Origin of the sequence: Vibrio intestinalis, from assembly GCF_025195085.2 — a bacterium.
GTDB classification, from domain to species: Bacteria; Pseudomonadota; Gammaproteobacteria; order Enterobacterales; family Vibrionaceae; genus Vibrio; species Vibrio intestinalis.
This window is the reverse complement of the sequence record NZ_JANAVY020000011.1, coordinates 1-57,671: the sequence shown is the minus strand read 5'-3', so window position 1 is coordinate 57,671 and position 57,671 is coordinate 1. Positions and strand designations below refer to the sequence as shown.

General features: G+C 44.9%; 55 protein-coding genes and 1 pseudogene (1 of these 56 running past the window's edge). 12 read left to right on the top strand and 44 right to left on the bottom strand.

The features are described 5' to 3' along the window. Positions 1 to 6,895: the 5' portion of a retention module-containing protein gene (locus tag MU515_RS14180; RefSeq protein ID WP_260261072.1), read on the bottom strand. The gene continues 6,770 nt to the left of window position 1, outside the view; only the first 6,895 of its 13,665 coding nucleotides appear in the window; the start codon lies at positions 6,893 to 6,895; its stop codon lies beyond the left edge, outside the window. A 406-nt stretch (positions 6,896 to 7,301) separates the two neighbouring features. On the opposite strand from MU515_RS14180, the gene MU515_RS14175 reads away from it, so the two are divergent. After that, a complete protein-coding gene (locus tag MU515_RS14175) occupies positions 7,302 to 8,843 on the top strand; it encodes an EAL domain-containing protein (RefSeq protein WP_260261071.1) in 1,542 nt (513 codons plus the stop codon). 66 nt (positions 8,844 to 8,909) lie between these two features. Here the strand turns inward: MU515_RS14175 and MU515_RS14170 are convergent, their stop codons facing one another. The 7 genes from MU515_RS14170 to MU515_RS14140 all read right to left on the bottom strand — a co-directional run bounded on the left by MU515_RS14170 (position 8,910) and on the right by MU515_RS14140 (position 15,508). Then, positions 8,910 to 9,818, bottom strand: a complete 909-nt coding sequence (locus MU515_RS14170; protein WP_260261070.1) for an aldo/keto reductase — start codon at positions 9,816 to 9,818, stop codon at positions 8,910 to 8,912. Between the two features lie 422 nt (positions 9,819 to 10,240). Next, complete coding sequence (aroG, locus tag MU515_RS14165; protein ID WP_260261069.1) at positions 10,241 to 11,293, bottom strand: 3-deoxy-7-phosphoheptulonate synthase AroG; 1,053 nt, start codon at positions 11,291 to 11,293, stop codon at positions 10,241 to 10,243. A gap of 433 nt (positions 11,294 to 11,726) precedes the next feature. After that, complete coding sequence (locus MU515_RS14160; protein ID WP_490723102.1) at positions 11,727 to 12,128, bottom strand: VanZ family protein; 402 nt, start codon at positions 12,126 to 12,128, stop codon at positions 11,727 to 11,729. Positions 12,129 to 12,264: 136 nt separating this feature from the next. Further along, entirely contained in the window at positions 12,265 to 13,164 is a 900-nt protein-coding gene (gene cyoE, locus MU515_RS14155; RefSeq protein WP_260261067.1) for a heme o synthase, read from the bottom strand. Beyond that, complete coding sequence (locus MU515_RS14150) at positions 13,157 to 14,188, bottom strand: COX15/CtaA family protein (RefSeq protein ID WP_260261066.1); 1,032 nt, start codon at positions 14,186 to 14,188, stop codon at positions 13,157 to 13,159. The genes cyoE and MU515_RS14150 overlap by 8 nt, the downstream gene beginning before the upstream one ends. 8 nt (positions 14,189 to 14,196) lie before the next feature. Continuing rightward, the gene (locus tag MU515_RS14145; protein WP_260261065.1) at positions 14,197 to 14,739 is read right to left on the bottom strand and encodes a redox-active disulfide-containing membrane protein; all 543 of its coding nucleotides are present in this window, start codon (positions 14,737 to 14,739) and stop codon (positions 14,197 to 14,199) included. A 22-nt stretch (positions 14,740 to 14,761) separates the two neighbouring features. After that, the gene (locus tag MU515_RS14140) at positions 14,762 to 15,508 is read right to left on the bottom strand and encodes an SURF1 family protein (protein WP_349775466.1); all 747 of its coding nucleotides are present in this window, start codon (positions 15,506 to 15,508) and stop codon (positions 14,762 to 14,764) included. On the opposite strand from MU515_RS14140, the gene MU515_RS14135 reads away from it, so the two are divergent. Beyond that, positions 15,507 to 15,740, top strand: coding sequence for a DUF2909 domain-containing protein (locus MU515_RS14135; protein WP_260261063.1), 234 nt, complete (start codon positions 15,507 to 15,509; stop codon positions 15,738 to 15,740). The two genes, MU515_RS14140 and MU515_RS14135, sit on opposite strands and share 2 nt — an antisense overlap. A gap of 2 nt (positions 15,741 to 15,742) precedes the next feature. On the opposite strand, the gene MU515_RS14130 is transcribed toward MU515_RS14135, so the two are convergent. From MU515_RS14130 to coxB, 4 genes are read right to left on the bottom strand one after another with little or no spacing between them, the layout of a single operon-like run. Next, a complete protein-coding gene (locus MU515_RS14130; RefSeq protein ID WP_260261062.1) occupies positions 15,743 to 16,627 on the bottom strand; it encodes a cytochrome c oxidase subunit 3 in 885 nt (294 codons plus the stop codon). Then, positions 16,624 to 17,232 carry a cytochrome c oxidase assembly protein gene (locus MU515_RS14125; RefSeq protein ID WP_260261061.1) on the bottom strand — a complete coding sequence of 203 codons (609 nt, stop codon included), beginning with the start codon at positions 17,230 to 17,232 and terminating at the stop codon, positions 16,624 to 16,626. Before MU515_RS14125 ends, MU515_RS14130 begins: the two co-directional genes overlap by 4 nt. A 12-nt stretch (positions 17,233 to 17,244) precedes the next feature. Beyond that, positions 17,245 to 18,888, bottom strand: coding sequence for a cytochrome c oxidase subunit I (gene ctaD, locus MU515_RS14120; protein ID WP_260261060.1), 1,644 nt, complete (start codon positions 18,886 to 18,888; stop codon positions 17,245 to 17,247). Positions 18,889 to 18,902: 14 nt separating this feature from the next. Then, entirely contained in the window at positions 18,903 to 20,030 is a 1,128-nt protein-coding gene (gene coxB / locus MU515_RS14115; RefSeq protein WP_432816152.1) for a cytochrome c oxidase subunit II, read from the bottom strand. A gap of 394 nt (positions 20,031 to 20,424) precedes the next feature. Between coxB and MU515_RS14110 the strand changes: the two genes are divergently transcribed. Then, entirely contained in the window at positions 20,425 to 22,128 is a 1,704-nt protein-coding gene (locus MU515_RS14110) for a phospho-sugar mutase (RefSeq protein ID WP_260261059.1), read from the top strand. A gap of 55 nt (positions 22,129 to 22,183) precedes the next feature. Here the strand turns inward: MU515_RS14110 and MU515_RS14105 are convergent, their stop codons facing one another. Both MU515_RS14105 and MU515_RS14100 read right to left on the bottom strand, forming a co-directional pair. Beyond that, the gene (locus tag MU515_RS14105; RefSeq protein ID WP_260261058.1) at positions 22,184 to 22,600 is read right to left on the bottom strand and encodes a GNAT family N-acetyltransferase; all 417 of its coding nucleotides are present in this window, start codon (positions 22,598 to 22,600) and stop codon (positions 22,184 to 22,186) included. A gap of 61 nt (positions 22,601 to 22,661) precedes the next feature. After that, positions 22,662 to 23,294 (bottom strand): LysE family translocator, encoded by a 633-nt coding sequence (locus MU515_RS14100; RefSeq protein ID WP_260261057.1) that lies wholly within the window; start codon positions 23,292 to 23,294, stop codon positions 22,662 to 22,664. Between the two features lie 237 nt (positions 23,295 to 23,531). On the opposite strand from MU515_RS14100, the gene MU515_RS14095 reads away from it, so the two are divergent. The 3 genes from MU515_RS14095 (at position 23,532) to MU515_RS14085 (ending at position 25,462) form a co-directional block, all read left to right on the top strand. Further along, positions 23,532 to 24,350, top strand: a complete 819-nt coding sequence (locus MU515_RS14095; RefSeq protein ID WP_260261056.1) for an AraC family transcriptional regulator — start codon at positions 23,532 to 23,534, stop codon at positions 24,348 to 24,350. 111 nt (positions 24,351 to 24,461) lie between these two features. Continuing rightward, the gene (locus tag MU515_RS14090) at positions 24,462 to 25,151 is read left to right on the top strand and encodes an AzlC family ABC transporter permease (protein WP_260261115.1); all 690 of its coding nucleotides are present in this window, start codon (positions 24,462 to 24,464) and stop codon (positions 25,149 to 25,151) included. Then, positions 25,148 to 25,462 (top strand): AzlD domain-containing protein, encoded by a 315-nt coding sequence (locus MU515_RS14085; RefSeq protein WP_260261055.1) that lies wholly within the window; start codon positions 25,148 to 25,150, stop codon positions 25,460 to 25,462. The genes MU515_RS14090 and MU515_RS14085 overlap by 4 nt, the downstream gene beginning before the upstream one ends. 68 nt (positions 25,463 to 25,530) lie before the next feature. On the opposite strand, the gene MU515_RS14080 is transcribed toward MU515_RS14085, so the two are convergent. From MU515_RS14080 to MU515_RS14055, 6 genes and pseudogenes are all read right to left on the bottom strand, one after another. Continuing rightward, positions 25,531 to 26,145: a fumarylacetoacetate hydrolase family protein gene (locus tag MU515_RS14080; protein ID WP_260261054.1), complete on the bottom strand. Its 615-nt coding sequence runs from the start codon at positions 26,143 to 26,145 to the stop codon at positions 25,531 to 25,533. A gap of 145 nt (positions 26,146 to 26,290) precedes the next feature. Further along, positions 26,291 to 27,349, bottom strand: coding sequence for a porin (locus MU515_RS14075; protein WP_260261053.1), 1,059 nt, complete (start codon positions 27,347 to 27,349; stop codon positions 26,291 to 26,293). A gap of 291 nt (positions 27,350 to 27,640) precedes the next feature. Continuing rightward, on the bottom strand, positions 27,641 to 27,859 hold the full coding sequence (locus MU515_RS14070) for a DUF6500 family protein (RefSeq protein ID WP_260261052.1): 219 nt from the start codon (positions 27,857 to 27,859) through the stop codon (positions 27,641 to 27,643). Positions 27,860 to 27,908: 49 nt separating this feature from the next. Next, the gene (locus tag MU515_RS14065) at positions 27,909 to 28,325 is read right to left on the bottom strand and encodes a GNAT family N-acetyltransferase (RefSeq protein ID WP_260261114.1); all 417 of its coding nucleotides are present in this window, start codon (positions 28,323 to 28,325) and stop codon (positions 27,909 to 27,911) included. A gap of 135 nt (positions 28,326 to 28,460) precedes the next feature. Further along, a pseudogene (locus MU515_RS14060) lies at positions 28,461 to 28,997 on the bottom strand (HAD family hydrolase); the annotation flags it as partial. Positions 28,998 to 29,206: 209 nt separating this feature from the next. Next, complete coding sequence (locus tag MU515_RS14055; protein ID WP_260261051.1) at positions 29,207 to 29,611, bottom strand: NAD(P)H-dependent oxidoreductase; 405 nt, start codon at positions 29,609 to 29,611, stop codon at positions 29,207 to 29,209. Between the two features lie 124 nt (positions 29,612 to 29,735). Between MU515_RS14055 and MU515_RS14050 the strand changes: the two genes are divergently transcribed. The 3 genes from MU515_RS14050 (at position 29,736) to MU515_RS14040 (ending at position 32,259) form a co-directional block, all read left to right on the top strand. Further along, a complete protein-coding gene (locus MU515_RS14050; protein ID WP_260261050.1) occupies positions 29,736 to 29,927 on the top strand; it encodes a hypothetical protein in 192 nt (63 codons plus the stop codon). 4 nt (positions 29,928 to 29,931) lie between these two features. Then, complete coding sequence (locus MU515_RS14045) at positions 29,932 to 30,465, top strand: dihydrofolate reductase family protein (RefSeq protein WP_260261049.1); 534 nt, start codon at positions 29,932 to 29,934, stop codon at positions 30,463 to 30,465. A 120-nt stretch (positions 30,466 to 30,585) separates the two neighbouring features. Continuing rightward, on the top strand, positions 30,586 to 32,259 hold the full coding sequence (locus MU515_RS14040; RefSeq protein ID WP_260261048.1) for an amidohydrolase: 1,674 nt from the start codon (positions 30,586 to 30,588) through the stop codon (positions 32,257 to 32,259). Positions 32,260 to 32,300: 41 nt separating this feature from the next. Here the strand turns inward: MU515_RS14040 and MU515_RS14035 are convergent, their stop codons facing one another. The 17 genes from MU515_RS14035 to MU515_RS13955 all read right to left on the bottom strand — a co-directional run bounded on the left by MU515_RS14035 (position 32,301) and on the right by MU515_RS13955 (position 49,451). Then, positions 32,301 to 32,570, bottom strand: coding sequence for a Txe/YoeB family addiction module toxin (locus tag MU515_RS14035; RefSeq protein ID WP_260261047.1), 270 nt, complete (start codon positions 32,568 to 32,570; stop codon positions 32,301 to 32,303). Further along, positions 32,563 to 32,817 (bottom strand): type II toxin-antitoxin system Phd/YefM family antitoxin, encoded by a 255-nt coding sequence (locus tag MU515_RS14030; RefSeq protein ID WP_252036457.1) that lies wholly within the window; start codon positions 32,815 to 32,817, stop codon positions 32,563 to 32,565. The genes MU515_RS14035 and MU515_RS14030 overlap by 8 nt, the downstream gene beginning before the upstream one ends. Positions 32,818 to 32,926: 109 nt before the next feature. Beyond that, positions 32,927 to 33,541, bottom strand: coding sequence for a DsbA family protein (locus tag MU515_RS14025; protein WP_260261046.1), 615 nt, complete (start codon positions 33,539 to 33,541; stop codon positions 32,927 to 32,929). Positions 33,542 to 33,628: 87 nt separating this feature from the next. Then, positions 33,629 to 34,498, bottom strand: a complete 870-nt coding sequence (locus tag MU515_RS14020; protein ID WP_260261045.1) for a patatin-like phospholipase family protein — start codon at positions 34,496 to 34,498, stop codon at positions 33,629 to 33,631. A gap of 289 nt (positions 34,499 to 34,787) precedes the next feature. Beyond that, positions 34,788 to 36,050, bottom strand: coding sequence for a RidA family protein (locus MU515_RS14015; protein ID WP_260261044.1), 1,263 nt, complete (start codon positions 36,048 to 36,050; stop codon positions 34,788 to 34,790). 426 nt (positions 36,051 to 36,476) lie between these two features. After that, positions 36,477 to 37,046: a hypothetical protein gene (locus tag MU515_RS14010; RefSeq protein ID WP_260261043.1), complete on the bottom strand. Its 570-nt coding sequence runs from the start codon at positions 37,044 to 37,046 to the stop codon at positions 36,477 to 36,479. 193 nt (positions 37,047 to 37,239) lie between these two features. Beyond that, positions 37,240 to 37,878, bottom strand: coding sequence for a CatB-related O-acetyltransferase (locus tag MU515_RS14005; RefSeq protein ID WP_260261042.1), 639 nt, complete (start codon positions 37,876 to 37,878; stop codon positions 37,240 to 37,242). A gap of 375 nt (positions 37,879 to 38,253) precedes the next feature. Next, positions 38,254 to 38,427, bottom strand: coding sequence for a hypothetical protein (locus tag MU515_RS14000; protein WP_260261041.1), 174 nt, complete (start codon positions 38,425 to 38,427; stop codon positions 38,254 to 38,256). Between the two features lie 11 nt (positions 38,428 to 38,438). Continuing rightward, complete coding sequence (locus MU515_RS13995) at positions 38,439 to 39,215, bottom strand: M48 family metallopeptidase (RefSeq protein WP_140150390.1); 777 nt, start codon at positions 39,213 to 39,215, stop codon at positions 38,439 to 38,441. After that, positions 39,215 to 42,493, bottom strand: coding sequence for a type I restriction endonuclease subunit R (locus tag MU515_RS13990; RefSeq protein WP_260261040.1), 3,279 nt, complete (start codon positions 42,491 to 42,493; stop codon positions 39,215 to 39,217). The genes MU515_RS13995 and MU515_RS13990 overlap by 1 nt, the downstream gene beginning before the upstream one ends. Positions 42,494 to 42,543: 50 nt before the next feature. Beyond that, positions 42,544 to 43,401 carry a DUF6933 domain-containing protein gene (locus MU515_RS13985; RefSeq protein WP_260261039.1) on the bottom strand — a complete coding sequence of 286 codons (858 nt, stop codon included), beginning with the start codon at positions 43,399 to 43,401 and terminating at the stop codon, positions 42,544 to 42,546. Positions 43,402 to 43,479: 78 nt separating this feature from the next. Then, positions 43,480 to 44,661 carry a restriction endonuclease subunit S gene (locus MU515_RS13980; protein WP_260261038.1) on the bottom strand — a complete coding sequence of 394 codons (1,182 nt, stop codon included), beginning with the start codon at positions 44,659 to 44,661 and terminating at the stop codon, positions 43,480 to 43,482. After that, entirely contained in the window at positions 44,651 to 46,183 is a 1,533-nt protein-coding gene (locus tag MU515_RS13975; RefSeq protein ID WP_260261037.1) for a type I restriction-modification system subunit M, read from the bottom strand. The genes MU515_RS13980 and MU515_RS13975 overlap by 11 nt, the downstream gene beginning before the upstream one ends. Before the next feature lie 20 nt (positions 46,184 to 46,203). Continuing rightward, positions 46,204 to 47,157, bottom strand: a complete 954-nt coding sequence (locus MU515_RS13970; protein WP_102424391.1) for a nucleotidyl transferase AbiEii/AbiGii toxin family protein — start codon at positions 47,155 to 47,157, stop codon at positions 46,204 to 46,206. Between the two features lies 1 nt (position 47,158). Further along, positions 47,159 to 47,563, bottom strand: a complete 405-nt coding sequence (locus MU515_RS13965) for a DUF6088 family protein (RefSeq protein ID WP_005391098.1) — start codon at positions 47,561 to 47,563, stop codon at positions 47,159 to 47,161. 188 nt (positions 47,564 to 47,751) lie between these two features. Beyond that, entirely contained in the window at positions 47,752 to 48,345 is a 594-nt protein-coding gene (locus MU515_RS13960; protein ID WP_005391099.1) for a tyrosine-type recombinase/integrase, read from the bottom strand. A gap of 215 nt (positions 48,346 to 48,560) precedes the next feature. Then, positions 48,561 to 49,451 (bottom strand): LysR family transcriptional regulator, encoded by an 891-nt coding sequence (locus MU515_RS13955; RefSeq protein WP_260261036.1) that lies wholly within the window; start codon positions 49,449 to 49,451, stop codon positions 48,561 to 48,563. 97 nt (positions 49,452 to 49,548) lie between these two features. On the opposite strand from MU515_RS13955, the gene MU515_RS13950 reads away from it, so the two are divergent. Then, complete coding sequence (locus MU515_RS13950; protein WP_260261035.1) at positions 49,549 to 50,415, top strand: MBL fold metallo-hydrolase; 867 nt, start codon at positions 49,549 to 49,551, stop codon at positions 50,413 to 50,415. A gap of 36 nt (positions 50,416 to 50,451) precedes the next feature. Next, positions 50,452 to 51,117: a glutaredoxin 2 gene (gene grxB, locus MU515_RS13945; RefSeq protein WP_260261034.1), complete on the top strand. Its 666-nt coding sequence runs from the start codon at positions 50,452 to 50,454 to the stop codon at positions 51,115 to 51,117. Between the two features lie 97 nt (positions 51,118 to 51,214). Here the strand turns inward: grxB and MU515_RS13940 are convergent, their stop codons facing one another. Both MU515_RS13940 and MU515_RS13935 read right to left on the bottom strand, forming a co-directional pair. Next, positions 51,215 to 52,783, bottom strand: a complete 1,569-nt coding sequence (locus tag MU515_RS13940) for an ATP-binding cassette domain-containing protein (RefSeq protein ID WP_260261033.1) — start codon at positions 52,781 to 52,783, stop codon at positions 51,215 to 51,217. A gap of 502 nt (positions 52,784 to 53,285) precedes the next feature. After that, the gene (locus MU515_RS13935) at positions 53,286 to 53,858 is read right to left on the bottom strand and encodes a DJ-1/PfpI family protein (protein WP_260261032.1); all 573 of its coding nucleotides are present in this window, start codon (positions 53,856 to 53,858) and stop codon (positions 53,286 to 53,288) included. 229 nt (positions 53,859 to 54,087) lie between these two features. On the opposite strand from MU515_RS13935, the gene MU515_RS13930 reads away from it, so the two are divergent. Continuing rightward, positions 54,088 to 54,396: a hypothetical protein gene (locus MU515_RS13930; RefSeq protein WP_260261031.1), complete on the top strand. Its 309-nt coding sequence runs from the start codon at positions 54,088 to 54,090 to the stop codon at positions 54,394 to 54,396. Positions 54,397 to 54,489: 93 nt separating this feature from the next. Here the strand turns inward: MU515_RS13930 and MU515_RS13925 are convergent, their stop codons facing one another. The 5 genes from MU515_RS13925 to MU515_RS13905 form a co-directional block, all read right to left on the bottom strand. Further along, positions 54,490 to 54,732, bottom strand: coding sequence for a hypothetical protein (locus MU515_RS13925; protein ID WP_260261030.1), 243 nt, complete (start codon positions 54,730 to 54,732; stop codon positions 54,490 to 54,492). A 41-nt stretch (positions 54,733 to 54,773) separates the two neighbouring features. Further along, positions 54,774 to 54,989, bottom strand: coding sequence for a DUF3820 family protein (locus tag MU515_RS13920; protein WP_260261029.1), 216 nt, complete (start codon positions 54,987 to 54,989; stop codon positions 54,774 to 54,776). Between the two features lie 9 nt (positions 54,990 to 54,998). Further along, entirely contained in the window at positions 54,999 to 55,673 is a 675-nt protein-coding gene (locus MU515_RS13915) for a DUF3313 domain-containing protein (protein WP_260261028.1), read from the bottom strand. Between the two features lie 139 nt (positions 55,674 to 55,812). After that, positions 55,813 to 56,163 carry a helix-turn-helix domain-containing protein gene (locus tag MU515_RS13910; protein ID WP_260261027.1) on the bottom strand — a complete coding sequence of 117 codons (351 nt, stop codon included), beginning with the start codon at positions 56,161 to 56,163 and terminating at the stop codon, positions 55,813 to 55,815. A 197-nt stretch (positions 56,164 to 56,360) separates the two neighbouring features. Further along, the gene (locus tag MU515_RS13905; RefSeq protein ID WP_260261026.1) at positions 56,361 to 57,527 is read right to left on the bottom strand and encodes a D-alanyl-D-alanine carboxypeptidase family protein; all 1,167 of its coding nucleotides are present in this window, start codon (positions 57,525 to 57,527) and stop codon (positions 56,361 to 56,363) included. Positions 57,528 to 57,671: the final 144 nt, after the last annotated feature.

The window sequence follows — 57,671 nt, the reverse complement described above, 5'->3', positions numbered from 1 at the left end:
TTTCCGCTTCTCTATCGTCAATATTGATCGTAACGGTGCGATTACGAACATCATAATCGCCATCTGTCACTCTCACTGCTAGTTGGAAGGTAAAACGATCGCCATCTTGACTTAGATTATCGACAGGCTCAAAGATAAATCGGCCTCGATCCCCTGCTTGCGGTCGAACTTGCAAAGTGCCAAGTTCTATATTTGAAATAGGATTGCCCGCACTGTCGTAAATAGTCTCTAGCACTTTGACAGAAATCTGATCACCACCCGTAAACGGCTGTGTTGGGTCATCAACAAAGTTCAAGCTATCCACAATATCGCCAGCAGAACCATTTAGGCCATCACTCAACAACTCAAAACGAATAGAGCCATTGGTGGTATCGGTCCCTTCAACGAGTGTCACTTCCGCGCCATCTGCACCTGGGCGAACCAGCACGTTTCTTCCTGCAGCATCATCCCCTTCAGTAAAGGTTAAAGTGCGATTTCGAGTAACAGGAATATCATCAACCACTTGAATTGAAAGCGGAATCGGCGCGGTTTCATCTTTATCAAAATCAACCGCTTTTATCTGGAAATCAATCGCTTGGCGATTCTGATTTTGTCCATCAACATGATCAAACGGTTGGAGCAAGGTAAACGCATAAGTGTTGTTTACACTATCGAACACCATGGTGAACACAGGATCACCATCCGTTTCGGTTACAGCGGTATGAGTGACCAGTGCGCCATTGGTTACTACAGTATCCCAACGTAAGTCTTGGTCATCCGACTGCAAGCCATTAAGCACAGTATCTAAGTTGGCTATCTGATATTCATCAATACCATCTGCGCCATCCGTAACCACAAAAGTACCGTCAGCGGTTGTGCTCTCTTTACGACGGTCAGAACCACTTGCGAGATCGTCCTCATCAACGACAGTATCGCCATTGAAGCCAGTCAAAGCAGGTAAGTCATCACGAATATCCACAGATAGCGACGTGCCACTGGTATCGCCATCGACGTCAGTCGCAATCACATCAAACGTCAATGTCGTTAGGTCTGAATTAAGTTGATGGTCTATTGGTGCAAGCAACTCAAAAGTATACGTGCCATCCGCTTTGAATATCAGCTCGAAGACAGGAACTGCGCCAGCTTTAGCTACATAAGTATGTTGATTAGTCGCGCTATCGATAATAACTGGATCAAATACCACATCGACACCAGCAGATTTCAATCCAGTCAAAGGTGAACTGTTTGGATCTAAAGCATACTTAGCGATGGAGTCCGCACCTTCTACTCGGGTGAAAGTGCCTTGGTCAACCAAAGCGGTTGGGTTAGGACTAGAACCAGTTGCAAGATCGTCTTCCATCACACCCAATCGCTCAGCACTGATTAGCTGAGGAATGTCATCAACAATCGTGATTGGCAGCGGAATCGCATTACTTTCATCGTTATCAAAGTCAATCACTGAGATTTGGAAGTTGATTGGTAACGTGTTCTCGAGCTGTCCTTCTGGATGGTCTAACGCTTTAATCAAAGTAAAGTCGTAACGCTCAGTGTTAGTATTAAACACCATGGTAAACACTGGCTCTTTACCAGTTTCTGTTCGAGCGGTATAAGTGATCACATCACCCACAGTTGTGGTCGTTGCCCACTCTAACGCTTCATTGCCTGATTTAAGGCCATTCAGCACCGAGGCTTCATTGGCAATAGAAATTGCCTTCAAACCATCGGCACCGGCATCAATATCAAACGTACCACCAATAGTCGTCAGTTCTTTATCCGGGTCAGAACCAACGATAGCAATATCGTCTTCATCAACAATTTGATCACCATTAAAGCTATTTAATACTGGGGCGTCATCCGTCAGCGTCACCAGCAGATCTTTACTGCCGGTATCACCATCAAAATCTTCTGCTAGCACCTTAAACGTAAGATCTTTGCTGTCTTCACCTGTGGCATGGTCAATCGGTGCTTTAAGCTCAAAGCGGTAGCTGCCATCGGCGTTTAGCGTCAGTACGAACACTTCCACACTGCCGGCTTTGGCAATATAAGTGTGGTTGTTGTCGACGATACTTGGCGCTTCAAGGCTGATATCGACCCCTTGTGATTTAAGACCTGCGACTGGATTGGTCATTGGGTCTATCTTGTACAGCACCACTTGGTCAGCGCCTTCGGTGGTACCAAAGCTGCCCGTATCAAACAGTGGGTCACCACCTTGGTTGGTGCCACCGACTAAATCGTCTTCATCCACCGCCAGTGCTTCAACGGTGTCAATCACTGGCACGTCATCAATCACATTGATGGTTAAGGTTTTCGATTCGGTAGTGTCGTTGTCAAAATCGGTCGCGCTGATGTCAAAACTCAGCGGCTGAATGTTCTCGCCTTGTACCTTGTCATGGTCAAGAGGCTTAACCAGATTGAATTGGTAGCTGTTGTCAGCGGTGTTAAATACCAAAGTAAACACCGTGCCTTTGCTGGTTTCAGTCGTGTAGGTATAGGTGCTACCTGCAGCGGTCGTCACAACCGTTGGGTTGCCACTGTTGCCCCACACTACTGCTTCGCCTTCTGACTCAATACCAGACAGTGCTGCTGGGCCATTGGTTAGTTGATAGCTCTTAATGCCATCGGCCCCTTCAGCAATATCAAAGTTGCCTGAGATTGGGTTATCACCACCAACCGATGAGCCAAGGCCAACAATGTCATCTTCATCAACGCTGGTTTGTCCGGTGAAACCAGAAAGTACGGGCGCGTCATCCGTCAGTGTAACGAGCAGATCTTTACTGCCAGTATCACCATCAAAATCTTCTGCTAGCACCTTAAACGTAAGATCTTTGCTGTCTTCACCTGTGGCATGGTCAATCGGGGCTTTAAGGTCAAAGCGGTAGCTGCCATCCGCGTTTAGCGTCAGTACGAACACTTCCACACTGCCTGCTTTGGCAACATAAGTATGGTTGTTGTCGCTATCGATGCTTGGCGCTTCAAGGCTGATATCAACCCCTTGTGATTTAAGACCGGCAACTGGATTGGTCATTGGGTCTATCTTGTACAGCACCACTTGGTCAGCGCCTTCGGTGGTACCAAAGCTGCCCGTATCAAACAGTGGGTCACCACCTTGGTTGGTGCCACCGACTAAATCGTCTTCATCCACCGCCATAGCTTCAACTGTGTCAATCACTGGCACGTCATCAATCACATTGATGGTTAAGGTTTTCGATTCGGTAGTGTCGTTGTCAAAATCGGTCGCGCTGATATCGAAGCTCAGCGGCTGAATGTTCTCGCCTTGTACCTTGTCGTGGTCGAGAGGCTTAACCAGATTGAATTGGTAGCTGTTGTCAGCGGTGTTGAACACCAAAGTAAACACCGTGCCTTTGCTGGTTTCAGCCGTGTAGGTATAGGTGCTACCTGCGGCGGTCGTCACAACCGTTGGGTTGCCACTGTTGCCCCACACTACTGCTTCGCCTTCTGACTCAATACCAGACAGTGCTGCTGGGCCATTGGTTAGTTGATAGCTCTTAATGCCATCGGCCCCTTCAGCAATATCAAAGTTGCCTGAGATTGGGTTATCACCACCAACCGATGAGCCAAGGCCAACAATGTCATCTTCATCAACGCTGGTTTGTCCGGTGAAACCAGAAAGTACGGGCGCGTCATCCGTCAGTGTAACGAGCAGATCTTTACTGCCAGTATCACCATCAAAATCTTCTGCTAGCACCTTAAACGTAAGATCTTTGCTGTCTTCACCTGTGGCATGGTCAATCGGGGCTTTAAGGTCAAAGCGGTAGCTGCCATCCGCGTTTAGCGTCAGTACGAACACTTCCACACTGCCGGCTTTGGCAATATAAGTGTGGTTGTTGTCGCTATCGATGCTTGGCGCTTCAAGGCTGATATCAACCCCTTGTGATTTAAGACCGACAACTGGATTGGTCATTGGGTCTATCTTGTACAGCACCACTTGGTCTGCGCCTTCGGTTGTACCAAAGCTGCCCGTATCAAACAGTGGATCGCCACCTTGGTTGGTGCCACCGACTAAATCATCTTCATCCACCGCCAGTGCTTCTACTGTGTCAATCACTGGCACGTCATCAATCACATTGATGGTTAAGGTTTTCGATTCGGTAGTGTCGTTGTCAAAATCGGTCGCGCTGATATTGAAGCTCAGCGGCTGAATGTTCTCGCCTTGTACCTTGTCGTGGTCAAGAGGCTTAACCAGATTGAATTGGTAGCTGTTGTCAGCGGTGTTAAATACCAAAGTAAACACCGTGCCTTTGCTGGTTTCAGCCGTGTAGGTATAGGTGCTACCCGCGGCGGTCGTCACAACCGTTGGGTTGCCACTGTTGGCCCACACTACTGCTTCGCCTTCTGACTCGATACCAGACAGTGCTGTGGGGCCATTGGTTAGTTGATAGCTCTTAATGCCATCGGCCCCTTCCGCAATATCAAAGTTGCCTGAGATTGGGTTATCACCACCAACCGATGAGCCAAGGCCAACAATGTCATCTTCATCGATGCTGGTTTGTCCGGTGAAACCAGAAAGCACGGGCGCGTCATCCGTCAGCGTCACCAGCAGATCTTTACTGCCGGTATCGCCATCAAAATCTTCTGCTAGCACCTTAAACGTAAGATCTTTGCTGTCTTCACCTGTGGCATGGTCAATCGGGGCTTTAAGGTCAAAGCGGTAGCTGCCATCCGCGTTTAGCGTCAGTACGAACACTTCCACACTGCCGGCTTTGGCAATATAAGTGTGGTTGTTGTCGCTATCGATGCTTGGCGCTTCAAGGCTGATATCAACCCCTTGTGATTTAAGACCGGCAACTGGATTGGTCATTGGGTCTATCTTGTACAGCACCACTTGATCTGCGCCTTCGGTTGTACCAAAGCTGCCCGTATCAAACAGTGGATCGCCACCTTGGTTGGTGCCACCGACTAAATCATCTTCATCCACCGCCAGTGCTTCTACTGTGTCAATCACTGGTACGTCATCAATCACATTGATGGTTAAGGTTTTCGATTCGGTAGTGTCGTTGTCAAAATCGGTCGCGCTGATATCGAAGCTCAGCGGCTGAATGTTCTCGCCTTGTACCTTGTCGTGGTCGAGAGGCTTAACCAGATTGAATTGATAACTGTTGTCTGCGGTGTTGAACACCAAAGTAAACACCGTACCTTTGCTGGTTTCAGCCGTGTAGGTATAGGTGCTACCCGCGGCGGTCGTCACAACCGTTGGGTTGCCACTGTTCGCCCACACTACTGCTTCGCCTTCTGACTCGATGCCTGACAGTGCTGCTGGGCCATTGGTTAGTTGATAGCTCTTAATGCCATCGGCTCCTGCAGCAATATCAAAGTTGCCTGAGATTGGGTTATCACCCCCAACCGATGAGCCAAGGCCAACAATATCATCTTCATCAATGCTGGTTTGTCCGGTGAAACCAGAAAGCACTGGCACATCATCAATGATGGTAATCGGCAGATTATTTTGAGTGGTATCGCCATCAAAATCTGTGGCGATGATAGGTAACGGAATGGTTACCGAGTCACTGTCTTGTGGATGATCTAAGGTCGCTTTCAGCTCAAAGGTGTAAGCACCTGAAGTATCGACAGTGACAACGAAAACTTCGCCCATAGAAGTCGAGGCAACATAGGTAAAACTGCCATCACTATTTTCTGTCTCGGCAATCGTTAAGGGCTCTCCCTGAGAAGCCAATGAGCCATCGCTATTAAACTGGGAAACATCCAAACGATATTGCTGAACTGCGTCACTACCGGTATCCATTTCGGTTAGGTCGCCCGTTAGCAAGGCCGAAGAATTTGGTGCAGTGCCTGCAGAAAGGTTTTCTTCATCTAAAGAAACATTCGGCACGTCGGTAATCAATGGGTCGATACCATCACCAATAGTGACCGTGGCATCAATAGGCAATTGAATTGGATTACCGCCAACATCGCTACCTGTAATCTGGAAGCTGACCACAATCTGGTCGCCAACTAAGGCAACATTCCCGCCCCCTACCGATGGCACATGATCAATGGGTTGCGAAACCGTCGTCGTGAGCGACAAAGTCATATCTTTGCCAATGCTTGTCGTATCAATGTCGATACGGACCACTTCACCATTTCCGTTTACACCGACAATGGCATTCTCTGCGGTATCAAAGCTAAAAATTACGTCTTGTTGTGATGAGGTAATATCACTGTTTAATTCGGCTAATAGTGCGGCCAGAGATAACGCGGTCGGTTCAAAGCTTAGCGGGTCGAGGGCAAGATCCCCAGCGGTAACAATGACCGAATTCGTCACGGATGTCGGGTAGCTATTAGGGTCGAGATCGCCCTCAACAACTAGCTCAGATAAACTCTCACCACCTGGGGCAAATACGGTGAGTCGGCCATCCTCTTCGGGGTCTTCAATAACAGCTCGGCGGATAGCAGACGTTTCAAAAAACGTTGAAGCGATTGTTTGTGGGTTGTTGTATTCGATCTCGACAAAACCCGCATTCGCAGAGCCAGTTGCGGCGCCACCTGCGGCTGTCGCTTCTAGGATTTGTGTCGGGTCTTCTCCACCAAGAATGGCTTGTTGAATCGCAGCAATGTCATCAGCGCCAAAGGCATCTTCACCTAACGCGGAAAGATCAACCGATAGGTCTCCACCGATCTGAGCTTGTGCTAATTCCTGAGTACCAAGTCCTTGAGTATTAAGTTCCTCAGCCGCTAAATCCGGTTGTTCAAAACACGCCACACAGTTCTGTTCAACCAGAAAATCATTCTCGTTTGCCGCAAGCTCAATCGTCGCGCCATTGGTTGTTATTATAATTTCTGATTGTTTGACTGTGTCACCAACCTGCAATTGGCGAGCTGTTCCTTTTGCGTCAACGGCAACTACATCTCCGGTGACATCTACAACCTTAGCACTATTGAAAGTGACTTCGATATCCATCGTATCCCCCGATACATTATCATTTAAAGCAAGCGCATCTATTTACTAATAATTATGTCATCAACTAATGTATCAACATTGAGAAGAAATGCTATTAAATTACACTCACTTAGTGACGATTACCGTTAATTAATAAGTATAGTTAATTTTGCAAAAATGATATTTTAATAGAAGGACATACTGTATTAACTCTTCAACTAGTACTTTCGTATTATTTAATTGAATTCTTAAATATGAGACGAGGACTATTCACATCGGTTCATTTTTGAGACTGAATTCCAATAAACAAATGAAATTATAAACTTTTTCAAAAATAAACTTATAGTGAAATGAAATACTTTAAAAAATATCGCTAATGAAATCGGCTAGGATAAAAACCCGACAATTTAGAACACTGACTAGTGAGATGTTTACTCACCTGCCAAACCTGCTACCTGTGGTGGCCATTTTCGCTTTTGTGTTTTTTTTCTCGATCTTGGGCAACTACTACCATACCAAACAAGAGTTGAAGAGTGACGGGCAAAAATCGGTTCAAATGCTAGAACGGCATATTGTAAAAATTGCTCAGCAGCTAAGAGAGATTGACGCTCAGATTAGCCCGAACTGCGACCTCGAAGACAAACTGACCCTTAGAGCGCACGTATTCCATTCTGATTTGCTTAAAGAGGTGGGCGTCTACCACCAAGGTATCGTGACTTGTACCAGCAACGAAGGTTCAACTCATATTGAGCTGGGATCAGATACGATGCAACGTATTAACCATGCCGCGAATAACATCACTATTTCATTAGGCACATCAAAAAGTAATCTCACCACTTTTTTTATATATACGTCAGTGAATCAATTTCACGGACTTAATGCGCTAATTCCACCAGAAAAGATATTGAGCATCATTGCACCATTTTTAGACTTACGACAATATCGCTACCAAATTGAAATTATTGATCACCTATTATCCGATGATAATCCACAATCATTACGCTATGACGATACACGAATTTTTCAATCAAATTTATATCCTTTAACGGTTAAAATTCAGCCGACTGCTGGCACTTATCGATACCACTATTTCAAGCATATTTGGCAAACAATATTATTCGCCTCTCTAGTCTCGCTGTTTTATTTATTGCTCAGATATCAGATGCTTGCAAAAAGATCGATTGAATATTCCTTACTTAACGCGATTGATAGCGATCAGATAGAGCTTTACTTACAACCCATCATCGACATCAACAGCAATAAAGTGGTGGGAAGCGAAGCCTTGGTTCGCTGGAACCACCCAGCTCAAGGTAAAATTTCACCCGAGATTTTCATTCCATTAGCGGAGAAGCTTGGTGTAATAGACATTATCACCAGAAAGACCTTTTCTACTGTGGTGAAGTTTCTGAAGCAACACCCTCACTACCATGAAAACCACTATATTAGCATCAACTTAAGCCGTACTTCGCTAATCAATGCCGAGTTCATTGATTACCTTAAACGCTTTGCCCGTCGTCATCCTGAATACATTCAAAGCATTTTACTGGAAGTCACTGAAAATATTGATTTTGACCAAACCGAACTCGACCTCGCGCTTGCTCATTTAGACATGATTAAAGTGATGGGATTTTCGTTAGCCATCGATGATTTTGGCACTGGTTATTCCGGTTTGAACTTTATTCGTCTACATCCTTTTCATGTAATGAAAATCGATAAAGTCTTCATTAAAAGTCTGCATTCAGATTCCACCATTACTCCGGTTTTGGCATCAATGATTCACCTCGCCAACGAGCTTAAAATGAAAGTCATTGCGGAAGGGGTGGAAACTGAACAACAAATTGAATTACTACGTAAGCTCGGCGTTTGCTACATACAAGGTTTTTACTACTCACAGCCCATTACTCCCGAAGCCTTGATTGAATACAGTAATCAAAGTAGTAGCGAACCCGAATGCTTAGTTACCGCCTAAACAGAAAAAGCCAACCTCGCGGTTGGCTTTTTGTATCTGTAGCAAATACGTTATCGTAAGGGCTTTCTATGGCACACCGTGACCTTTAGAGGCAACCCATACTCGGTACCACTGCTCGCGCGTCAATTCGATTTCTAGTGCATTCACAGCTGACTGAACACGCTCAATCTTACCAGAGCCCACAATTGCAAGTGGCTTAGAAGGTAGACGACGTACCCAAGCGTAAATCACTTCATCGATGCTGTTTGCACCTACTTCCGCGCGAATCGCTTCTAGCTCATCACATACTCGTTTTGCTTGCTCTGTCGAACCTGTAAAGATGCTACCGCCACCAAGGCAAGACCACGCCATAGGACGAATGCGTTTCATCTGTAGCAGATCTAACGTGCCATCGTGTGCCACTTCAAAATTAAGTGGGTTAATTTCAACTTGGTTAGTCACTAGCGGCATATGAGTACGTGAGTTCAACAACTCAAACTGACTAGGCGTAAAGTTAGATACACCAAAGTGCTTCACTTTACCGACTTTATGTAGCTCAGCGAATGCGCCAGCCACTTCATCTGCGTCCATCAACACATCAGGACGATGAATCAATAGCACATCAATGTTGTCTACACCAAGGCGAGATAGCGAATTATCAACCGACTCGTAGATGTGTTTTGCACTCGTGTCATAGTGGTTCACTTTACGCTGTGGGAATTTATCACCACACAAGTTGATATCGCACTTAGTGACGATTTCAATTTGATCGCGTACAGAGCTGTCTAGTTTAAGCGCTTCACCAAACAGCTTTTCACATTCGTAGTTACCATAAATATCAGCGTGATCAACCGTGGTGACGCCCAGATCGATATGCTGTTTAAGAAAAGATAAACGTTGTTGTGGAGTCATACCCCATTCGGCAGTACGCCAATAACCTTGTACTAGCTCAGAGAGCTCTGGTCCCTTTGGGGAAATGTTTACTTTCGACACCATGTCTTACCTCCTGACAATTATCACTCAAGACTATTCTGGTTTGATAATTTACTCAATGTCCGTCTGCGCAACGGCACCAATTCAACAGAAAAAGTGAGCGTGTGAGCACAGTTGGTGCAAATAAATTCGCGCATAAAATCCAAGCATGTTAACGCGCTTTATCAACTATAGATAAGTGTAGGAGATGGAAGTCATTGAGGCAGGGAATAAAAAACAGGCAAAAAAAATCGGGCGTTCATGCCCGACAGTCAAAGATAAACAAAAAGCCTGAATATGCGTAATCCTTTACGCAGAGAACCATTACGTGATAGAGAATAACACTCCGTATAAATTTATACAATACAACGTACATTCAAATTGTTAGCATATATTGCATAAAAAAGGCTCCATCTAGGAGCCTTTGTAAAATCGAGTCAAGTATATCAACGGTTGCGACGCGTCTTCACCGCTTGTGCTAATTGACGCAATACCGTTTCAGTGTCTTCCCAGCCGATACATGCATCTGTGATTGATTGACCGTAAGTCAGCTGCTCACCTGCAACCAAATCTTGACGACCTTCAACAAGGTGCGATTCAATCATCACGCCAAACACCGCATCTTCACCAGCGGCAATTTGCGCTGATACATCTTCAGCGACTACCATTTGTCGTTGGTATTGTTTAGAGCTGTTTGCGTGACTAAAGTCGACCATCACTTTTTGTGGAATGCCCGAACCTTCAAGCTCTTGCTTCACTGCGCTTACGTGCTCAGCACTATAGTTTGGCTCTTTACCACCACGTAGAATGATATGACAATCTGGGTTACCGCCCGTCTCTACAATCGCAGAGTGACCGTATTTAGTCACTGATAAGAAATGGTGTGAAGCACTCGCTGAGCGAATCGCATCGGAAGCAATCTTGATGTTACCATCCGTGCCGTTTTTAAAACCCACCGGACAAGATAAGCCAGATGCCAGTTCACGGTGAACTTGAGACTCAGTCGTACGTGCACCAATCGCGCCCCAACTAATTAGATCCGCTACGTACTGAGGCGTGATCATATCCAAGAACTCACTTGCTGTTGGCATACCCATGTCGGTCAGATCAAGCAGCAGCTTACGACCAATTCTCAAACCGTCGTTAATTTTAAACGTGTCGTTAAGGTACGGGTCGTTAATCAAACCTTTCCAGCCGACTGTAGTACGCGGCTTTTCAAAGTACACGCGCATAACCACTTCTAACTCGCCGTCTAACTCATCTCGCAGTGATTTTAACTTTTTACCGTAAGCAAGCGCGGCTTCAGGATCGTGAATTGAGCATGGGCCAATGATCACCAATAGGCGGTCATCATCACCTTTTAAAATATTAGAGATCGCTTCACGAGAGCGAAACGTTGTTGAAGAAGCGGTTTCAGTTGCCGGAAACTTCTCTAAAACAGCCACTGGCGGCAATAGTTCTTTTACTTTATTAATTCGTACATCATCAGTTTGAAACATCGCTTACTTCTTCCTATATCACTTTGCCGAACCATTAATCCATTGGGTTGTTTATTTATTGTTCGACTTAATTTGTTCCTGTTCCTTGTAACTTATCTATCCAAAACGCTACTTGCAACCACTTTTTTAAATGAAAGGCAATATTTTTACTGACTTTACAATTTACACATAACGTAAAGAAATGATTACAGTTAATTTTGACACACCAAACTTGGTCTAAAAGAAATTAAAAGCCAGTAAAAACATAACATTAGAGACAGGCAGACCATGAGCCATCCTATAGCAGATAAGTTTAGAACATTGTTCTGGCAAGAGTATAAAATCGTACGACGACAAAAATCAAAGCAGTGAAGATGCTCAACTGAGTAGAGATAAATCACAAAATGCGGCTGTTAGCTATTGATTACCCACAATCACAAACATTGAATTTTGGCTAAAAACCACCGCGCTTGATGGCTATTCGATAAGCGATTGCACCAATAAAAATGCCTGATAGATTGATGGCTAAATCCACCCAAGAGAATTCTCGTCTTGGCATCACCGCTTGCAGCAGCTCATCACCACTGACAAGCAAAAGCATCATGATAAGTAGCGGTGGCAGCTTAAACCAACGATGACGATAAAAGTATTTTGGGGTCGCCCAGCAAGCAGTAAGGCCCAACGAAACCGCGATGATCGCGTGAAGAACCGCATCGCCACCCATCATCACTTCAAGCTGTCGTATCGATTGACCATGCACATTGAATGTCTTGGCCATCGATGCAAGCCCACCGAGTACTACTAAACTAAACGGCAAAATAACGCGGCGGTTAATGTATAAGCTAAGTGAATGCATGATGGTTGTGATAGAGAATGTCTGCTAACGAGGGAATGTAGGAGCAACAGCATACTTGCTTAGCGAGCTGCTGAAAAGATCGCCAACTATAAAATCTCCCAATTTTAATCAATCACTTGAGTGCATACTGCGCGGCTTAATATAGCCAATAATGATCAGCCAGTAACAAAAGGAATAACAGCATTAACTGATAAATGGAGTATTTAAAGGTGTTGATGGCCGATCTCTCATGTGGCTGATACTTGAGTTTCCATGCGTGCGCAATAAAGCCAAGACTCAATATCACCGAACCAATCCAATATATGCTGCCACTCATCCCGACCAAAGCAGGCATAATGCACACCACAGCGAGTAGCATGGTGTAGAGCAATATCGAAGTCTTGGTGTATTCCTCGCCATGAGTCACTGGCAGCATTGGGATATTGGCTTTGGCGTAATCATTTTTACGATGTATCGCCAACGCCCAAAAATGCGGAGGCGTCCAGATGAAAATGATCATCACCAATAACCAAGCGTGAGCATGTAACTCTCCCGTCACCGCTGTCCAACCGAGTAACGGGGGCATGGCTCCGGCGATACCTGCTATCACGATGTTTTGCGGTGTTGCCCGTTTTAAATACATCGTGTAGATAACGGCGTAACCCACCAAGCTTGCCAAGGTTAACCAAGCGGTCAGTGCATTCACCAAGCTATAAAGTGCCACAAAGCCAATTAGGCCAATCACCAAAGCAAACAACAACACCCTAACTGGGTTTATCTCTCCTGACGGTAGAGGGCGACGATAGGTGCGAACCATCATGGCATCGATTTTTCGGTCGATAAGATGATTCATCGCAGCGGCTGAACCCGCCATCAGCCCTATACCAAACAAACCGACCACACTCTGCTGTAAGGGTAATGCGCCATCCACCGCGAGACACATTCCGACCAGAGCGGTTAGCAGCATGAGCGCCACCACTTTAGGCTTAGTCAGAGTTAAATATGCTCGCCAAGGTATACGACTACTTTGCCATGCTTCGCTGACAGTTTTATTCATAATGTGATTCCTTATAAATGGCCAACGAAGCCCCCGAGCGTAAACTCACGCTCTGCCAAGCAAGATAGTTGATGTGCAGAACGTTTATCAGCAATAGAGCTGCCCCCAAGTTATGAGCCACAGCCACGGTAATCGGTAAGCTAAACAAAACATTACTCACGCCAAGAGCTAGTTGCAGTAACAACAAGGCGATTAGACACCATGCCTGTCTCTGATACTGCGCTTGGCTTTGTCGCCACAGTATTGTTGCGAGCAGCAAGCACATCACAGTCACCAAACCGGCACCAAATCGATGCGCAACGTGTATCGTCATTCGCGCGCCATAATCCAAAGTACCGAACTCATAGCTCTCTTGCGGAGGCTGAATCAGTTGAAAAGCGGTCTCAAAATCTAAATGCGATTGCCATCCACCCTGACAAATTGGCAGCTCGGTACACATCAAAGCCGCATAATTTGAAGAGGTCCAACCGCCAAGCGCCACTTGCCCAACAACCACAATCAAACTGGTAAAAGAGACCAACTTAAGGGCGCTATTGCCGCTCGATTGCTCCAGCACTCGCGTTGGAGAAGTAACTCGCCAGTACAGCATCGAAAGCATTGAAAACAGCGTGAACCCGCCCAATAAATGCCCCATTACAACCACAGGCATCAGCATCATGGTTACAGTGAACATGCCTAAAGCCGCTTGAGCCACAACAACCAAAGAGATGCCTATTGGTAAAACCCAACCGCCCTGACGGGTTTGAATGGCTAAGTAGCTGATCCCATACACCAATAAACCCAATATCCCTGCCATATAGCGGTGAATCATCTCAAGCCACGCTTTATCTGCTTCCACAGTTAGATTAGGGTATAACTCACTCGCACGTTTTAGCTCATCAGCTTCAGTGGGTACGAGCAGTTGGCCATAACACCCCGGCCAATCAGGGCAACCTAAGCCCGCATCGGCTAAGCGAGTATACGCACCTAGAAGAATCACCATAAACGTGAGCGCCAAGCTTACTTGCAATAGTCTGACTAGCATACGCCCTCCTAACCAACCCGAGACAGCTTGAGTAACTTACGCAAATCGGCCAGTAAGCCTTTACTTTGCTCGACAAGATCGTCACTCGACAGTTGATAACCCATCACTAACTGGCCTAAAGGGTCGACGATGACATACTCAAAACCTTTCACCTTGTCAGCAAGCTGTGAGCTGATGTTTAAAGTGGAAAACTGGGATTGCTGCAACGCGGTTTGATCGCTGGCTTCGCTGATTAAAAGCACTGGCGTCACACGCTGCTGATATTTACCTAGCGCTAAGTGGCTTTGGGCTAATAGATGGATCCGCTGCTCACACAGGGCATCACACTCAGCAGGAACAACATAAGCAAGTTGCCAGCTCTGCGACTGATAGGGGTTTTCGTCACCAAAGGATGAAAAGTATAGGGTTGGCTCAATCAACTCACCTTTATTGGTCACGCCTGATTGATACCAGTGTTGGGAAAGAATCACTTTTGCAGCAATGGCCGGAAGTGCAAATAGCACAACAAGGCCAACGAGAATGATACGACCACGATAAATGGGATGAATCATAAGCACTCCTTTGCTTTATAAGTTAGTTTTTCATCTGACCAATTGCCCTAACTAACCACCACATACTTAAGAAGAATAACGCCAATGCCATGGCAAACCACTGAAACGCGTACCCTTGATGTTTCTCAGCCGACATAGGAATGGGTTGCCATGGCTGGGCATAAGGCCATGAATCACCCATCGGTTGAACCGCATGCGGCTCCAATTCCACACCCCATCGCTGCGACAGCTGTTGGTAATTCAAGTTTTGCACTCGCAGCACGTCCACGTCCGAACTTCGCATCTCTTCCGCCATCAACTCAGAACTCAATGGGTTATCAGAGCGCTTATATAATCGAGCAACGCCCTGATACGGCTCGGTTAACCACGCAACTGAAGGTAACTCATTCCTTAATCTAGGCGCAGGGATAAAACCCAACTCAAGCAGTACCAACCGCGATTGCCCCTCTTGCATCAGTTGATAAGCCAAATAGCCTACTTGCCCTTCAAATATTTGGTTATCAAGCAACAGATAACGAGGCTGCGGAGTTAACGAGACTTCAACGCTTATTCCCGTAATCGCACTGCTTTGAAATTGACCAACCTCAGATAAACCTTGTAGCTGTTGCTGGCTAGAGGCAGTTAATTGAGCTTGCATTTGTTGCTTCATTGCTGCTCTTGATAGTTGCCACAGACCCAAGTTGACCAATATTGAAATCGCAACCACAGTTAATAACACCGCCAGCCAAAATTTCGGCTGCTTAACCAAAACCAAGAGGCCCGCTGTCATGGTATTCATTTTCAAACTGCTGCTAGTTTTGCTGCTGCTTTTCATTGTTATCAACCTTGCCAAAGCTCTGTTTGAAATGGTCAAAGGCCCCACTAACGATTCTCAAGGCGAAACCCAACAACCTATGAGCCACTTCCTTGGCCGACGTGTGATCCTTTCAGCTCTAGCAGTCGTGCTTCTAATTGCCGCATTACTTAGCGGATTTATTGAACCCAACGCCCGCCCTTACTGACCTCATAAGACATACACAAATACAAACAGACACAACCAAACCACATCAACAAAGTGCCAGTACCAACTCCCCGCTTGGAAAGCAAAATGGTCTTTCGGGGTAAAATGGTCTTTGGCAATACGCCCGAGCAACACAATCAAGAAAATAGTCCCGAGACAGACGTGCAAACCGTGAAATCCCGTCAGCATAAAGAAAGTGTTGCCATAAATACCCGACTGCAACGTTAAGCCTAGATCTTGGTAGGCATGTGCGTATTCAACCCCTTGGTAATACAAGAAAAAGCCGGCCAGCACTATGGTCAGCTCAAGCCACACAATCAATGCCATGCGTTTATTCTGCTCTAAACTGATGTGCGCCATGTGCAAAGTAATCGAAGAGAGCAGCAGCAAAATGGTGTTCTTTAGTGGAATGCCTTGCCACCCCATCGCAGTAGTTTGCGTACCATCGGGCGCAGTTGTGAGCGGCCAAATCGCTTCAAATGCGGGCCACAACACTTCATGAGTCATAAAGTTATTACTGGCACCACCAAGCCAAGGCACAGAGATGATTCGTGCATAGAACAGCGCGCCAAAGAACGCACCAAAGAACATTACTTCCGAGAAGATGAACCAACTCATTCCTTGGCGAAATGAACGAGCGATTTGATCTGAATAAAGGCCACTCATCGATTCCGTAACGACATTGCTAAACCATCCGGCAAACATATAGAGTAAAAACAAGAATCCCGCAGTCAAAATCACCATGGCGAACACGCTATTGTCCCCACCTTCAGCCATGTTCTGCACCGTTAAACCAGCGCCGACAGCAATCAGAAACAACGCCACAGCGCCGACAATGGGCCAACTACTTTGAGCAGGTACGTAATATGATTGATGCTTGGAACTCATTGCGTTCCTCCTTGTTTACTCGCACTTGGCGGGTTAATCACTTCGGCTAAACGCGCCACTTCAACGGTTTCTGTAGTGATGTCATATAAGGTGTAAGAAAGCGTTAAGGTGTGAATGCTGTCAGGAATGGATGGCTCAATGAAAAATATCAGCGGCATTTCCACTTTTTCTTTCGCGCTTAAAGGCTGCTTGTTAAAACAAAAGCACTCAACCTTATTGAAATAACTTGCCCCTACCCCCGGCGCTACAGATGGCACCGCTTGGCCAATGATGGTTTCATCGGCTCTATTAAACGCGATATACGCCGTTTCAATCACCTCACCTGGGTGAACATTCATTGACGTTACTTTTGGGGTAAAAGCCCAAGGCATAGACGGATTAGGGTGAGCAATAAACTGCACTTTGATTGAGCGAGACGTATCCACTTGCATCGACAATGGCTGGGCTACCGCCTCTGATTTTGTCTTGCCGTTGATGCCCAGCGCATCGCACATAATGTCGTAGATCGGCACTAAGGCAAAGCCAAAACCAAACATCGCCACAGTAGCAAGCACTAGCTTACCGACTAGCTTTTGATTGGATTTGGCTTGGTGATTATCAGACATCAGCTCACCTCTTTAATCAACTTTAGGCGGGGTCGAAAACGTATGGTGTGGCGCAGGACTTGGCACAGTCCACTCAAGCCCTTCGGCTCTTTCCCACGGTTTCGCAGACGCTTTTTCACCGCCGCGAATACATTTGATCACCAACCACAAGAAAATCAATTGCGATAAGCCAAACGCGAAGCCGCCAATCGAGACAATTTGATTTACATCCGCAAACTGAATCGCATAGTCGGGGATACGCCTTGGCATGCCCGCCAAACCTAAGAAGTGCATCGGGAAGAAGAGCACGTTTACCGAGATCACCGAGCACCAGAAATGCCACAAACTCAGCCTGTGGTCATACATATTACCGGTCCATTTCGGTAGCCAATAATAGGCTGCGGCCATAATCGAGAACACCGCACCAGAGACTAAGACGTAATGGAAATGCGCCACCACAAAATAGGTATCGTGGTATTGGAAATCCGCAGGCACAATCGCCAACATCAAGCCAGAGAAGCCACCGATGGTAAACAGGACGATAAATGCAATCGCGAACAGCATTGGCGTCTCAAATGTCATTGCGCCGCGCCACATGGTCGCCACCCAATTAAAGACTTTCACCCCAGTTGGCACCGCAATCAACATGGTGCAATACATAAAGAAGAGTTCGGCGAAAACTGGCATCCCAGTGGTGAACATGTGGTGTGCCCATACTAAGAAAGAGAGTAAGGCGATGCTGCACGTGGCATAAACCATCGAGTGGTAACCAAAGAGTTTTTTGCCGCTAAATGCTGGTAAAATCGCCGAAATAATACCGAATGATGGCAAAATCATGATGTACACTTCCGGATGACCGAAGAACCAGAAGATGTGCTGGAACATCACGGGGTCACCGCCGCCTGCGGCATCAAAGAACGAGGTACCAAAGTATTTATCCGTTAATACCATGGTCACGGCGCCCGCCAGCACCGGCATTACGGCGATGAGTAGGAATGCGGTAATCAGCCATGTCCAAACGAACATCGGCATTTTGAACCAAGTCATACCCGGCGCACGCATATTGACGATGGTCACGATGACGTTGATCGCGCCCATGATCGAGCTGATCCCCATAATGTGAACCGAAAATACAAATAGTGCGGTACTGTCCGGCCCATAAGTCGTAGAAAGTGGCGCGTAGAAAGTCCAGCCAAAATCAGGCCCGCCTCCCTCGGTAAACAAAGAAGCAAGCAAAATGGCGAAGGCAAACGGTAGAATCCAAAAGCTAAGGTTGTTCATCCGTGGCAAGGCCATATCTGGCGCACCAATCATCATTGGGATCATCCAGTTGGCTAAGCCTGTAAAGGCAGGCATTACCGCGCCAAACACCATGATTAAGCCATGGACCGTGGTCATTTGATTAAAAAACTGCGGCTCAACAAGCTGTAATCCTGGTTGGAATAACTCCGCTCGAATAACCATCGCCATCGCCCCACCGGTTAAAAACATGATGAAGCTAAACCAGAGATAAAGCGTGCCTATATCTTTATGATTGGTCGAGTAAATCCAACGCGCGATGCCTTTCGGAGCGTGATGGTCATGTGAATCTTCTACCGCAGTGGAACTGCTAGCGTGAGCCATTTCCGCATCAGTGGCAGGAGAAGATTTTTGCTGTTTGTCATCCAATTTGCTCATCGATTTGCTCCTGCCTATTGGCCTTGCTCTGCGGCGCGGTTTTTAAATGAATGAATGTCAGAAGCTTGAATGACTTCCCCCGTGTCGTTGCCTAACCCGTTGCGCTGATAAGTAATCACAGCAGCGATCTCGGTATCGGTTAATTGATTTGAGAATGCTTGCATCGCGGTGCCTGCGCGGCCATTCACTATGGTGTCGATGTGGGTATCGATATCGCCCGTCGCCACTTTACTGCCCGTAATCGCAGGGAAAGCTCCCGCAATACCTGCGCCGTTGGCTTGGTGACACACAGCGCATCGCTCTAGATAGACCTTCTCGCCCACCGCCACTAACTCTTCCAAACTCATTTCGCTTGATAACGCAGCCTGTGCTTGCTGTTTAGCTAGCTCCATTTCTTGCTTCTTGGTTGCTAGCCAAGCTTGATAATCATCTTGCTCCATCGCATGCACCACAATCGGCATAAAGCCATGGGCTTTACCGCACAGCTCAGCACATTGGCCGCGATACACGCCCGGCTTATCGATTTTTGTCCACGCTTCATTAATAAATCCGGGGATGGTGTCTTTTTTCACCGCAAAATCAGGCACCCACCATGAGTGAATCACATCATCGGAGGTCAAAAGAAAGCGGATTTTCTTGTTGATTGGCAGCACTAGAGGTTGATCAACTTCCAACAAGTAATGAGCACCTTTGGCCTCAAGGCCATCAATTTGCTTTTGGCTAGTAGCAAGTAAGCTAAAAAACTCTACCCCTTGATCGAAATAACTGTAATGCCATTTCCACTGTGAGCCTGTCACTTTAATTGTGATATCAGATTGGGACGTATCTTCCATCGCGATCAGCGTTTTTGTCGCGGGTATCGCCATGGCAATTAAGATGATGATTGGAATGACAGTCCAGATAACTTCGACTTTAGTGCTTTCATGAAAGTGAGCAGCGACCGCGCCTTTAGATTTTCGGTGACGGAAAATGGAATAGAACATCGCGCCAAACACCAGAAGTGCAATAGCGCAGCAGATATAGAAGATGAGCATGTGCAGCTCATACACCTCTCCACTTATTTGAGTCACGCCTTGTGTCATATTCAAAGGCTGCTCTTTCGCTGAGGCAGATGTTGCCCAGACCAAGATCAGCGCTTCCAATGCTAACCAAGGTGCTATTGGTATTCTTTTCAAAAGACCTCTCCTCTGTCTCTGCAAGTAAATTTCTCGTTGAAACTCACTGCCAAAACTAAGGGCTCAATCACTTTGCAACGAACACCCATTACTCTTCCAATGTTCCATACTGTGAGTAGTGTGCATTCCAGTGCGATACATATTTAGCAGACCCGAATTAGAAACGGCGAGATTGGGTCACTCCTAAAACCGACGCGATTTGTTATAGTTATGTTAATAAAGGCTAGTTAGCGTTTTTAAATTGTGCAAGAAAGTGCAATGACAAAATGGTTTAGCGATTGCGCTCTCGTAAATGATAAGCAATATCAATTACGATTCGAATACAACATCAATATAAGAGCACCAACGAAAGGTAATCACGATGACAGAACAATACAATCAGTGGCTGACACAAGACCCAGACCCACGCACACGTGAAGAACTACAAAGACTTATTGCCGAGCAGCAAACCGAAGAACTCGCGGATCGTTTTCGCTCGCGTTTAGAATTTGGTACTGCGGGGCTGCGCGGTAAAGTTGGTGCAGGACCTAACCGCATGAATCGCTTGGTGATCCAGCAAACTGCAACAGGCCTAGGTTATTACCTACAATCACAGTTTTCCGACGCTAAACAACGCGGCGTGGTGATTGGCTATGATGGCCGTCCTGATTCAAAACAGTTCGCTCACGACACGGCCTCTGTACTGACCGCGCAAGGCATCAAGGTTTATTTAACGCACGATGTGGCAGCAACCCCAATCGTGGCGTTTGGCGTTCGACACTTCAACGCAGCGGCGGCGGTGGTTGTTACGGCAAGTCATAACCCACCTGAGTACAACGGCTTTAAAGTGTACTGGGATAATGGCGCGCAAATCATTCCGCCACATGACTCAGGTATCGCGTCACAAATCGATGTCGCTGCTAACGAAGATCTTAACTTATTGCCGCTGGATCAAGCTGAGCAGCAAGGCCATCTGGTGTGGTTAGAAGGCGATTACTACCAAACGTATCGCGCCACAATGAATAGCAACGCATTGCTACAAAACAACACTGACCCTAGCTCTATCGGCGTTGCCTACACCGCTATGCATGGCGTCGGTGCACGTATGGCGGAAACTCTATTGGCTGATGCGGGCTTCACTCAAGTTTACAGTGTAAAAGAGCAGCGTGAGCCAGACGGTACATTCCCAACGGTTAACTTCCCTAACCCAGAAGAAGCTGGGGCGATGGATATGGTTATTGCGCTGGCAAAACAGCATGGTGCTCAGCTCGCGTGTGCTAATGATCCAGACGCTGACCGCTTTGCAGTCGCGGTACAAAAACCGGATGGCGAATACCAAATGCTAACAGGTGATCAAGTAGGTTGTTTGTTTGGCCACTACTTACTCACCCAAACGGACGCAAGCAAACAGCTGATCGGTAACACTATCGTCTCTTCCAGTTTGCTTAACAAAATTGCCAATGCTCACGGTGCTGAATACTACCAAACGCTAACCGGTTTTAAATGGCTAACCAACGTGGCTATGCAAAAGCAGAGCGACGATAGCCAGTTCCTATTCGCCTACGAAGAAGCGCTCGGTTACACCGTCGGTAACAAGGTGTGGGATAAAGATGGTCTATCCGCATTGGTTGCATTTTCACAACTTGCCGCAGAGCTTTACAGCCAAGGTAAAACCATTTGGGATCAGCTAGAAGCACTATATCGTCAACACGGTATGTATATTAATGCTCAGCGTAGTATTGCCCTTGCACCTAACTCGCCACCAGTCGGTGATAAGTTACGAGCCGATCCACCGAAAGCAATTGCCGGGCGCAATGTAGAGGTGATTGAAGATTTCAAAGTGCAGCAACGTTTGATGGCTGATGGTACGACTCAAACTATCGACTTACCCGCCAGTGATGTATTGATCTATCACCTAGCCGGCGGAGCGCGCGTCGTGGTTCGCCCTTCCGGTACTGAGCCAAAACTGAAATGCTACTACGAGGTGGTGGAAGGTTTTGCCGCAGATGAGAGCTTTGCCGAGGCGCAAGATAAAGCGCAGTTGGCTATGGATATGCTAATCGCCGAACACCAGCACATGATTTAATCGAAACAAAAATGGGTATGACAGTGTCATACCCATTTTTATATCAAACGATGAACTAAAGCTTCTTTTGCAAAAAGATCTTATCGACCCCTTCCATTGGAAATCCGCTAAATCGGCCCACTTCTTCAAAGCCTTGTTTAAGATAAAACTCACGCGCTTGAAAGCTAAAAGTGTCTAAATAGGCATGCGTCGCGCCCATTGCTTTTACTTTCTCTTCAGCCAACTTAACAAGCTGACTGCCAAGCCCTGCACTGCGCTTAGAATCATCCACCCACAAGTACTCAACAAACAGAGTATTGGTATACACCTCGCCAAATAAACCACCACAAAATTCGCCTTGTTCGTTGCTTGCTACACAAGCAATGTAGTCGCTATTTTCATGAGGAAAGAACTGCAAATTGTAACGGCGAAGCCCCGCTAATATATCTTGCTTTACGCTATCGTCTGGATTGACGAGAAACTCAATTTTCATACTACAACTCCCTGTTATAAAAAAGGCCAGCGAAGCGCTGACCTTATCATAATCGTATGAATTACTTAAGAAATGAACTCAACATCCACAATGCGAGTATAAAGAAAATACCACCCATGAACTTATGTTGATATGTTCTAAACTTGGCGTTTTCTAGCAAGCTCTTACCTAAAGTACCGACCAAAGCCACCAGCACTAGGTTAAATAACAAGCCCAACACATTCAGCAGTAGGCCAAGCGCTAGCATCTGCTCACCAGATGTTGCAGTAATATTGCTAGAGACAAACTGCGGCAAGAACATCACAAAGAACACTAAGGCCTTTGGATTGAGCAAATTGCTGACTAAAGCGCGTTGATAGAAAGTGGTCGCCATCTTCGATTGACCGTCTAATTCTGGTGCATCAGCCGCTTGAGCGCGGATACAGTCCCAACCCATCTTTAGCAAATAAGCGCCGCCTAAAAGGTGTAGCACTTTCAACGCCATTGGGTTCATTGCTATTAAGGCAGACACACCTAGCGCAGCCAGTAGGGTCAAAATAATGCCAGATGTCGCGTTGCCTAGGCTTGCAAAAATGCCTACGCGTCGCCCATAGCTCATACTTGAACTGGCGATCAGCAACATATCTGGTCCTGGTAGCAACAACAAGGCCACCACTGCCGTGAGATACACAGGCAGAACAGACATATCAATCATATTTTTCTATAACTCGGAACAGGAGATGCGGGATTTTATATTACATGCCAGTTCATTTCTAGATCATATAACCATCAATACAACCATATTCAACACATTGAATTATAAGCATTGAAGCCAAGTTAACTTTGCTCTGTTTTTGATTGGAGAGAACGCTCAACAGGGCAATTTTGTACAAAAACATTTAGAGTAGAAATGCTATAGATAAGGTAATGGAAGACCGATTAGGCCAATTGAGTGAAAAACAAAACGCAAGAACACGCTAAATTCCTGCATGCCCAAGAACTGGGCGGGTTAGAAGTGCTTGATGCAAAATACACTCATCAGAACTTTTCACGCCATAGCCATGAAGGCTTCACGATTGGGGTGATCCAGAAAGGCGCGCAAAAATTTTATCGCACTGGTGCTAATCATGTTGCGCCGCAAGACAGCATTATTTTAGTCAATGCAGACCAAGTTCATAACGGCCAAAGTGCAACCGATGATGGCTGGGAATACAAAGCCATGTACCCTTTACCAGAGCAGTTCGCAGAAGTAAGCCAAGGCTTCAACCAACAAGGCATTATTCCCTACTTTCCCGATCCTGTGGTACACGACCCTGAGCTTGCACAGCAGCTACGCTTAGTGTTTGACGCGTTAGAAAGCTCGAATAATCGTCTACTGCGCGAAACCTTGGTGTACGGCACATTAGTTAAACTGATGAACCGCCATGGTAAACAGCGCCCCGAATTTGAAGTTCAAGGCCGCAGCAAATTGACCTTAGCTAAAGAGTTTCTGGATGACTTCCCACAAGCCGATACCTCATTGCAAGAACTCGCCTCACTGTCTAACCTTAGCCCTTACTATTTTGCGCGCAGCTTTCAGAAAGAATTTGGCCTTCCCCCCCATGCTTATCAAGTTCAAGCGCGGTTACGCTACGCCACTAAGCTGATCAAACTCGGCCACAGTTTAAAGGATGTCGCTCAAGAAGCGGGCTTTCATGACCAAAGCCATTTTCATCGCCACTTTAAGCGAGCAATGGGCGTAACTCCAAAGCAATACGCACAATCTTTATAATCCAATGAAGGCAATTTCTTACAAGTTTCACAGTTAGCGTTATGTCCAAATAGAAACTCCAAAGCATACACAAGGAGCAATGCATTGAGTTCACACCCATCTGACAGCCGAATGAAACTCTTTCTACAAGGAAGCATTGCGATGTTTCCTCTTAGCGTGGCCGTAATTCCTTGGGGACTTCTGGCTGGATCTTACGCCATTGAATCAGGATTAAGTGTATTAGAGAGTCAGGCACTATCGGCTATTCTGTTTGCAGGATCAGCTCAACTGGTCGCAATCGGAATGATTAAAACGGGCGTCGGACTTGCCACCATGCTTCTGACGGTATTATTCATTACCTCGCGCCATTTGCTTTACAGTGTCTCGATGCGCCAAGCCATCGCCCCCTTGCCTCTGCGCTGGCGTTTAAGCTTAGGTTTTCTACTTACCGACGAACTGTTTGCGGTGTGTGGGAATACGTCACCCAAGCGATTGAAGCCATGGTATGCACTGGGGGCAGGTTTGAGTTTCTATCTATTTTGGAACTTAGCCACTTTAGTGGGCATCATTGCTGGCAGCAAAATTCCAGCCCTGAATCAGCTGGGTTTAGAGTTTGCTGTAGCAGCGACCTTTATCGCCATTGTCATACCGACAGTGAAAAATCGACCAACCTTGCTCGCGGTTATCGTCGCTTTGGTGTTATCAGTTTTACTTAATTTAGCGCAAATGGAGGGGGCACTGATCATCGCCAGTGTCGGAGCCATGTTGTCAGGCTATTTAGCGGAGAAATATGGCCAAAAACAAGTAGGAGGTAACTCATGATCATGCTGTCTATTTTAGCCATGGCGCTGCTGGTATTTACTAGTCGTTACCTGTTCTTAGAGCCAAAACTACCCATACGCTTACCGCACACTTTGCAGCGCGTTTTGTCTTACTCTGCGCCTGCGGTGCTCACTGCAATTTGGGCTCCAATTGTATTTTTACCCGAAGGGGAACTGTGGGTATCCGCCACAAACCCTTATTTAATCTCAGCCATAGTCGCAGCGCTCATCGTGTACAAAACTCATAATGTTCTGCTTACCACCATAGTGAGTATGTTGCTCTTTCTACTACTAAAAAATGTTTGGCTATAATGCTCACTACACTCACATAAAAACAAAAGCGCCAGTCTTAGACTGGCGCTTGTGTTCGCAACTTAGCTCTACTGAGCGAGCCATTCAATTTCAATCAGCGTTTTACCTGCATGAATAAGACGGCCTAAGAAGACATCTCCCGATTGCACTTCACCGACCCCTTGCGGCGTTCCTGTCATGATGACATCCCCATCGCAAAGCGTTGAGTAGCTTTGAATTTCATCCACTATTTGTTGTGGCTTATAAATCATTTGTTTTACGCCGCCACGTTGCACGCGCACGCAGTTGATAAACAGCTCTATCTCTAACTCATCAATGGATAAACCATTCAAACTAATAAATCGACTAAACACGGCTGAGCCATCAAACGCTTTTGCGCGCTCCCAAGGTAAACCTTGGCTTTTCAGTTTTGCTTGTAGCTCGCGCTTGGTCAAATCCAAACCAATACCAACCGCTGATAATTGCTGATTGCGAACAACAAAACAGATTTCGCCCTCATAATGCAGAGTTTCTTGATGATGGGCAGCAATGGTCGTCGCAATGGAAGTGGCTGGCTTATTAAATACCACCATTTGCTCAGGGACGGCATTATTGAGTTCTTTGATGTGGTCTAAATAATTTCGCCCAACACAAAGAATCTTACTTGGCGAGATAAGCTTCCCTTCAAGTGTCACAGTAAACATGCCATCTTCCTTGAAACATTAAATGAAGGCACATTCTATCCAAACTTGGTGAGCTGAAAATAAAATTCGTCGAGAGGAATAAAAAACTCAGAGCTTGCCCCCATTATTGAGGGCAGCTCTGAGAGGCAGTTAAATGAATCTATCTTTAGAAGAAGTAACGAGCACCGAGAGTCCAGTAATCGTTTTCAGTGACATTGATGTCATTACCTAGGTCAAATTGATAAGCCGCAAAGGTAACGAAGCCCGGCGCTACGGTATATTCCACCTGCACGGCACTTTCACTAAACTGAGTTTTATCGGTTTTATCATCATCAACCGCTTCATAGTTAACGATGAAGTTCCAACCATTATCCAAACCAAACGCCGCAACCGCTTCGTATTGCAGTGTTTCTTCTAAACCTTTGTAAAAATTCTCGTTTTTACCCCAAACCAACGCTGCGTATATGCCCTTGCCGTATTGACCATATTTAGCAGAGAAGACATGAGAGTTGGCATCAACCGTGGTATTTGTATCCACATCAGTGATATCACCACCACTGTAAACGTACCCCACACCGAAACCGGCAAACTCACCGCTCAAAGCGATTTGGCCGCGAGTATCATATTCTGTTGTTGCGCGAGTCACTTGAATTGTGCCCGGATTACCAACTAGCACTTCAGTATCTTGTACATCCGTCTGTTTACCTTGCCAACCAAGACCGAACGAAGCCGACATATCGCTGCTAAATGCAAAGCTATTACGGTAGCTCACCATTTTATCAGCACGAGCAGAGCCCAAATTGCCGTGATTGCTATAAACGAAGTCATTCGCGAATGCGATAGGTTGGTCAGCAACGCCTGCAACGTCATAGTACGGAGACCATTGCGTACCCACCACTAAGCGACCTGCTTGCGCATGGGTTGCGCCGATGTAACCTAGACGGGTTTTGAATGTCTCTTCACCACCGTCTAAGTAATTCACGGCCCATTCGCCTTTCGCATCAATTGTGATGCCATTACCGATTTCTTTCTCACCAGCGATGTTCACTCGTGGAGATACTTGGTGCACTTTGGTCTCAGTTTCAAAGTATTCACCAATACCGACATCCACATACCCTCCGATTGAGAGCGTGGTTTTGTCTCCACTGTAAACTTGCGCAGCAAACGCTGAATGAGATGCCAAAAGAGTTGTTGCCACTGCGATGGCTAATTTTGTCGTTTTCATCTGTTTAGTCCTTTATTTATGTCAGCAACGGCTGCTTATGCAACTCGTTGGTTCGCTAACAATTAAAAGCTAGTAATGAAAACGTATTAATCAAATGAAATTGATTGCATAAATGTAAGATTAGACTGATAGTTTACTTAAGAATGGAATAGAGAATCAGCAAGTGGCTAATTTGATTGAGAAATATTGCATGGCAACTAAACGGAAGATAGTGAGTGATCACTATCACAAAACCAAACATTACCGTCTAACTGCCCCTTTAGAAGCCTGCCGTAACAGGCTATTTATCGACTATTGCCCATTTTCTACCATGGCAATAATCTTGTGAGCCTTTTCAAAATGATCTAATTGATGAGTCTCAATCCACCATGTCGCCGCTTCCATCAATAGTTCTGGATCATCGTTCTTGTTGGCGAAAAAAGCATAGAACGATACCCCGACATTATCCCCTTTCTGAGCAATTTTCTTGTGACATACTTGAAGTACTTTTTCTCTTAGCGACTGACGCATAATCTTCCTTTTCTTTACTGAACACTTTCTTTATTAAACACGTTCTGTATTAAATATTGTCGTCTTGCGACGTATTGTATGAATACATGGTGACTTCCGGTCGCGAATACCAACCTAAGGCTTGATAAAAACTCTGAGCTGCTAGATTATCATTGGCAACAAACAGATGGGTTTTATCAATGCCTTGCTGCTTCAGAGCATGGGTGGCTTTCTCCACCAACTGTTTACCAATACCAAACCCTCGGTAACCCTTATCAACCGCAAGATGTTGCAAATAGCCTCGGCGGCCATCCGTACCAACCAATACTGCACCAATCATTTGGTCACCATCAAGAGCGACAAAACTCAGGCCTTCATTTCTGTTTAAATAACGGCTGATGTTTTGCTCTGAATCAGCTTCTCGCAGCAGCATCGCTTCCGTTTGCGCCCAGAGATCGATCACTTGCGAATAATCATTTGGGGTCATTGCTCGGTAATGAAAAGTGCTGGTTGTTTTGCTTCTAATCTGGGTTGCTTTAGCGGCGAAATGTAAAGCGAGTTCTGCATTGATAAAGTCGTCGATTTTCTGAGGATGCTCTACTCTGTTGCCAACCGCGACAAAGTTAACTCCTAGCTCATCGCACGCCCTTTTGTCCCACTCTCCATCGCCAAAATAAGTAATCGGTAAATCATCTTGGTTGGCCACTTGCGCTTTGGCATGCCGCATAATTTCGGTACGAGCATGGTGGTCATTGGACGAAGCGATCACTAGCTTATCAACATCAAACCCTGCCGATTGCAGTTTAAGGCGAGCGCTCTCCCCCCATCCTCCTGTTGCTAAACTTAAAACAGTGTTGGGGTCTTGCTGCAAGCGAGCTATAAAAGCCTTCGCGCCCGCAACCTCCTTGGCTGGGTCACGATTTAGATGCGCTTGAATGTTTTGAATGAAAGCGGCTTTTACCTGCGGTTCGAGCTGCTCAATGCTGATATCCATCTGATGCTGCTCAATGAACTGCATTAAAATACCGCGGTCGCTGACGTAGCGGTAGTCACTCCAATTGGTGTTAATGGTTTTGCCCGTCACATCCAGTACAGCCTGAACAAAGCACTGCTCGTCAAAATCGTAAGATTGAATCAGAGTGCCATCGATATCAAACATCAAATGCTGCATGAACACTCCTAACTTTGTGGATTGAGATAACGACTAATACGCTGAGTAAATTCCGCAGCACGCGACGGAGAGACATCTTCGGCTTTATACAGCGAGAACATTTTCAGCTTGCAGTTTTTTGTGCATGCGCCAAGTAGGGCAATCTTTAAGATTCGGTGGACAGGCTTCCACAACACAAAGTAATCAACCCACCATGGTTAGCCTAGGCTGGTAATAGCTGTCACTTGTTTTAAGTTGTGCAGAAGCGGAGTAATCGCCCCCAGGTCATGTGCGTGATTGAACGCGTGACTCGGTGCCCAGACTCGGTCAAACCATCCTTTTAAAATCGCAGGAAAACCAAACCACCACGTAGGAAACACCAAGACTAAATGATCGGCTTGCTTTAGCTCTGCAAGCTCCGCTTCTAAATGAGATTGCTCAAACTGCTCAGCGTAATAGCTCTGTCTCTCTTGAGTTAGCAAACGGGGCTCAAATTGCTGTTGATAGAGATTCTTCACTTCAACTTGATACCCTTGTAGCTCTAAGCTTTCGACCGCTTTACTTGCTAAATGCTGGCAGAGGCTGTCTTCTAATGGGTGGGCAATAACGACAAGTGCTTTCATTGGTTCTCCCTACTCTTGGTTGTGACCTTCCAAATGGCTCTTTATTAAGACTATGCTTTCATATATGACGTTGATTTAACATACGAGAACAGCAACTTAGAGCAATTATCCAACAAGGCATGTTTTGACAAAAATCTCTACCATTAGTCACCTTTCTATCAATGAGTTAGCGCATGAAATGTTAAACATTCCATACGCAAAAAACAGCCCTGAGCGTGACTGGCATTGCGCAGTTCTTGGCTTTGGGAATATCTCTATTGAACAGATTCCTGCTACTATCAAACTGTTGGCGCAAGCCTTTTATCGCGGAGAATAATTACATGGCGAATATCGTCTTTATTGCCACCAGCTTGGATGGTTACATTGCGGACAAACAAGGCGGGTTAGACTGGCTGCATTCTGTTCCAAATCCAGAAAATCTTGACCTTGGTTTCGTTCCTCTTATGGAGCGCATCGATAGCCTGATTATGGGTAGAAACACGTTTGAAACCGTGATTGGCTTTGGTGTTGACTGGCCTTATACAAAGCCGGTATTCGTGCTGAGCAATACACTCACCGAAGTACCAGCTGAACTGGCTGATAAGGTAACTATCGTGTCTGGTGAGCTCAATGACGTCGTCCACAGCCTTAACAAGCGTGGCTATCAAGAACTTTATATTGATGGTGGCGTAACTATTCAAAACTTTCTGCAACAAGATTTGATTGATGAGCTGATTATTACCACCATTCCCGTTTTACTCGGAGGTGGTGCTCCGCTATTTGGTGATCTGGCATCGCCACTCAATTTCACACTAAGCGAAAGCAAAACCTTGTTAAACGCAGTGGTGCAAAGCCATTACGTAAGGCAGAAATAGCACTTTTTTGTCACCACACCAATCTCTCCTAGCCACTATACGAATCTTCATATAGTGGCTATTTTTTTATCTATGTGCAGTGCTTAGTACACTCCTCACAACAATAACTAAGGAGCCATCATGAAACGATCTTTCTTGACCGGACTAATTTTGAGCATTGCTATGCAAAGTTACGCGAATGACCACACAGCCGAAACCCTACTGACCAACGCCACCATATACGGACACGAACGTGCCGATACCATTGCCATCAGCCAAGGCCGAATTGTGTTTGTTGGTGATTATGACCATGCTGAACGTTTCATTTCATCCTCGACCGATGAAATCGACCTAGAACAAGCGTTTATCATGCCGGGCTTTATCGACAATCATAACCACGTATTTGAAGCGGCATCCGAAGCTGGCGGAAGCTGCGAACTGGACATGGACGGCTTAGTAGAAGATCAAATCCCCTATTTGCGCGCATGCCGATCATCAGCACCGAAAAACGGCTGGCTAACCGGTTATGGTTTTTCAATTGAAGCCATTCTCGACCCTGAAAACCGCCGTACACCGTTAGAAGTCATCGACGAGATCTACCCAGATATCCCTGTGGTCATCATGGAGCAAACGTCACACTCAATGTGGGTTAACTCCAAAGCACTACAACTGGCTGGCATTAGTAAGAATTCACCCGAGCCGCAAGGTGGCAAAATACTCAAAGATAAGCATACCGGCGAGTTGAATGGAATACTGCTCGATAATGCTGGCGACATCGTAATGGAGATGGCTTGGAATAGCCTGAAAAACCGATTTGAACAGAGTTACGATGGCTTGATGGTTGGCTTAGAAGAAGCGGCTGCTCATGGTATTACGACAATTGGCGACGGACGTTTGTATTGGAAACGCGGATGGCTTGAGGTTTGGCAACAAGCCGAACAAGACCAAACCTTAACGGCGCGCGTCTCACTAAGGCCATGGATTTATCCTACCGATAGCATGAAGCCACAACTGGATTTTCTCGCGGATATTCAGTCAAGTAACAGTGACCGCCTATTAATTATTGATCAAGTAAAAATGTACAGCGATGGTATCTTTGTCAATGGTACAGCAAAGACGCTCGCACCCTATTTAGATACTTACATCCCTGACGAGCCTTATGGCATCAACTACATTGAACCCAAAGCGATGAAATCATGGCTAACAGAGCTGGATAAGCTTGGATATAGCGCCCACATTCACGCTATTGGGGATGGCGCGATTCGCGAATCTTTAGATGCTGTGGAGTATGTGCGAGCCTCAGGATCTACGCAGCCATATACTCTCACCCATGTAGAGCTAGTCGATAAACAAGATATTCCTCGCTTTGCAAAACTAGGAGTAACCGCTGACTTTCAAGTCGGTTCGGATTATGTCGCACAACATGACCACCAATGGGCAGAAGCCTTTCTTGGCGCAAGACGTACACGAGCACTGATGAATCTCAATGCGCTGCATAGTACCGATGCTAACGTTACCTTAAGCAGTGATTGGAACGTGCACGATATTAATCCTTTGGTTGGTATCGCGAACAGTATCAAGATGGGAAAAACTGGCTTACCCGACGTGATAAATGCCATTGATGCCTACACTATCAATGCAGCAAAAAGTTTAGGTTTGGCCCAAGTGACAGGCTCAATTTCGGTTGGAAAGTCTGCCGATTTGGCGATTCTCGACCAAGACATTAGCCGCCTAAGCGCGAATAAAATCGCTGACGCACAAGTGTTGATGACAATATTACAAGGCAAAGTCGTGTTTGAGCGAGAAGATGAATAGCGAATTAGGTGTTTGTAAAATACCAGAGCGGTGAAGCTAATTTAATAATGGTAACGACACGAAATTATCGTTATCGCTTGATCATCGACGGCATAAACAAGCCTATTTGTATCATCAATACGACGAGACCAAAAACCAGCTAAGTTCTCTTTTAAGGCTTCTGGTTTACCGATACCATCAAAAGGAGAACGCTTAACATCATTGATAAGTTTATTAATGCGCTTGAGTGTTTTCTTATCCTGAGTTTGCCAATACAGGTAGTCACCCCATGCGTCATCAGTCCATGACAACAAACGTTGATGACTACTCATCAATTAGCTCTCGCGTGGTTGTTTTACCAGCACGATACTGCGCTATAGAGCGGTTTAGGTGTTCTGCATTTTGAGGAGAGCGTAGTAAGTGAACTGTCTCCATAAGACTATTGTAATAGTCTAAAGACATAACCACTGCATCTTCAGAATCACGGCGCGTAATAACGGTAGTATCAGCATCATTAACTACACCGTCCAAAACAGCTTTAAGACCATTTCTAGCCTCAGTAAAAGATACGATTCTCATAAGAACTCCACATGTACGATTAATTGAACAAGTATAGTCTTCATAAACATACTTGTACAGTAAATTGAACATGACATATTAAGAAGGCAACTAACCAAAAATAAGCTATTTACCCCAATATAGCGTCGATTTGCGCTATGGTTTTTTCGCTCTCTTTGTAATCAATCGGCAGTTCCGTAATACCTTGCGACGTTTTCAAAAACAGCGAAGGAAAACTGTTACCGCCAATTGAACGGGCAAACGCGATCTCATCAAGAAGCTGTTGGTTAAGCTCACTTGAGGCCATATCACGGGCAAACTGCTCTACGTTTAAGTTGAGTTGCTGAGCTAGACCGATATGCACATCCACATCACTCGGATTCTTCGCATGTAAGTAATAGGCATGCTGAATAGCTGTAATCATCGCTTGCTCTGCACCTTGCGCTCGCGCAGCCAGAACAGAGCGACAAGCAGGGTAAGTGGAGCGTCTCGGAGTATTATCTTTCCAAAAGTCATGGTTAAACTCTGTGCCCAAGTAATCTTCAATTTTGTGCCAATACGCTGCAATTTGTTGCTGCATTGGCTCTGGCATAGGCACATCACTATCGGGCGCTAAACCACCCGCCAAATATTGCAGCCTGACACCCTCTGGCAAAGATTGTTTTATCTTTTGCCATGTTGGCTGATAGCCCCAACACCAAGAGCACATCGGATCATGCACATAATACAGAGTGTTTGAATCCATTCTCACGACTTCCTTAATTCTCAACTGACACCACTATCACTATACTAGCTAAACGACGTTGCAAACACACCTGCGCCCCCAAAGTTATCAGAAACAGAAATGACAATTCTCTTCACTGAGGCCATGAACACCTTGCTGAATCTCCAAGTGGGTTTGCCCAGCATCAACGCCCATTTGATAGCCTTGCTCCAATATCTCTGGCTTCATGGTTAAACGCTTAACGGCAAATGATTCGGGTGGTGCAATCACTCGGATTGTCGCATCTTTTGGCGGATTGCGAATAAACGCCAGTGATTGATTGTAATTGTTAGCTCTTACCAACATTGATTCGGCGATGTTTGGGTAGCGAGCTAGCAGGGTTTTCATCAACCATGGCGCTTTCATCGGTTTCATTTCATAGCTCAATGGATGGGACAGAATCACCGTAATATCGCGCGCACCTCGGCGATAGGCCTCTTTTACCGGGATAGAATCCGCCACACCGCCATCAGTGTAACACCCGCCTGAAAAGCAAGGCGTAGACTTATAGGCGATAGGTAAAGCGGTGGTTGCCTCTAGCACCGAATCTAAATTTTCTTCATTGAGTCGGAAGTAGTCTGCGCCACCCGTCTCGATATTGGTTACGGCGGCATACATAGGGGTTTGCAGCACTCGATCATAGTCGATAGGAAAACGCTGATTTGACTGTTCAATCAGCCATTTCACATCCACGAGATCGCCACCGCGAACAAAACGAGTACGGTTAAAGAAACGTTTTTGAGTGGCTAACTGGCTGATTACTGCAAAACTTCGCTTAGGCTGATTTGCAAGGTAGCCCACTAAGTTGGATGCGCCTGCCGATACACCAATCACAAAATCATACGGCTGATATTCCTTAGCCATAAAACTGTCTAATACCCCGCTGGCAAACACACCACGCATCGCGCCGCCTTCTACGACTAAAGCTCTGTTACTCATTGTTGCTACTCATTCTTTACTTCCTGAGTAGCTTAATTTTGAAATTGACTTAGCTCTAATCGCTTTTATCAATTCTATTGATTAGCAGAAACTATCAAGCGTATAACAAATAATCAAAATATAATTTAACAAGCAAAACTTGTTATCGTTTATGCAATTATTATTTAACTTTCAACCTCACAAATAATTATCCATAACATGAATAAAAAAAGGCACTGCGTTATTTACACAGTGCCTTCTATTTATTATTTATATTTAAACTAATTATATTACTAATTAGTTTTAAATATTATGCGTTTGGTGGTGTACCTTCCGCATTTGATACTGTTGCATCAATTTGAACTGCCGCACCCATTGCGATTTGAGATACACCCACAACAGTGCGAGCTGGTAGCGCGCCTTTGAAGAACGTAGTGTAGATTTCGTTTACAGCGTCTAGGTCAGCCATATCTTTAAGCTGAATGTTCACTTTAACAACGTCATCCATCACGTGACCAATGCTTTCAACGATCGCTTTGATGTTGTTCAGACATTGTTTCGCTTGCGCTTGAGTATCACCTTCAACCAATGCGTTTGTTGCTACGTCTAGTGGTAGCTGAGCCGCAATGTGGTTGTAGTGAGAGAACGCTACAGTTTGAGTGTGTAGTGGGTTGCGTGGCGCTTTATCTGTGTTGTTAGCACGGATAACAATGCCGTGACGGTCTTCAACTTCTTGCGGTGGTGTGCCGTCGCCGTGTGATACTACTGCATCCATTTGAACGCGTGCACCCATTGCTAGATCAGCAACTACTGCGTTAGTACGCGCAGGCATGTAACCCACTGTACGAGCAATTGAAGAATCAGGGAAGAACGTAGTGTACGCTGCGTTTACTGCATCTAGATCTGCTAGATCTTTAACAAATACAGTTACTTTTACGATGTCATCGAATGGTACATCAATGCTTTCCATGATGTTTTTGATGTTACGTAGACACTGAGCCGCTTGCTCTTGAACGCCACCTTCTACTAGCTTGCCTGTTGCAGGGTCGATAGGAAGCTGAGAAGAGATGTTGTTGTAGTGAGAGAACGCAACTGTTTGAGTTGAAACAGGGCTAATTGGTGCGTTTTCTGTGTTACGAGCTAGCTTGATTAGTGGGCAAGCCGCTTGAGGAGTTGTACCTTCACCGTTTGAGATGATTGCATCGATTTGCACTAGAGCATCGCTCATTGGTAGTGCGTCAACTGCAACTGTTGTGCGAGTTGGGAAGTAACCATTGAAGAATGAAGCGTAAACTTCATCTACTTGTGCTGCATCTTCGATGTTCTTAAGGAATACGTTAACTTTAACAACGTCTTCCATTACGTGACCGATGCTTTCAACGATCGCTTTAATGTTTTCTAAACATTGAGCCGCTTGCTCTTTTACGCCGCCAACAACAATCTCACCCGCTGTGTTAATAGGTAGCTGAGCAGAGATGTTATTGTAGTGAGAAAACGCAACTGTTTGAGTTGATACAGGGCTAATTGGTGCATTCTCTGTGTTGCGAGAATTTTTAATGATTACGCCGCTCATGTTGATTGTTATCCTTATATTAGGTACAGAAATATTTATTTCTTAATGTCGTTATTGGGAAGAAAAGTAAGGTGGCAGTGATAGTAAGTGAAAATATTCCCTTTAAAAGTGACTAACCTCAAATTAAATTTCCACTAAGCGTATTGTAAATAACGGATATTTAATCAACAGCAGACTAAATATCCGTATCTTTTATTAGCTACACTTAGAAATAACGATTAAAAATTTCTATTAATTCCTAATTAGTGAATAGAATCTCATCGCAAAAATTAAAGCAATTTCCTTTTTTTGTTCATTTCTGATGATGACCTCACAGTAACATCGCCATTTATGGTATTTGCCCAACGAACAACCGCTATTTATACCAGCGAAAATGCATAAATAACCTTGCGCTTAATGCGCCTATGCAAAACCAGCGATTGAGGGCTAAATTGGCCTCTCTAAAGCGTATGGATGGGGGCTTAATGTTTCGCAGTCATGGTAAAGGTCAGCATTTAACTGCAAGTGAATGATCGGCTTTAACTCGCCAATACCAAACTCGCTATGTTGACGGAAATATTGCTGAGCATGCTCTAATTGGTCAGCGTACATGGGGTATATCGCCACGTTCTCCCACTGATAGTTAATATCTGTGATGTAAACATCGTTAGCCTCTAGCGGGAGCCTAAACACTAGTGTTTTGTTGCACGGGGTAAACTTACCAAGATAGTTTCCGCTCGCATCGTGAGCCGTTGTTGAGGATATCGCGATATAACTGCCCACTTTGGCATTGCCAATGATGTAACGCGTATCTTCGGTGAGCTTGTGATCAACACTCGCAAACCAATCTTCGACAAAGCGCCCCTGCTCGATGCTACCTTGCGACACCTTTACTTGGTAAGAACTCGAAAGGTTACCCAATACAAAAGTCACTTCAGAAGAGTCTTGTTGCGGAGGATGTTGCGCGCAGCCCACTAATCCTATCGTGAGCGCAGCATAAGTTATTATTCGCTTCATACATTCGACCTATTGATATAATTCCGATTAATCAAAAAGCTACGCTGCCAGTTGCTCATAAAACCTTCAATCCGCAGCGATGAATTTTCAGACGCTCATAACAATTTATAAAACCCGAAACTTGATATCGTTTCTAGATGTAAAAATGCCAGCGACAGGCGCTGGCATTTTTACAGACTAAAACCAATAGCCACTACTTGTTATGCGCATCGTATTCTTTCAATGCTGCTTGTAGCTGAGCTAAATCATCACTACATAGATAAGGTTGTAGTGCTTTAAACTTTTCACTCGGCCATTGGTAGACTTTCATCGCTAACAGCGCCTCTACAACTTCCGGCGCAAAACGATACTTAAGATGTTTAGCTGGCGATCCCGCCACCACACTATAAGGCTCGACATCTTTTGTCACCACACTATTGGCCGCAACAACAGCCCCTTCACCAATGGTCACACCCGGCATGATCATCGCACGCATACCCAACCATGACCCACTACCAATATGAGTATCACCTTTGCCAACATAGGCCTCTTCGATAGTTTCCATAAAAGGATACAAGCAGAACCAATCGGTACGATGGGTATGATTCCCTCCCATCAAGATCACTACTTCTGCGCCAATACAGACGTAATCACCGATATAGAGTTTATCTATTGGCCATCTTGGATCCCATTGACGACTCACCTTATCGCCATGCAAATAGCGAACAACCGACTCTTCAAAGCCGTTATCCCAACAATCGCTGTAGTAGCTATGTTGGCCTTGGATAATAATATTCGGGTTGGTGACCACTTCATGGAGCAGTTGGTACTTTGACCAATGTTTCTCGCTCATTTTTACCTCATTACAATTAACTGATTTAAACGTTGTGATTTAACGAAGTACACAAGGTTTCGTCAGTGAATGCGAGGCTGTTTTAGTAAGGGAAGTAGCTTCATGAGAGGGGCTTTATTTGAACTTTGATAGCAATGCTAACATGAACTGCACGGGGGTTCACGGCGATAGAAAAAGAAAGCCGACCTAATGGTCGGCTGGTTAGATGTGCCTAAAAGACTACTTTGAGAATAGTTGATTACGCTTGTAGCTCATAATTGGACAATTATCACTTAGAGCAAATATCCAACGCTGGCATGCCTACACTGAAAGTCGCCGCATAAATCGCCATTGGAGGCGAATAAATACTCACCATTGAATAATGGTCATTATCTCCTAATCATCCACAATTTCAATCGTTACGTGCTGCGCACCAAGGTATGTGCCTTCATCCACTTCATAGTGCAGGGTTTCATCGCAATGCGGACAATCAAAGACTTCGTTTGGCTCGATGCATTCATCTTCTAGCCAGTCCCAGCCAATATGCTTTTCACAAATTGGGCACCTCATTTCAGCAATCCTTATTCATTCAAATACAACTCAGCCATCCCATCTAAACGGGCTTTTACTGCTTTCCAATTAGGCATCACGCTTGTTAATAAGCGCCAGAATTTCTCACTGTGGTTGTGCTCAGCGATATGGCAAAGCTCATGCAGAATCACGTAATCTATACATTCTTTAGGCGCTTTGATTAGGTGAGGGTTGAGCATCAAATTCCCTTTGGCAGAACAGCTCCCCCACTGCTTACTCATTGGCAGCACCCGAAAACTTGGGATACCATCAACCCATGTCGCTTGAGGTAGTAACTCAGATAGGCGCTCATGGAAAATACGTTCAGCACGAACCTTGTACCAGTTGCGCACTAAAGCTTTAACCATGGCAGTTTTGTCATCGTTAAACCTCGTCAAGGTGACAAGTAACTTACCGCGAGTCATTTTTACCGTTGGCAAGGCATCTGCATCTTCTACTACCTTCAGCACATAACGACGACCAAGATAGAACTGCATCTCACCACTGACGTAGTGTTTGGGCTGCACGTACTCCAAATGACCTCGAAACTCTTTCAGGGCATCATAAATCCACTTGGCACGCTTCATTACCGCTTGGTGAATGTCCTCAAGCTCAGCGTCTTCTGGGGTACTAACCGTGACATCACAGTTGGGTTGCACCTTGATGGTAATGCTTCGCTTCTTTCCTTGTTTGATGGGCTTACGCAGCACCTCATAGCTCACAGCCTCATCCCCATAGATGAAGCTGTATTCTTCCTTGTTACGCTCGTCAGAGACTGTTGAAGCCATTAATGGTGACCTGCTAAACCTAAGCGAGTGATTTGCACCACTTCTTCGGCAATGACTTGCGCTTTATCGACGCCTAAATCAGCAAACAGTAAAGGCAGCACCTCTAGAGTGATCTGGTTTTCAATCTCAGATGGGTTGATTGAAAACTCTGCCACCGCTCTGCGCACTTTCTCGTCAATCTCTACTGCATAGTTGAAGCATTGATCTTCAGTAAGACCTTGACCTTCAGCGCCATGTTTCAAAAACAGACAAAAGTATGCTTGCACATGACGTTGAATTTTTGGGTCTAGCTCTGCCAAGCGTTCAGTTGGCACCCCCTCGACTTTGCGATCAATCACTTGCTCTTCAAAATCAGCAAATAGGAGATATTGCTTAACAGGGGCATCAAACATCTCTTTTGCTTGCTGAATCGCCTGTTTAAGTAGCTTCGAGAAATACTCTTGAGCATAAGGGTCATCGGCAAGATCTTGCTCAATCATCTTGGTGACACGCCCTGTGATCGCATCTTTCTTATTACGAGCCTCATCGTCACTTAGCTCTTCTGGTTTTATATCCTTACCCATATTGCCAACCAGATAAGCACCTTTAGACTCTTGGATCTCAACGCCACCGATGTGCTTGTCTAACATAGTCCGAATACTCTCAGCGTACTCGTCGTAATCAATGGTCTCTTCTGCTTGCTCACGAACAACTTTACGCAGTGATGTCATGCTTTTTAGCGTGTCTTTATAAATCTGACGTTTATCATCAAAGCTCTTGTCTTCAAAGTAGGTGGCTGATTGCAGGGCGACTTTTAAGCAATTAGCAAACGCAGTGAGCGTGCTATAAAAATCTTGGCGTTTCTTTAGGTTTAAGTCGGTGGGCTGACCATCTACGTATTCTATGTTCGGCGCAAATACCCGTGCCATTGCTTGCGGATCTTGTGTGTTTTTTACATCAGTAAAAAATGCCCACAGCTCACAATAAAGACCTGGCAGCTTTTTATATTCGGTATCCATGCGGCTGTACAAGCCTTTAAGGTCATCGATATCAAAACCACCTTGGGTGCGCTCGGCCAAGTCCTGGTAGTCCGCAATGGTCGCATCGAGCTCTTTTAAGATGCCACGGTAATCGATGAGGTAACCAAACTCTTTCTTCTGATGCAGGCGGTTCACACGAGCGATGGCTTGGATAAGGTTATGTTGTTTCAGCGGCTTATCGATGTACAGCACCGTGTTTTTCGGCTCATCAAAGCCTGTTAGAAGCTTATCGACCACGATCATCAAATCAGGGCCATCGTCTTTGGCGAACTCTTCAATGATATGCTTGGTGTAGGCTTTCTCATCTTGACCAAAGTCAGAGTCCAACACGTTCTCTTTCCACCAATTCTGTACCACATCCTTACTTTCACCATCGACCGTATCGTGCCCTTCACGGGTGTCTGGCGGTGACATAGCGACAACCGAGGTCACTTTACCAATTTGGTCGAGAAGCTTCTTATATTGGATGGCAGATGCTTTTGAGTCACAAGCAAGCTGCCCTTTTAAACCCTGGCGCTTAAAGTTTTGGAAGTGGTCAGAAATGTCATGAGCGATAAGTTCAATACGACCTTCCGTTTGGTAGATCTGACCTTTCTGAGCAAACTTCTTCTTCAAGTCGGTGCGCTGCTTTTCGGTCAGCCTATCGGTGATGCGGTCAAACCAAGCATCAAGAGCTTTATCGTTGGTGCTTAACTCTGGCACTCGCTCTTCATACAGTAGCGGGGTAACGGTTTTGTCTTCCACCGCTTGTTGCATGGTGTAAGAGTGGATGATTTTACCGAACTTGTTTTCAGTCTTGTCATCTTGCAGCAGCGGTGTACCCGTAAAGCCGATATAAGCGGCTTTTGGCAGGGCTTGCTGCATACGAATATTATTTTCACCGTTTTGGCTGCGATGACCTTCATCAACTAGCACAATCATATCAGGGCTGTCGTTGTAACACTCATCAAGCTCTATTGCGGTGCCAAACTTGTTGATGATGGAGAAGATAATACGCTCATTGCCTTTACCAATTTGCTCAGCAAGGCGTTTACCCGTTGTAGCCATGGCAGTTTTACGATCTTTTTCAGACAAGGCTCCGCCAGAAGCGAAGGTACGCGCTAGCTGATCTTCCAAATCCACACGGTCAGTAACCACTACCACACGGCATTTAGCGAGTTCTTTAATCCAAATCAGTGCCTTGGACAAGAACACCATGGTGAACGATTTACCCGAACCTGTGGTATGCCATATAACCCCACCATTACGTGCGCCTTGCTCATCAAAAGAGGTTACACGCTCAATTAATGCTTTAATGCCAAAGACCTGCTGATAACGGGCAACGATTTTGCCCGCTTTTTTATCAAACAAGGTGAAAAGCTGAGTCATTTCCAGTAGGCGGTCGTGACGAAGCAGCGATACCAACAAGCGGTCTTGGTCTGTCACCATTAAATCACCGCCAGCAATCAGTGATAGGTATTCATCACGTACTTTGGCTGGGCGGTGCGCAAACAGTTTATCTAGCTGAACTGGTGTCAGTGGTGTGTTTTTCAGGCGTGCAAAGGTGGCATCGGTGATCTGTTCTTCTTTCCATTTCGCCCAAAACTTACTCGGTGTGCCGCAGGTGCCGTATAAGCCCTCATTTCCGTTCACCGACATGAGTAATTGGCTGTAGGCAAATAGGTGTGGGATCTCATCGACTTTTTGGTTACGGATGTTTTGCGAGATACCCTCGGCAACCGTTGGCTTGCCCTCATGAGAGGAGTCAGGACGCTTGGCTTCAATCACTACCCAAGGCAGGCCATTCACAAAGCAGACAATATCTGGAATACGCTTGCCTGTGCCGTGTGCATTTTCAACTTCAAGCTCTTCAGTAAAATGGAACTGGTTGTTTTCAGGGTTTTGCCAATCAATGATAACAATCGTTGGGTTGGCTTTTTTACCCTCCACAAACTCGGTCACGCTTATGCCATAGGTGAGGGCGTTATACAGCTTTTCATTCGCGGCTTTTAACCCTTTATTCATCGCAGGGTTGGCGAGCTCATGGACGATTTTATCCATCGCAGATTCTGATAGCTGGCGATCCTTACCCAGAAACGAGAAGGTTTTGTGTTTGAGCACATCACGCAGTACATCAGGCAAAATGACCGTGGAAAGATTGCCACGTTTCACCACACATTCATTTGGTGAAATGAACTGATAACCAAGGTTAGTGAGCAAAGTGAGGGCGGGAATCTTTGCGCTTTGTTCTTCTCGGAAGTTGGGTAAATTGCCTGACATTGTCGTCCCTTATTATTGAGTCGTTTTTGTTTTTATTGTTGCTTTTACTTTTAATGGAGTTTGCGTTTTTTGGCCTGATTGAAGTCGATGACGTTATTGGGAATGTCTTCGCTCTGCGTGTCAGGGGCAATCTCTTGATAATACTCATGGATTGCTTGGTTGAGTTCGGCATTCATCCCATCAAAATAGTCGTCGTCGGGAATCCCACGCTTAACCATTTCGGCGTGCATCATTTGTCGGCGTAGAGATCCAAATAACTGGCGGATGAGCTTGTCCTCATTGTCACCCAATTCGCTATAGGTCTGCATCCAATCAATGAACATCTCTTCGTCAGGGTGAAAGTAGTCTTTCTTTTGTTTGGTCGAGCGAATTAAACTGTTGAGCCAGTCATCAAATTCAGCGCACTGTTCATGCCCTTTGGGTAGGGAGCCGATTCGGTACACTCGGTCTTCAAATTGCCACGCAACATCATTTATGTGGCTTTGTACACTGCGGTCACCGCGTTGACAAAAGAATGGTCTAGGATGAAGTTTGATGAACTCATTGAACATTTCTTCGAAGCTCTCTTCATCGCACATTTCGAACTCTTCACCAAAGAACTGCATGTTGTTAAACAGCCGTTCCAGCAGTTGGTTAGTAAATTCGAGCCAATCCCCTTTTTGAATGCCGACAAACACCATGGCATAGCGGGTTTCGACGTGCATGGCAATTAGCACCTTTTTGCGTCGAACGTTGACCGCATGTACCAACCAAGCACTGATGGGTACTGTAGGGGTATTCAACACATTCGCGGCTTCATAACCACTGACAGAATCCGTTGGCGGCGCTTCTAACGGAGAGACTTTTTTGCCATTGCGCTTTACGGTGAAAAAGTCCGCAGCGGCTTTGGTGCAGTTAAACACTAACATTTGGTATTACCTAGCTTTGAAAGTCTAATCAATGTGTGACGCATTGCGTCACACATTGGTAGAGAATTAAGATATGCGTTACGCAGCAACTTCTTCATCCACTTTTACACGGCGCTTACCCGTCAACAACTGCTGCATCAGTGCCTTTTTCTCTTGTTTAAAGTGAGTAAGCTTGGCTTCCAGTATTTCGATTTCTTTATCGGCAGCAGTAAGGACTGAGGCGATTTTTTGTTGCTCTTCAGGTTCTGGAAGTCCAATAACTAGATTAGCGAATATTGAAATCCAGTGACGCTGGTGACCACCGACAGGATAATTTAATACCTGCATAGCCTCATATACGTACTTTATGGATACACCATCTTTGGCGATTAATATTTTCATCGCACTCGATTTTGCTTTAAATGGAAAGTCTACAAACTTACTTGCTGTCGTAAAGTCATCAAAAATTATTGCTGGTAATTCTTCACGGAAGATACCAAAGTCTTCATTCGAGTAACCAAGTATGAATGTCTTTCCTGCTGTTAAAACTGGTGTTGGATACTCATTTGAATATTCAGTAGACTTAACCAAATAGGGGGTTGGTTGCTTGTAATCTAGAAGTTTTCCTAACTCAACCTTTTTCCAATCACCCTCAAACACCTTACCCGTCTCAGGATTCACCAAACGCTTCTTACCCGTCAAAAGCTGTTGCATCAGGGCTTTTTTCTGCTGCTTGCTGGTTTCAATCAGCTTTTCTGTGGTGGTAATCGCTTTGTCCCATGTTGAGAGGATTTTGGCGATTTTGCGTTGTTCTGGGAGTGGGGGGAGTGGTAACTGTAATCCTCCATACTCCTTAGCGTTGATATTTGGCTGAGCACCAGCTCTAAGCTGAGACTTAACCCAAAAATGATACCTACTGCTAAAACAAAATTGTTTTAGATATTGTGAAATAAGCTTATCTTGATTCGCACGAAAACGGATTAAATACCCAGCATAGGCTGCTTTGGGGTGCTTATCTTCTTCGTATAGAAAGGTTTTGCCGACAGTATTACCGCTTCTTGCAAATAGAAAATCATTATTTTTAAGAACATAATCTTCATAGTCATCTGAATCTATGCCAACAGCACTGGCATTTAGGTTTCCACTATCATCAATGTCTGTGATTCTTATGTATCTAGTATCATTTTCTTTTAACTCGCATGATGGAGAGTTAGCACCGTATGACAACTTATCCGATTTAAGCTCATCTAACGTAAGAAGTTTCCAACCATTAGGCACCATAACCTAGCTCCTCTAGGTAACCTGCCATCTCTGCTTCTAACTCAGATAATTCACTTTGTAGTGCCAAACGCTCAGTGCGTACCGCAACCAAGTCGATCTCTTCCTCTTCCTCAAATGTATCCACATAACGAGGGATGTTGAGGTTGTAGTCGTTCTCGGCAATCTCTTCTAGAGTTGCAAGGTATGAGTATTTGTCTGTGGTTTCACGTGTTTTATAGGTATCAACAATCTTCTGGATGTTCTCTGGCGTCAGTTGGTTTTGGTTCTTACCTGATTTGAACTCACGAGACGCATCAATAAACAATACTTTGTTATCGTCTTTCTGTTTTTTGAAGATAAGGATCGCGGCAGGGATTCCCGTACCAAAGAACAACTTTTCAGGTAGACCGATGACGGCATCGAGTAGGTTTTCATCGATAAGCTGTTTACGGATTTTACCTTCACTTGATGCACGGAATAGCACACCGTGAGGGACAACAACACCCATTCGGCCGCCTTTCTTACCTTGAGAGGCGGGTTTAAGCGTTTCAATCATGTGTGAGATAAACGCATAGTCACCTTTGGTCTTAGGTGGGATACCACGACGGAAGCGACCAAAGTGGTCGTTACCAGCATCTTCAAAGCCCCATTTATCCAGCGAGAAAGGAGGGTTCGCCGTAACTACATCAAAGTGCAGCAGGCCCCCGTCTTTGTCTTGAAGCTTAGGGTTACGAATAGTATCACCCCACTCAATGCGGTGGTTGTCTTCACCGTGTAGGAACATGTTCATCTTCGCTAGTGACCAGGTTGAACCAATCGCTTCCTGACCAAACAGTGCATACTGCTTAGAGCCAGCAAAGTTGTTCTGTACTTGCTTACCACACTTTATCAATAGCGAGCCTGAACCACAGGCAGGGTCACAAATGCTATCGCCTTGTTGTGGCTCTAGGATGATAGAGAGTAGAGCCGACACCTCTGGTGGGGTATAGAACTCACCCGCCGATTTACCACTACCCGCAGCGAAATGTTTGATGAGGTACTCGTAGGCGTTACCAATTACGTCCAGCGAACCCACGCGGCTTGGGCGTAGGTTTAGCGTGTCTTTACCAAAGTCTTCCAGTAGATGACGCAGAATGTCGTTCTTTTGTTTTTCATCACCGAGTTTGTCGGTGTTAAAGCTGATGTCTTGGAATACGTTCTTTAGCTTAGTGCCGTTGTCTTCTTCGATGGCGTGTAGGGCTTGGTCGATGCGTGAGCCGTTACCAGCTTCGTGGCGAGCTTCATATAAGTCCCAGAATGTTGAACCAGTCGGGATTTTGAAAGACTGTTTCGACATCATCGCCGTGATCATCTGCTCGTTACCGTTGAATTGCTTTGATAGCTCGTCAAACTTGTCTTGGTGTACGTCTGAGATGTACTTCAAGAACAGCATGGTGAGGATGAAATCTTTGTAGATTGATGGGTCTACTGTGCCTCGGAAGGTGTCACAGGCAGCCCAAACGGCTTTGTTGATTTCATCTTGATTGATTGGTGTGTGTGGCATTAAGTTGTTCTCGAGTAATGTTAAATTGTTTTAATTAGTGACGCTGCAATGCATTTAAAGGAGGCAAAGCAGGTATCAAAATCATGAGGTTCGGTGTTAAACACCATAGGAGTGACAAAGTCTTGAAAGCGATGGCGGAAAACAGGGTTTTCTTCAAGTTCTTGCAATCCGAGTTGTAGCTCTTGTTTTGGAGTGGCAACAAACTCTGCATGCTGATTACCAAAACGCACAATATCTTCTTCCAACACAGTTTTAAATAACGCTGTAAGTGCTGTCAGGTCGAGGTGTTCTGTCTGTTCTTCGGTCTTTAGAATGCAGTAAACATCATAGATATGGCGCACAAGAGTGGCATCATCCTTACGCTGTGCATCGCGCTTGACTGACATTGTGCGGCGCAACATTGATATGATTTTTTCAACCAACGTGGCATGGATAGAAACGCAATCAAACCCCTTCACTTCTGGTGGTTGTTTATACAGCTCTGCGACCAGTGATTGAATGCTACGAGGCTCTGCATCAAACAGTGGGATTGTCTCCATTAACTCCAGTTTGATAATGGGGCGAAGACATGGCGCTTGGCTAAACTGTTGCGGGTATCGGAGTTCCAACTCAACATAGCGATATTCATCACTTACACTACGCGCTTCAACCGTAAATCGCTCTGACCGAGTGATCGCCTGTTCAATACCGTTGATGCATGCCTTACGAGCTGCTTTCTTTTTTGCGCGGCTCAGTTCATCAAACGCTTGCTTAGGGATCAATTTAATGTCTACGTCTTCTGACATTCTCAGAATTTTAACGTTTGACTTTGCCAGAGCTGTACCGCCAGAAAAGACCATTTGGTGAGAGTCAGGCTTCACTTCTGCTAGCTCAGAAAGCAAGGCAACTACCCAGTAATCTTTTTCAATAATGGCAGGGTTTCCGAGCTCAAGTGCATCGGAAACCTCAAGAAACTGTTGCTTTAGTTTTTCCATATTAACTCGGTGAATTCAACACTCGGTTACCAACAACCAATTTGCGATTAAATTGTTTGGGATTCCATGAGTATTGAACGGATGATGGGATTTGGGTGCTTTCACCTGATAGGCTTTGCAAAGATAGGTTGTCCATCTCAAAATCGACGCCTTTCATCTTTAATATCTCGCGCATCAGGGCATCGCTCCCCCCAGGGTTCGTAGGCATGGGTTTGCCCGTTAAGCTGTTAATCCTTGCCTTGGTGTATAGACCATAGCCAAGCTTGATTAACTCACCTTTTTTGACTAGTTGCTTTAGCGCACGACCAATTTGATCGTAGCTAGCAAAGCCATCAAAGTCTTTGCGCTCAAACACATAACGTCTTGAACGCTTTATCTTTTGATAAATACGGTCAACGGCTGTCATTTGAACCTCCTAATTTCCTAAGTGTTCAGATTATAACTCAACCCTGTTGCCATAGGAATAAATACGGCACATGCATATGAGTAAATGCGACACTTGATCAGTTGATAGTTAGCATAAAGCATTGAAATAAAGACACAATATTTATTCAACTCAAGATCGACATAATTTGAATTCAGTGTCTAACCTAGTTATGAGTCTATCCCTTCAGAGATGTTCAGCGCATCCTCTATCTCGACCCCCAAATATCGAATTGTATTATCTAGCTTCACGTGACCAAGTAACAGCTGAACAGCCCGAATGTTTTTGGTGCGAGCATAGATTAACGTCGCTTTGGTACGGCGCATTGAGTGCGTACCATAAAGATAAGGATCGTAGCCAAGTTCAGTTGCCCAGCGGCGAATAATGGTGGCATAGCAGCTATAACTCATTGGCTTACCTTGTTTGCGAGGGCTTGGGAAAAGATAATCTGGTGCAGATAATTGGCTGCGTATTAACCATTGAGTCAAGGATTGTGCTGTGCGGGAAGTGATCTCAAACTGTACCTCTCGACCAGTTTTGCTTTGGCTGTAAAGAACACGATCTTGAATGACGCCACCAGAAGATATATCTCTAACTTTCATTCTTAGCAAGTCACAAGAACGGAGCTTACAATCGATGGCGAGATTGAGCAGGGCCAACTCCATGATATTGCCTTCGATTTCTAGTCTAGTGCGAATTCGCCAGATGTCTTCGAGCTTGAAGGGCTTTTTCTGCCCAGTTAAGTGACCTTTCTTCGTCCACATAATTGACCTCCCGTCTAACTTTAGAAGTGGCCTTAATAAGTTTAGATGAGGAAATTGAATGGCTATGCAGTTAGGGGGCTGAAAAATATTGCAGACTAAAGTGGGTTAGAATCTTTGCTCTAGATGATAAAGGGGCAAAGACGTTTTTATTAACGATGCTCCTTAGCACACGATAGTCGTTGCTTCAGAGTAAATCCATGCAGCCCTCGCACACGTTAACCCTTAAACCAATCTTTTAGAAAATTTAGAAATATCTTCAATCGATAAGGTAAGTGTTTGCGAGTTGGGTAGATGGCGTAAACCCCGACCTCAGGGAAATCTGAAATGCCTTTTAATAAAATTAGCTTCTTTTGTTCGACATATTTATGGCAAAACATGGTTGGCACCATCGCAATGCCCATATCAGCCATAAGAGCCTCGAAAAGAGAACTGGTATTCGAAACAGTGAGGGCCCAAGCCTGCCGATAGCTAATCCGTCGACCATCTTTTTCTAAATTCCAACTGCTTCCATAGCGGCTAGATCCCATTTGGATACAACGATGGGATTGTAGTGCCTGGATATCCTCTGGTAATCCATATTCCTCAATATAACGAGGTGACGCATAAAGCCCTAAGGAGGTTTGGCTCAGTTTTACAGCCACATGCGAAGAGTCTTGCATATCAAATGAGAGGCGGAATGCGAGGTCAATATCCTCATCAATCAGGTTAACCGGCGAATTATTTAAGCTCAAATCAAAGTGAATATCTGGGTAGGTCTTTTGAAATTTTGCTATCGCATGAATTAGAAACTGCCGCCCTAGCTCATCTGGTGCAGACAGCCTTATTAGCCCTGATGGGTTATCTTGATGTTCTTGAGTTAGTGAGTGTTCTAAATGCTCAACTTGCTCTAACAGTTGCTTAGCACCATCGTAATATGATTTCCCTGCATGGGTCAGTTGCATACTACGAGTCGTTCGCTGAAAAAGAACCAGTCCTAGATTATCTTCTAATGCGGAAATTCTTCTTCCAACTATCGCTGGAGTTACTCCGATTGCTTTTGCAGCCTTAGCAAAGTTGCCTTTCTCAACAACACTGCAAAGCAATTCCATATCTCTGAATTTATCCATTGTATACTTTTGGTATCTTATTAAGTTACTTTTAGTCTAATTGTTTACCTTAGTTGATCAAATTAATCTTTGCGTATACCAAATCGCGGAGAAAAACATGAAATTATCAACAGCAGTAACATTAGCTTTAGCCACTCTAGCAACCAGTCATAGCGCACTTTCTGAGTCTAACTTTAACCCTGCCCAACCTGTACTTACTGAGCTTAAAGATGGCGTGTATCAGTACTCTCAATTTTTCTATAACAGCCTAGTGGTTGTTACTGACGAGGGGGTAATTATTACCGATCCATCGAATGAAATTCGCGCGCAAGCAATGCGTAAAGAAATCGCTAAAGTGACCGACCAACCCGTTAAGACCGTTATCTACTCACATGATCACTTTGACCATTCTCGTGGCGGAAAAATCTTTAAAGATGAGGGAGCGAAATTTGTTGCGCAAGAAAAATGTACCGAGTTAATGAGCCGAGATCTTGAAGACAAAGTGATTCAACCGGATGACACCTACAAAGACAAAATGAGCATCACTATGGGTGGAAAACAGGTCGATCTGCATTATTACGGACCAAATGATGGCGACTGTATGAGCATCATCCATATGCCGAAAGATAAGGTACTTGTGGCGGTTGATTGGCACTTACCACAATACGTTAATGAACCATATCGCCTAAATGACCACGATTCTGTCAGCATTTTGAATACATTTAAACGTGTCGATGCCGAGCTAGATTTTGATACCGTGATCAGTGGTCATGCGCCTGTTTCATCTCCAGAAGCATTTAAAGAAGACATGCGATTCTATCAAGCGCTATTTAATGCGGTTTGGGAAGGCATGCAGCAAGGAAAAACAACAGAACAACTTAAAGCAGAGATTAGTCTGCCAGAGTTTAGTCATTGGCGCGGCTACAAAGAGAACCTTCCAGCTCATATTGAACGTATGTCTTACGCAATTTGGCATGGTAAGTAACCCATAACCAACTTCAACAATATTTGGATATCGATAATGAAATTACATATCTTTGATAGCTGCCCATTCTGTACCCGAGTGAAGTTCTTTGCAGATGTTAAGGGGATTAGCCTACCGACTCAATATGCTGCCCTTGGTGTTATTCCAAGCAGTGTGCAGAGTCAGATCGCTAAGTTTGTTGTACCAATCTTAGAAATGGAACAAGACGGCATGACTAAAGCGATGGTGGAAAGTGTGGAGATTATTAAGTTTCTCGATACGCAACAGCCTTTGCTACAGAGCTACCAAGTTTCTGATGTTATTGAGGCAAGACTAGCAGCAATGAAACCAATCACGGCTAAGTTGGTATACCCTCGTATGCCACAGCTATCACTGCCAGAACTTTCTGACCCTGAAGCGTTAAAGTTGTTTGTTGATACTCGACCAAACATATTGGGTATGAGCTTAGAAGAGGCGCTGGATAATACTGAAGGCGTTGTATCATTGATGCTTGAGCAGTTAGAGCAACTGAGCCAAGAGCTGGACATCACGAGTTATTTAAGTCGTGATCGTGAGATTAACATGGATGATATTGCTGTGTTCTCAGAGTTGATGAACCTAACTATGGTTGCAGAGTTAAGCTTTCCGAATCAATTAAAGGATTACTTCGAAACTTTAAGCGCTTTAACGAGTTTACAGAGCTACCCAAAAATATCGAAATAATGATTAGGTCACTTCATGGTTTCAGGAAGTGACCCCAAATTGTATTGGGGCAACTCCAAGTTACCCCATATATGTTCCGCTGGGCATTCAAGGAAAGTTACAAAGTGACTTGTACCTGAATGCCTGATTCTCGCGCAAAATCATGATCATGGCTTACGAGAATAAAACCACCACGGTAATTACATAGAGCTTGCGCCAGCATGATTTTCGAATCAATGTCGAGATGATTGTCTGGCTCATCGAGTAGCAACAAAGGTTGCTCTGGCTGATGACTAACAATAAGCATGGCTAACTTCATCTTCTCCCCGCCGCTAAGCATGTAACCAAGACGAAAGACACCGTCACGACGAATACCAATCCCTGCTAGTAATGTTCTGGCATCACTCTCTGTGATGCCACTACACTGTTGTTGCAAGTTCTCCAGTATCGATAATTCCGCTCGAATGACGCCAAATTGCTGGTCAAGATAATACAATGGCGTATTCAATCGCAGCTCGCCTCGATGAAGCGAAATCTTACCCAATAGTGTTTTCAGCAAAGTTGATTTACCACTACCGTTTTTACCTATGAGGTGTATCTTATCATTGGCATATACTTGCAGTGAGATAGGCTTGGTACTACCAAAAGGCAATACCCCTTGAAGTATTGAAATCACTTTGCGTAAGCGACTTGGGGTATCTTCCAGATAGAGCTTTTGCCCTTTGAGTTGCTCTTTTCTTGCCTTCAATACTTGCTCTTTATCTTGCAGGTAAGCATGACGAAGTTGATCATTCTTTTTCCGATTTGATGCACGAGAAGCCGCTTGATCTTTTTTATAATCAAGTAATATTGTTGCCTGACTCCCTTCCTTACGTAACTTAATTCCTTTTGCGGCTCTCTGCTCAGCCTTTTCGCGGTTTCTCTGAGCTTGTATTTCTAGCTTTTTCCTTTGCTTATCAACGCTTGCTAGTTTTCGTTCTACTGCTTGTAGCTCGGCACTTTTCTGTTTAGTGTAAACATCATAATTCCCACCAAACACTTGTAATCCAAGCCCAGAAAGCTCCCAAATTTCGTTCATTTCGCGCAATAGCATTCGGTCATGACTGACTAGTAAAATCGCACCTTTGAACGCACGCATCGATTCTAATAACCATCGCTTGGCTTGCGCATCTAGATGATGAGATGGTTCATCAAGGATCAGTAATTCAACGTTACTTTCCAACAAATGCCAAAGCTGTAATCGGGCTAATTGCCCTCCACTTAATTGAGCGCAAGGTAAATCCGTATCTTGCGGTAAGCCTAACTCTTTAAGTTGCTGAGGAAGTTGTAAGGGTAACTCCCATTGCTCCTTAATCACATCAAACCAATGCTGTGAACAATCGCCTGATTCAACATGCTTTATCGCTTTAAGAACCTCATCTTTACCTAAGAACTGCGCAATAGAAAGCTCGCTAGATAACAATTGAGATGACTGCTGACGATACACCGCATGTGACTTAGGTAACGTGACTGTTCCACTTGACGGTTGCTGCTCGCCACTTAAGATCGAAGCGAATATTGATTTACCAACACCGTTACGACCAACTAAGCCGACACGATGGCTAGTCATAGAGCATGACAATTGTTGAAACAGCATCTCACCGTTATCAAATTGGTGACTTATGTTGTAAGCCTGTACTACTGGCATAATTTGCCTCCTGTATGACAGGGGCAACAGCCGCAGCTAGATAATTCAGAAATGAGATCAATACAAATACACGCTCTTATCTAAGAGCAAAACTATACCAACGTACTTGCAAAGAAATATCGGAAAGTGAGCTACGCCTACTAACCCTGTAAATCCAAAAATAAAATGAGAAATGGATGACAGGTTTAGTTGTCCATATCGGCGTAATCTCCTTAAGAAGTGATAGACAAAGGCTACTGTATTCACTCACCTCTAGTCAAGGTGCATGATACTGACGATATCTCATGGATTGGAGATTAAAAACACATACAGCGACCTAAGAGGTACGCCATTGGTTGATGGCGATGAGATGGCACTCGTTATTGGCCATAAATAACCAACACGCTAATTACAAGGGGCTTCACGCCCCTTTTTTGCCTCTGTACTGAATGATCTTATTCGGTTTATTGGTTCACGAACTGAGGTTGTAAATTCAACATAAGGCACCTCTGAATGACGAGGTTCATTCTTGCCAGTTGTACTCCATTTGCCTCGCGACTTTCTGAGCAAACTCTAAACCGTGGCGCTTAGACACAAGATGTAAACTCATATCAATACCCGCGGATATACCTCCTGACGTAGTAAACTTCCCTGAAGTTACCCAACGCCGATCATCAATTACTTTTAAGTTAGGAAACTGAGACGATAAGTCTGGAATATCTTCCCAGTGTGTCGTCACGGTTTGACCACCAAGTAAACCCGCTTTCGCGAGAAGAAATGCGCCTGTGCATACAGACGCGACTTCGCTCGCTCTAGGGGCTATTGAGACCAGCCAACTCAATATCTTGGGTTTGCGCATTTCATCAGTGTGAACCCCACCAACCACCACCAATAGATCGATAGCTGGGTGATTGTGAATCGAATAATCCGACAAAACTTTCAACCCGCCACGAGCGACAATTGGTTGATTGCCTTCTGAAACGAGGAATACGTTCATGCTCTCAGCGCCCATTCTCTTAGCGGTGCTGAACACCTCATACGGCCCAGAAAAATCAAGCACTTCGGCTTGGTCGTAAATATAAATACCAATGTTCATTGTACCTCCTTGTACATGCAGTGGTTTTAGGTGAGCAACGAGTCCGAGCATTATCACCTTTAACGCGAACCCTACGATAACACTTAAAACATGAACACAGCGAACTCGCTTGGAACGCTTTAACACAGTGCTATAGCCTGAGCTTAGACCCACTAATATTCAAACATAGGTTGATTAAAACTGAGTTTACCTCCACCTTAAAACATAGGTGTGCAATTAGGTAAACTTCATGTCTAAATCAAAACAACAAGCGAACGAACTATTAACTCTGTGGGGCGCTAGCAAAAATCAGATAGATGCAATACTGCCGAGCATTGCTGATGATGAGGAGCTTCAGATGAGAGTTAACTTGTTATTCTCCATCCATGATTGCCTACAACTTCTGGTGCGCGAAGAGAATAACCGAAACCGCTATATGGCGACCAAAAATACTGGGCCATTTTTCGATGGGAGAAAGCCTCTAGATATTATTGCCAGCGGTAAGCTAAACGATCTTAAGGATGTCCATCTACGAGTCAGAAATATGATTTGTATATGAGGCGCTATAAGACAAAAAGAGCCAGCCTTGCAGATGACTCTTTCAAATGAAAACACATTGTTCAGTGGAGAAAGTTAGTAAGCGGTTCGCTTACTATTTAGGTTGGTGGCCGGTCTTCTTTGCGAACATTTGCATCGCTTCAGCGAAGGTTGTTGAGCCGCCTTTGGCTTTAACCTGTACCACCTTATAACCGAGTTTTTCCAGCGCTTGGCGCTCTTCCAGCACCGCTTTGTCATCTTGCTGGCTGCCTTGAGCAGGCTGATGAATGTAGCAGCCTTCTAGCTGACCATCTTCAACCAATTGGTGATGTTTCAGTGCATCGATATCAAAATTCATAGTAAGTCTTTCAATTAAAAATCGGGAATTTATGTGGCAGGTTACATGTGTTTAAGCGGCTTTACCACGCTATCCAAACCTTCAATCTTGAGCGCTAAACAAAGCTTGAGTAGCTCTCCTAACTCGCCCTGCGGGAATCCTTTTTTATCAAACCACAAAAGATACTCTTCAGGGAGGTCTATCAGCATACGCCCGGCATACTTACCAAAAGGCATAGGCATGCGGGCTAACTTAATCAAATTTTGCTTATCTAGCATAGCAAGAGATTACTCTGGTTTTTTCCAATCGTTAAGAGTAACACCTAAACGATCAACCCAGTAATCAATTGCGTCTTTTGCATCATCAAGTGAGTCAACCATGGTCGAGAGGTCTTTATTGCCCGCTTGGCGATCAATTGCGGCAATCAGCGGCTTACCGGTTTTCGAATCACTTAATAGAAGCTCTACACTCGCACTACCTACGTTAGTGTGTTCACCTGTCGTCACTTTCGAGATAGTCGAAATCGCTAAACCAAAAGGTAGAACGCTACTTGTCACGGCTAAAACAGGGTTTGGCGTTTCAACATTACTGATTGCGATACTCAAGCGCAGGGTCGTCTCAGAAGGCTCTGTCACTATCTTCTTGTACGGTGATACTTTTTCTTTCAGGCGCATCAACATATGCTCGGACAACTCAGTGATCTGCTCTTTGTCTAGATTTTGTTCATCGGTGACAACAAAGACCTGATCAATGATCATTGAGTCGTACTCAGCCAATTTTTCTCTGAGTCGATCTTCACTGCGCAGGCCAATACGACTCCAAACTAAATCAACACCACCTTCAGGGCCTTTTCTGAAGTCTTCATAGGAAGTGAATTTCGTTGCGCGTTGTTGAATGCCTGAGGCACATCCAGCCAATGTCGTTACTGCGATAGCCACTAACAGAGTTTTCATTATTTTCATGGGTAATATTTCCGAACTCAAATATTCTGGTGCGGAATGCTATACCATATGCAACATAAAATCGACCAATACGACAACAATTTTCTTCAAATTCCATTGCTGTGACTAGAATCACGAGAGCATGAAATTGACATGTTTATCATGCTGGCACGGTATGCATGTATTCGACCACCACCTGATTACCTTCAATATAAGCGCGCTTTATTTCGCCGTCTACTGTCATTCGGCTTTCTAAATACACTTGCTGTGTGGCTGCTTTTGCTCGTTCTTGCAAGGTGGGGACGATAGTGCGTGAATCTAAGTTAAGAAGACGACAAAACTGAGAGACAAAAGCCATCGAGAGCGGTTTATCCCCCCTTAATAGTCCTGAGAACTCTAGTTGGCTCATGCCTAGCTTTTTAGCAAACTCCATTTGCGTCAAACGCATTTTAGATTTTTGAGACATCCAGACTTGGTATAACGCTTCGCTGTCTTGACGGGTAAATTCCATTGTTTTGTTCCTGCACTCTTTGAATAGAGGCATTGTCGGTAATTTAGTTGTCTTAATGTCAATAATTGGTAAACGTCAGATAAGAATTAGGATAAATCATTGCTCGTATCAATAATTAGGCATCGTCTTTCGTGTTACTCAAAAAGTGCGAACACAAAAAAGCGAGCCACTTAGGGCTCGCTTAGTAAGAGTCAGGTTTAGAACCAACTAGAGAACAACTGTTTAAACCAATCAAGAATACGCTTGAATATGCTGCCCTCTTCTACCGGCTCTAAGGCCATTAATGGCGCTTCAGCGATGGTTTCGTCCTCTAGGCTATACACCACTTTGCCCACTTGCTGACCTTTTGCTATCGGCGCAGTTAATTCGCCATCATAGATAAGCTCAGCTTTAATCTTTTTCGCATCGGCTTTAGCTACCGTAACAAAGATGTCTTGCTCAACACCCACTGACACTTGGTCATGCTCACCCATCCAGACTTTTGCTTGAGCAATCTCTTTGTCGGCTTGGCTTGCTAGCACGGTATCGAAGAATCGGAAACCGAAGCTAAGTAATTGCTTACTTTCAGACTCGCGGCTTTTCGTGCTGGCCGATCCCATAACTACCGAAATTAAACGCATGTCGCCATTCGTTGCAGAGGTCGCCAAGCTGTAACCCGCGCCGCTGGTGTAGCCCGTCTTCATACCATCAACGTTTAAGCTGCGATCGCGCAGCAAACCATTACGGTTATATTGAGTGATCTTGTTGTAGGTGTAAGCCGTTTCACTATAAAGAGGGTAAATACTTGGTAAGTCACGAATGATTGCGCGGCTTAATAACGCAATATCGTAAGGCGTTGAATATAAGCCATCGCTGTCTAAGCCATGAGGGTTAGTAAATGCGGTATTGTTGAGTTCTAGTTTATCAGCCCAGCTGTTCATCAATCCTACGAACGCATCTTCACTGCCTGCGACGTGCTCAGCAATGGCGACACTGGCATCATTACCAGATTGCACAATCAATCCGCGATACAAGTCCATTAAAGCAACCGATGTCCCTACTTCGATAAACATCTTTGACGAGTCAGGAAAATTCTTCGCCCACGCTTTTTCACTGATCACCACCTCATCGTCGAGGCTGATATTACCGTTATTGATCTCCTGCCCTGCAACATAGGCTGTCATCAGTTTGGTTAAGCTTGCGGGGTTCAATTGATCATGGGCATTCTTTTCTACCAACACTTGGCCAGTGTTGTAATCAAGCAGAATGTAACCCTTCGCACCAAGAACCGGAGGATCCGGCGTAATGGTAGGCGCAGCCAACGCCACAGTAGAAGAAAGGCTTGCAACAAGCAGTGCCGAATTTATTAGAGATTTTGTTTTCATGGCCATCCACCAAGGTAAGTTCTCAATAAGGGTGGGATCGAACTTTAACCACTGAAAATAAAAGACTTTATTTTATTGGGAACTTTTCAAGGTAATCACGATCTGATCATGAAGTTAAAAATATGAGAAACTCGTGCATGATTA

Coding starts and splice junctions, on each gene's coding strand:
- MU515_RS13985 (WP_260261039.1), bottom strand. CDS start 43,401: ATGTTAGTGTTTAACTGCACCAAAGCCGCTGCGGACTTTTTCACCGTA.
- MU515_RS14040 (WP_260261048.1), top strand. CDS start 30,586: ATGAAACGATCTTTCTTGACCGGACTAATTTTGAGCATTGCTATGCAA.
- MU515_RS14090 (WP_260261115.1), top strand. CDS start 24,462: ATGAAACTCTTTCTACAAGGAAGCATTGCGATGTTTCCTCTTAGCGTG.
- MU515_RS13935 (WP_260261032.1), bottom strand. CDS start 53,858: ATGAACATTGGTATTTATATTTACGACCAAGCCGAAGTGCTTGATTTT.
- MU515_RS14125 (WP_260261061.1), bottom strand. CDS start 17,232: ATGTCTGATAATCACCAAGCCAAATCCAATCAAAAGCTAGTCGGTAAG.
- aroG (WP_260261069.1), bottom strand. CDS start 11,293: ATGTTTCAAACTGATGATGTACGAATTAATAAAGTAAAAGAACTATTG.
- MU515_RS13955 (WP_260261036.1), bottom strand. CDS start 49,451: ATGGATAAATTCAGAGATATGGAATTGCTTTGCAGTGTTGTTGAGAAA.
- MU515_RS14030 (WP_252036457.1), bottom strand. CDS start 32,817: ATGAGAATCGTATCTTTTACTGAGGCTAGAAATGGTCTTAAAGCTGTT.
- MU515_RS14140 (WP_349775466.1), bottom strand. CDS start 15,508: ATGACAGCGGGCCTCTTGGTTTTGGTTAAGCAGCCGAAATTTTGGCTG.
- MU515_RS13965 (WP_005391098.1), bottom strand. CDS start 47,563: ATGACAGCCGTTGACCGTATTTATCAAAAGATAAAGCGTTCAAGACGT.
- MU515_RS13990 (WP_260261040.1), bottom strand. CDS start 42,493: ATGTCAGGCAATTTACCCAACTTCCGAGAAGAACAAAGCGCAAAGATT.
- MU515_RS13930 (WP_260261031.1), top strand. CDS start 54,088: ATGTCTAAATCAAAACAACAAGCGAACGAACTATTAACTCTGTGGGGC.
- grxB (WP_260261034.1), top strand. CDS start 50,452: ATGAAATTACATATCTTTGATAGCTGCCCATTCTGTACCCGAGTGAAG.
- cyoE (WP_260261067.1), bottom strand. CDS start 13,164: ATGAATAAAACTGTCAGCGAAGCATGGCAAAGTAGTCGTATACCTTGG.
- MU515_RS14170 (WP_260261070.1), bottom strand. CDS start 9,818: ATGGTGTCGAAAGTAAACATTTCCCCAAAGGGACCAGAGCTCTCTGAG.
- MU515_RS14085 (WP_260261055.1), top strand. CDS start 25,148: ATGATCATGCTGTCTATTTTAGCCATGGCGCTGCTGGTATTTACTAGT.
- MU515_RS14010 (WP_260261043.1), bottom strand. CDS start 37,046: ATGAAGCGAATAATAACTTATGCTGCGCTCACGATAGGATTAGTGGGC.
- MU515_RS13940 (WP_260261033.1), bottom strand. CDS start 52,783: ATGCCAGTAGTACAGGCTTACAACATAAGTCACCAATTTGATAACGGT.
- MU515_RS14070 (WP_260261052.1), bottom strand. CDS start 27,859: ATGCGTCAGTCGCTAAGAGAAAAAGTACTTCAAGTATGTCACAAGAAA.
- MU515_RS14150 (WP_260261066.1), bottom strand. CDS start 14,188: ATGCTAGTCAGACTATTGCAAGTAAGCTTGGCGCTCACGTTTATGGTG.
- MU515_RS13915 (WP_260261028.1), bottom strand. CDS start 55,673: ATGAAAATAATGAAAACTCTGTTAGTGGCTATCGCAGTAACGACATTG.
- MU515_RS13920 (WP_260261029.1), bottom strand. CDS start 54,989: ATGCTAGATAAGCAAAATTTGATTAAGTTAGCCCGCATGCCTATGCCT.
- MU515_RS14045 (WP_260261049.1), top strand. CDS start 29,932: ATGGCGAATATCGTCTTTATTGCCACCAGCTTGGATGGTTACATTGCG.
- MU515_RS14015 (WP_260261044.1), bottom strand. CDS start 36,050: ATGAGCGGCGTAATCATTAAAAATTCTCGCAACACAGAGAATGCACCA.
- MU515_RS14160 (WP_490723102.1), bottom strand. CDS start 12,128: ATGCATTCACTTAGCTTATACATTAACCGCCGCGTTATTTTGCCGTTT.
- MU515_RS14055 (WP_260261051.1), bottom strand. CDS start 29,611: ATGAAAGCACTTGTCGTTATTGCCCACCCATTAGAAGACAGCCTCTGC.
- MU515_RS14130 (WP_260261062.1), bottom strand. CDS start 16,627: ATGAGTTCCAAGCATCAATCATATTACGTACCTGCTCAAAGTAGTTGG.
- ctaD (WP_260261060.1), bottom strand. CDS start 18,888: ATGAGCAAATTGGATGACAAACAGCAAAAATCTTCTCCTGCCACTGAT.
- MU515_RS13980 (WP_260261038.1), bottom strand. CDS start 44,661: ATGGTGCCTAATGGTTGGAAACTTCTTACGTTAGATGAGCTTAAATCG.
- MU515_RS13910 (WP_260261027.1), bottom strand. CDS start 56,163: ATGGAATTTACCCGTCAAGACAGCGAAGCGTTATACCAAGTCTGGATG.
- MU515_RS14080 (WP_260261054.1), bottom strand. CDS start 26,145: ATGTTTACTGTGACACTTGAAGGGAAGCTTATCTCGCCAAGTAAGATT.
- MU515_RS14175 (WP_260261071.1), top strand. CDS start 7,302: ATGTTTACTCACCTGCCAAACCTGCTACCTGTGGTGGCCATTTTCGCT.
- MU515_RS13970 (WP_102424391.1), bottom strand. CDS start 47,157: ATGGAAAAACTAAAGCAACAGTTTCTTGAGGTTTCCGATGCACTTGAG.
- MU515_RS14000 (WP_260261041.1), bottom strand. CDS start 38,427: ATGAGGTGCCCAATTTGTGAAAAGCATATTGGCTGGGACTGGCTAGAA.
- MU515_RS13925 (WP_260261030.1), bottom strand. CDS start 54,732: ATGAATTTTGATATCGATGCACTGAAACATCACCAATTGGTTGAAGAT.
- MU515_RS14075 (WP_260261053.1), bottom strand. CDS start 27,349: ATGAAAACGACAAAATTAGCCATCGCAGTGGCAACAACTCTTTTGGCA.
- MU515_RS14110 (WP_260261059.1), top strand. CDS start 20,425: ATGACAGAACAATACAATCAGTGGCTGACACAAGACCCAGACCCACGC.
- MU515_RS14020 (WP_260261045.1), bottom strand. CDS start 34,498: ATGAGTAACAGAGCTTTAGTCGTAGAAGGCGGCGCGATGCGTGGTGTG.
- MU515_RS13995 (WP_140150390.1), bottom strand. CDS start 39,215: ATGGCTTCAACAGTCTCTGACGAGCGTAACAAGGAAGAATACAGCTTC.
- MU515_RS13975 (WP_260261037.1), bottom strand. CDS start 46,183: ATGCCACACACACCAATCAATCAAGATGAAATCAACAAAGCCGTTTGG.
- MU515_RS14145 (WP_260261065.1), bottom strand. CDS start 14,739: ATGATTCATCCCATTTATCGTGGTCGTATCATTCTCGTTGGCCTTGTT.
- MU515_RS14135 (WP_260261063.1), top strand. CDS start 15,507: ATGGTATTCATTTTCAAACTGCTGCTAGTTTTGCTGCTGCTTTTCATT.
- MU515_RS13950 (WP_260261035.1), top strand. CDS start 49,549: ATGAAATTATCAACAGCAGTAACATTAGCTTTAGCCACTCTAGCAACC.
- MU515_RS14025 (WP_260261046.1), bottom strand. CDS start 33,541: ATGGATTCAAACACTCTGTATTATGTGCATGATCCGATGTGCTCTTGG.
- MU515_RS14105 (WP_260261058.1), bottom strand. CDS start 22,600: ATGAAAATTGAGTTTCTCGTCAATCCAGACGATAGCGTAAAGCAAGAT.
- MU515_RS14035 (WP_260261047.1), bottom strand. CDS start 32,570: ATGAGTAGTCATCAACGTTTGTTGTCATGGACTGATGACGCATGGGGT.
- MU515_RS13905 (WP_260261026.1), bottom strand. CDS start 57,527: ATGAAAACAAAATCTCTAATAAATTCGGCACTGCTTGTTGCAAGCCTT.
- MU515_RS14005 (WP_260261042.1), bottom strand. CDS start 37,878: ATGAGCGAGAAACATTGGTCAAAGTACCAACTGCTCCATGAAGTGGTC.
- MU515_RS14100 (WP_260261057.1), bottom strand. CDS start 23,294: ATGATTGATATGTCTGTTCTGCCTGTGTATCTCACGGCAGTGGTGGCC.
- MU515_RS14065 (WP_260261114.1), bottom strand. CDS start 28,325: ATGACCCCAAATGATTATTCGCAAGTGATCGATCTCTGGGCGCAAACG.
- MU515_RS13960 (WP_005391099.1), bottom strand. CDS start 48,345: ATGTGGACGAAGAAAGGTCACTTAACTGGGCAGAAAAAGCCCTTCAAG.